At 68.7% G+C, this 41,574-nt stretch carries 36 protein-coding genes, 1 tRNA gene and 1 riboswitch (1 of these 38 only partly in view); of the genes, 16 read left to right on the top strand and 21 right to left on the bottom strand.

Translation table 11 applies throughout. The features are described from left to right. Positions 1-210, top strand: the 3' end of a protein-coding gene (locus tag ACYVLQ_RS06155; RefSeq protein WP_460696385.1) for a polyprenyl synthetase family protein. It extends 825 nt beyond the left edge of the window; the window shows 210 of its 1,035 coding nt (coding positions 826-1,035); its start codon lies off the left edge, out of view; the stop codon is at positions 208-210. Positions 211-985: 775 nt separating this feature from the next. On the opposite strand, the gene ACYVLQ_RS06160 is transcribed toward ACYVLQ_RS06155, so the two are convergent. Further along, positions 986-1,058: transfer RNA gene (locus ACYVLQ_RS06160), tRNA-Asn, on the bottom strand. Between the two features lie 542 nt (positions 1,059-1,600). On the opposite strand from ACYVLQ_RS06160, the gene ACYVLQ_RS06165 reads away from it, so the two are divergent. The 3 genes from ACYVLQ_RS06165 to ACYVLQ_RS06175 all read left to right on the top strand — a co-directional run bounded on the left by ACYVLQ_RS06165 (position 1,601) and on the right by ACYVLQ_RS06175 (position 3,984). Beyond that, a complete protein-coding gene (locus ACYVLQ_RS06165; protein WP_460696386.1) occupies positions 1,601-1,945 on the top strand; it encodes a hypothetical protein in 345 nt (114 codons plus the stop codon). A gap of 168 nt (positions 1,946-2,113) precedes the next feature. Further along, the gene (locus ACYVLQ_RS06170) at positions 2,114-2,770 is read left to right on the top strand and encodes a response regulator transcription factor (RefSeq protein ID WP_460696387.1); all 657 of its coding nucleotides are present in this window, start codon (positions 2,114-2,116) and stop codon (positions 2,768-2,770) included. A gap of 8 nt (positions 2,771-2,778) precedes the next feature. Then, positions 2,779-3,984, top strand: coding sequence for a sensor histidine kinase (locus tag ACYVLQ_RS06175; protein WP_460696388.1), 1,206 nt, complete (start codon positions 2,779-2,781; stop codon positions 3,982-3,984). 76 nt (positions 3,985-4,060) lie between these two features. On the opposite strand, the gene ACYVLQ_RS06180 is transcribed toward ACYVLQ_RS06175, so the two are convergent. Then, positions 4,061-4,453: a hemophore-related protein gene (locus ACYVLQ_RS06180; protein WP_460696389.1), complete on the bottom strand. Its 393-nt coding sequence runs from the start codon at positions 4,451-4,453 to the stop codon at positions 4,061-4,063. Positions 4,454-5,073: 620 nt separating this feature from the next. Between ACYVLQ_RS06180 and ACYVLQ_RS06185 the strand changes: the two genes are divergently transcribed. Together ACYVLQ_RS06185 and ACYVLQ_RS06190 are read left to right on the top strand one after the other, a co-directional pair. Then, positions 5,074-6,732, top strand: a complete 1,659-nt coding sequence (locus ACYVLQ_RS06185) for a cutinase family protein (protein ID WP_460696390.1) — start codon at positions 5,074-5,076, stop codon at positions 6,730-6,732. Positions 6,733-7,097: 365 nt separating this feature from the next. Beyond that, on the top strand, positions 7,098-7,643 hold the full coding sequence (locus ACYVLQ_RS06190) for a hypothetical protein (protein WP_460696391.1): 546 nt from the start codon (positions 7,098-7,100) through the stop codon (positions 7,641-7,643). Between the two features lie 109 nt (positions 7,644-7,752). Here ACYVLQ_RS06190 and ACYVLQ_RS06195 read toward each other — a convergent pair whose 3' ends face one another. Further along, positions 7,753-8,595: an SDR family NAD(P)-dependent oxidoreductase gene (locus tag ACYVLQ_RS06195; RefSeq protein WP_460696392.1), complete on the bottom strand. Its 843-nt coding sequence runs from the start codon at positions 8,593-8,595 to the stop codon at positions 7,753-7,755. 123 nt (positions 8,596-8,718) lie between these two features. On the opposite strand from ACYVLQ_RS06195, the gene ACYVLQ_RS06200 reads away from it, so the two are divergent. Continuing rightward, on the top strand, positions 8,719-9,360 hold the full coding sequence (locus ACYVLQ_RS06200) for a TetR/AcrR family transcriptional regulator (protein WP_460696393.1): 642 nt from the start codon (positions 8,719-8,721) through the stop codon (positions 9,358-9,360). Between the two features lie 523 nt (positions 9,361-9,883). Here ACYVLQ_RS06200 and ACYVLQ_RS06205 read toward each other — a convergent pair. The 3 genes from ACYVLQ_RS06205 to ACYVLQ_RS06215 form a co-directional block, all read right to left on the bottom strand. Continuing rightward, positions 9,884-10,417 (bottom strand): 1-acyl-sn-glycerol-3-phosphate acyltransferase, encoded by a 534-nt coding sequence (locus tag ACYVLQ_RS06205; RefSeq protein ID WP_460696394.1) that lies wholly within the window; start codon positions 10,415-10,417, stop codon positions 9,884-9,886. A gap of 353 nt (positions 10,418-10,770) precedes the next feature. Continuing rightward, on the bottom strand, positions 10,771-11,391 hold the full coding sequence (locus ACYVLQ_RS06210) for an MBL fold metallo-hydrolase (RefSeq protein ID WP_460696395.1): 621 nt from the start codon (positions 11,389-11,391) through the stop codon (positions 10,771-10,773). Beyond that, positions 11,388-12,470, bottom strand: coding sequence for an S-(hydroxymethyl)mycothiol dehydrogenase (locus tag ACYVLQ_RS06215; RefSeq protein ID WP_460696396.1), 1,083 nt, complete (start codon positions 12,468-12,470; stop codon positions 11,388-11,390). The genes ACYVLQ_RS06210 and ACYVLQ_RS06215 overlap by 4 nt, the downstream gene beginning before the upstream one ends. Before the next feature lie 315 nt (positions 12,471-12,785). Between ACYVLQ_RS06215 and car the strand changes: the two genes are divergently transcribed. Continuing rightward, on the top strand, positions 12,786-16,277 hold the full coding sequence (gene car, locus ACYVLQ_RS06220) for a carboxylic acid reductase (RefSeq protein ID WP_460696433.1): 3,492 nt from the start codon (positions 12,786-12,788) through the stop codon (positions 16,275-16,277). Positions 16,278-16,484: 207 nt separating this feature from the next. Continuing rightward, a complete protein-coding gene (locus ACYVLQ_RS06225) occupies positions 16,485-17,270 on the top strand; it encodes an IclR family transcriptional regulator (protein WP_460696397.1) in 786 nt (261 codons plus the stop codon). Between the two features lie 47 nt (positions 17,271-17,317). On the opposite strand, the gene ACYVLQ_RS06230 is transcribed toward ACYVLQ_RS06225, so the two are convergent. From ACYVLQ_RS06230 to lpdA, 9 genes are all read right to left on the bottom strand, one after another. Next, positions 17,318-18,250 carry a hydroxymethylglutaryl-CoA lyase gene (locus ACYVLQ_RS06230; RefSeq protein WP_460696398.1) on the bottom strand — a complete coding sequence of 311 codons (933 nt, stop codon included), beginning with the start codon at positions 18,248-18,250 and terminating at the stop codon, positions 17,318-17,320. Then, positions 18,247-19,488, bottom strand: coding sequence for a CaiB/BaiF CoA transferase family protein (locus tag ACYVLQ_RS06235; RefSeq protein ID WP_460696399.1), 1,242 nt, complete (start codon positions 19,486-19,488; stop codon positions 18,247-18,249). Before ACYVLQ_RS06235 ends, ACYVLQ_RS06230 begins: the two co-directional genes overlap by 4 nt. A gap of 11 nt (positions 19,489-19,499) precedes the next feature. Further along, positions 19,500-20,939, bottom strand: a complete 1,440-nt coding sequence (locus ACYVLQ_RS06240) for a GntP family permease (protein ID WP_460696400.1) — start codon at positions 20,937-20,939, stop codon at positions 19,500-19,502. 107 nt (positions 20,940-21,046) lie between these two features. Continuing rightward, a complete protein-coding gene (gene pnuC / locus ACYVLQ_RS06245; RefSeq protein WP_460696401.1) occupies positions 21,047-21,673 on the bottom strand; it encodes a nicotinamide riboside transporter PnuC in 627 nt (208 codons plus the stop codon). Continuing rightward, positions 21,670-21,834: a hypothetical protein gene (locus ACYVLQ_RS06250; RefSeq protein ID WP_460696402.1), complete on the bottom strand. Its 165-nt coding sequence runs from the start codon at positions 21,832-21,834 to the stop codon at positions 21,670-21,672. The genes pnuC and ACYVLQ_RS06250 overlap by 4 nt, the downstream gene beginning before the upstream one ends. Next, a riboswitch (FMN riboswitch) is annotated at positions 21,819-21,947 on the bottom strand. Its footprint overlaps the gene before it by 16 nt. Positions 21,948-22,194: 247 nt before the next feature. After that, entirely contained in the window at positions 22,195-23,514 is a 1,320-nt protein-coding gene (locus ACYVLQ_RS06255; RefSeq protein ID WP_460696403.1) for a dihydrolipoamide acetyltransferase family protein, read from the bottom strand. After that, the gene (locus ACYVLQ_RS06260) at positions 23,507-24,517 is read right to left on the bottom strand and encodes an alpha-ketoacid dehydrogenase subunit beta (protein WP_460696404.1); all 1,011 of its coding nucleotides are present in this window, start codon (positions 24,515-24,517) and stop codon (positions 23,507-23,509) included. Before ACYVLQ_RS06260 ends, ACYVLQ_RS06255 begins: the two co-directional genes overlap by 8 nt. 23 nt (positions 24,518-24,540) lie before the next feature. After that, positions 24,541-25,644: a pyruvate dehydrogenase (acetyl-transferring) E1 component subunit alpha gene (gene pdhA, locus ACYVLQ_RS06265; protein ID WP_460696405.1), complete on the bottom strand. Its 1,104-nt coding sequence runs from the start codon at positions 25,642-25,644 to the stop codon at positions 24,541-24,543. A gap of 13 nt (positions 25,645-25,657) precedes the next feature. After that, the gene (lpdA, locus tag ACYVLQ_RS06270; RefSeq protein ID WP_460696406.1) at positions 25,658-27,106 is read right to left on the bottom strand and encodes a dihydrolipoyl dehydrogenase; all 1,449 of its coding nucleotides are present in this window, start codon (positions 27,104-27,106) and stop codon (positions 25,658-25,660) included. Positions 27,107-27,367: 261 nt separating this feature from the next. Between lpdA and ACYVLQ_RS06275 the strand changes: the two genes are divergently transcribed. Continuing rightward, entirely contained in the window at positions 27,368-28,255 is an 888-nt protein-coding gene (locus ACYVLQ_RS06275; protein WP_460696434.1) for an alpha/beta hydrolase, read from the top strand. Positions 28,256-28,312: 57 nt separating this feature from the next. On the opposite strand, the gene ACYVLQ_RS06280 is transcribed toward ACYVLQ_RS06275, so the two are convergent. Together ACYVLQ_RS06280 and ACYVLQ_RS06285 are read right to left on the bottom strand one after the other, a co-directional pair. Next, positions 28,313-29,206, bottom strand: coding sequence for an alpha/beta fold hydrolase (locus tag ACYVLQ_RS06280; RefSeq protein WP_460696407.1), 894 nt, complete (start codon positions 29,204-29,206; stop codon positions 28,313-28,315). A gap of 164 nt (positions 29,207-29,370) precedes the next feature. Next, on the bottom strand, positions 29,371-30,555 hold the full coding sequence (locus ACYVLQ_RS06285) for a PucR family transcriptional regulator (protein ID WP_460696408.1): 1,185 nt from the start codon (positions 30,553-30,555) through the stop codon (positions 29,371-29,373). A 478-nt stretch (positions 30,556-31,033) separates the two neighbouring features. On the opposite strand from ACYVLQ_RS06285, the gene ACYVLQ_RS06290 reads away from it, so the two are divergent. Continuing rightward, positions 31,034-31,246, top strand: a complete 213-nt coding sequence (locus ACYVLQ_RS06290; RefSeq protein WP_460696409.1) for a hypothetical protein — start codon at positions 31,034-31,036, stop codon at positions 31,244-31,246. A 13-nt stretch (positions 31,247-31,259) separates the two neighbouring features. On the opposite strand, the gene ACYVLQ_RS06295 is transcribed toward ACYVLQ_RS06290, so the two are convergent. Continuing rightward, positions 31,260-33,740, bottom strand: a complete 2,481-nt coding sequence (locus ACYVLQ_RS06295) for a hypothetical protein (protein WP_460696410.1) — start codon at positions 33,738-33,740, stop codon at positions 31,260-31,262. A gap of 240 nt (positions 33,741-33,980) precedes the next feature. Continuing rightward, positions 33,981-35,480 (bottom strand): PucR family transcriptional regulator, encoded by a 1,500-nt coding sequence (locus ACYVLQ_RS06300; protein WP_460696411.1) that lies wholly within the window; start codon positions 35,478-35,480, stop codon positions 33,981-33,983. Positions 35,481-35,854: 374 nt separating this feature from the next. On the opposite strand from ACYVLQ_RS06300, the gene ACYVLQ_RS06305 reads away from it, so the two are divergent. From ACYVLQ_RS06305 to ACYVLQ_RS06315, 3 genes are all read left to right on the top strand, one after another. Next, the gene (locus ACYVLQ_RS06305; RefSeq protein ID WP_460696412.1) at positions 35,855-37,207 is read left to right on the top strand and encodes an 8-oxoguanine deaminase; all 1,353 of its coding nucleotides are present in this window, start codon (positions 35,855-35,857) and stop codon (positions 37,205-37,207) included. Beyond that, positions 37,201-37,512 carry a hypothetical protein gene (locus tag ACYVLQ_RS06310; protein ID WP_460696413.1) on the top strand — a complete coding sequence of 104 codons (312 nt, stop codon included), beginning with the start codon at positions 37,201-37,203 and terminating at the stop codon, positions 37,510-37,512. The genes ACYVLQ_RS06305 and ACYVLQ_RS06310 overlap by 7 nt, the downstream gene beginning before the upstream one ends. 152 nt (positions 37,513-37,664) lie before the next feature. After that, the gene (locus ACYVLQ_RS06315) at positions 37,665-39,098 is read left to right on the top strand and encodes an NCS2 family permease (RefSeq protein ID WP_460696414.1); all 1,434 of its coding nucleotides are present in this window, start codon (positions 37,665-37,667) and stop codon (positions 39,096-39,098) included. Between the two features lie 5 nt (positions 39,099-39,103). On the opposite strand, the gene ACYVLQ_RS06320 is transcribed toward ACYVLQ_RS06315, so the two are convergent. After that, a complete protein-coding gene (locus ACYVLQ_RS06320; RefSeq protein WP_460696415.1) occupies positions 39,104-39,358 on the bottom strand; it encodes a hypothetical protein in 255 nt (84 codons plus the stop codon). 106 nt (positions 39,359-39,464) lie between these two features. Here ACYVLQ_RS06320 and ACYVLQ_RS06325 point away from each other — a divergent pair, with 106 nt between their 5' ends. Together ACYVLQ_RS06325 and ACYVLQ_RS06330 are read left to right on the top strand one after the other, a co-directional pair. After that, positions 39,465-39,665: a cytochrome P450 gene (locus tag ACYVLQ_RS06325; RefSeq protein ID WP_460696416.1), complete on the top strand. Its 201-nt coding sequence runs from the start codon at positions 39,465-39,467 to the stop codon at positions 39,663-39,665. 139 nt (positions 39,666-39,804) lie between these two features. Further along, entirely contained in the window at positions 39,805-40,584 is a 780-nt protein-coding gene (locus tag ACYVLQ_RS06330) for an enoyl-CoA hydratase-related protein (RefSeq protein ID WP_460696417.1), read from the top strand. Between the two features lie 327 nt (positions 40,585-40,911). On the opposite strand, the gene ACYVLQ_RS06335 is transcribed toward ACYVLQ_RS06330, so the two are convergent. Then, positions 40,912-41,379, bottom strand: coding sequence for a GNAT family N-acetyltransferase (locus ACYVLQ_RS06335; protein WP_460696418.1), 468 nt, complete (start codon positions 41,377-41,379; stop codon positions 40,912-40,914). Between the last annotated feature and the right edge of the window lie 195 nt (positions 41,380-41,574).

Consider the following 41,574-nt stretch of genomic DNA (forward strand, 5'->3'; position numbering starts at 1 on the left):
CAGCCCGCTACCAGCGCCACCACCCTCGCCGAACTCGTGCACATCCGCTCCCTTCTCGAACAGTGCGGAGCCAAGACATGGCTGGAAAACCAGGTCAGAAGGCGGACCGACAGTATGCTGCAATGGATTCCCCGCGCTGCCCCCGACCTCACCAGCGAAGCCGAACTCACCATTGTTCTGTCGGATTTGTGCCGCCTGTCCGAACCTTGATCGGCATCGATAGCGTTGTTCTCGAGGTCCGAAACTGGTCAGTGCCCGGCATGCATGAGCAAGCCGGCGTGTCCTGCGCGACCGCGGTCACCGCCCGGCGGTGCGCGTCGGAAGCGAGGACGCGAGCTGGCCCGCCCCGGCAGGGCTGCGGTACGACTCTGACATTCTTCGCCGAGAGCGACCCGGACAACTCGGCGCAGTAGCTTCGTGCGAGGCAAGTGGGTAGATCTCCGCCAGGGCATCTACTTCGCCGTCCGAGATCACCGTGGATGCGGTCGACCAACGAGAAGCACGAACGGCCTTCTGCGCCAACGCTTCCCACAAGTCTCCGGCCTGTCCGTCCACGATCCCGAGGACTTGCGCAAGGTCGAATATCGAATCAATACCCGTATACGGAGCGCTCTCGAGTGTGAATCACCAATGACAGAGGGTCCGGGAAGCACATGATCTGCCCGATGACATCGTCCCGTATTCGTTCCGCAAGCTGATCGCGCTAACACTGGACGACGCCAAACTATCCGCGCGAGTGACGGCCGACGTGCTCCAGCACGCGGACCCTGCGATGACTCAGCGCAAGTACATGCGGCGTGGCAAGGTGCACCACGAGGCGGCCGCTGTGATGAACAGAGCCGTGGTGGACGGGCTTCGACTCGGTGCCGATCAAGATCAAAGCGGATCGGTACGCCTGGCGACTTTCGGCGATTTATCTACAAGTCTGGTACGACTTCAGCCCCTGTCTAGCGAACCATTTTCGCTGGTCAGGGGCCGATTTATGCTCCCCCAACTGGACTCGAACCAGTAACCTGCCGATTAACAGTCGGCTGCTCTGCCAATTGAGCTATAGGGGACTATCTGGTGGGGTGCCTTCTGGGCGACCGAGGGAAAACTTTAGCGTATCCATGGTCGGGCACCCAAATCGGGGGTCTACCAGCCAATATAGTTCCGGGGTGGGAGGGATGGGGTGTGGGCTTCGGAGGGTTGAGGCGTGCAACATCTTGCCGCCGAATGGTGGCTCATTGCGTGCCGTGACAAGGATTGTCAGTGGGCGGTGGCGGGTGGGTGTTTGTGCTGATGCGCGGGGCGCCCGGTAGTCGGGGCGGCTGTGTCGGCATCTGACGTCGGTTCTGGGCGCGGTCTGTCGAGAGGTGCGGCTCGGCCTCGATACCTAGTGCAGCTCACGGGGATTCGATGGAAAGGGCCTGGCTGGCGCCGTGCTGGCGCGGGCGGATCCGTGGCCGCGTGTCGATGATCACCGCCGTCGGAAACTTACTTCTGGTGGGAATACCGCTACCACACTCTTGTGTGCCACACTGAACGTGCCGTTAAATAACGGTACATAGAACGGGTTGAGTCGCTTCAAGTCCGAGGTGGCGCGAAGAACGGAAGAGCAATGGCCGACAATGCACATTCGAACACCCGCCGGGTCCTTACCGGACTGCTCGCTGCCGGTGCGATCGCGATCGTTCCGCTCGTGGCGACGCCCGGCGTCGCCGAGGCGGGGCCGGGAAACAGTGACAGCCGCGGCGGCAGCCACAACTCGGGAGCCTCGGATCGCGCCGGTGGCAACAGCCGGGGAAACAACACGGGCTACAACCGCGACCGGAACGGCCAGCTCCGTTGGGGTGACGGCCAGCGCAACCGCAGCACGGGCGCGGCCGAGCGCAACGGCCGCACGCACGGCGAGAGTGACTGGTTCGTCTGCCGTGCGCACGCGACGTCCTGCGGTCAGCAGTAAGCGGATTCGACAGCAGGACGAGCGGGTCCGGCGGTCCCGTCGCCGGGCCCTGGCATCTCACGGGTGTGGAACAGGGCCCGGCGGTAGCGCCGGACCGATGCATCTCTCGGAGGAAAGTTCCGCTTTCCTCACAGGGACCTAACAGCCTCGCCGGGCAAGATGGGCGGGGTGCGGGTTCTGGTGGTCGAGGACGAGCGGTTGCTGGCCGATGCGATCGGCGCGGGACTGCGGCGCTACGCGATGGCTGTGGACGTTGTCTACGACGGGGGCGCGGCGCTGGAACGTGTGGGGGTCAACGATTACGACGTGGTGGTCCTGGACCGGGATCTACCGATACGGGGTGGGGACGAGGTGTGCACCGAGGTGGTGCGCACCGGCGGTGAAACGCGAATTCTGATGCTGACCGCGGCGGCTGCGGTACCCGATCGGGTGGCGGGCCTCGGGCTGGGCGCCGACGACTATCTGACCAAGCCGTTCGCTTTCGCCGAACTGGTAGCGCGGGTCCAAGCGCTGGGGCGGCGGGCACGACCGGCGGTGCCGCCGATTCTGGAGCGATCCGGCGTCCGAATGGATCTGCACCGGCGCGCGGTCACCCGCGGGGATGTGCCGGTGATGTTGTCGCGCAAGGAATTCGCCGTTCTGGCAGAGTTGTTGCGGGCGGACGGGGGAGTGGTGTCGGCCGAACAACTGCTGGAGAAGGCATGGGACGAGAACATCGATCCGTTCACCGGGGTGGTCCGGTACACGATCATGATGCTGCGCCGGAAGCTGGGCGATCCGGAGTTGATCGCCACCGAGCCCGGCGTGGGTTATCGCCTGCGCTGAGGCGGCTGTTGCGGCCGACCGTCCGGCTGCGGCTGACCCTGCTGTACGCGGGCGCCTTCTTCCTGGCGGGCGCCGTGCTGATCGGGGTCATGTACTTCTCGCTGGAGCAGTGGCTCGGGCGCCGCCCGGGTGCGCAGTTCATCGTGCGCGAGTATCTCGACGAACCGCAGTTCCGGGTCCGAAAGGCCGCGGCCGATCAGTTGGCCTCCGCGGTCGCCGCCCAGGCCGAGGCCGACCGGCGCGCCACGCTGCACGCCATGCTGGCCTGGTCACTGGGCGCGCTCGCCGCCGTCGGCGTGGCGGCGACCGGATTCGGGTGGCTGCTGGCCGGTCGGGTGCTGGCGCCGCTGCAGCAGATCACCTCGACCGTGCGGCGGGTGGCCGACGACAGCCTGCACGAACGCATCGCGCTCGACGGCCCGCGCGACGAAATCACGGATCTCGCGGATACTTTCGACGCGATGCTGGAGCGCCTGGATCGCGCCTTCGACAGCCAGCGCCGCTTCGTCGCCAACGCCTCGCACGAACTCCGCACCCCCCTGACGATCAACCGGACCCTGCTCGAGGTCGCGCTGGATCGGCCCGACGCGCCGGAATCGATGCGGCAGCTCGGCGCCACGCTGCTGGAGGTGAACGGGCGGCACGAACGCCTCATCGATGGGCTGCTGGTGCTGGCGAGCAGCGAGCAGCGGCTGACCGAGCAGCGGCGCGCCGATCTCGCCGAGATCGTCCGGCACGTCCACGGCGCGTCTCTGCCGGCGGCGGAGGCGGCCGGGGTGGACGTGCGCGCCGACCTGAGACCGGCGGCCGTCGTCGGCGATCCGGTGTTGCTGGAACGGTTGGCGCACAACCTGATCGACAACGCCATCCGCTACAACCACGAGGGCGGCTGGGTCGCCGTCCGCACCGAGGCCGCCGACGGCCGCTGCCGGGTCGTGGTCGAGAACACCGGTCCGGAGGTGCCCGAGTACGACATCGACGGGCTGTTCGAGCCCTTCCGCCGCCTTACGGCCACCACCCGTCGCGCCGATGCCTCGGCGTCACGCGGCGCCGGGCTGGGCTTGTCGATCGTGCGCTCGGTGGCGCACGCCCACGGCGGGGAGGCGACCGCCGAGCCTCGGCCGGGCGGAGGCTTGCGGGCCACCGTGGTATTGCCCACCGCCGCGGCCGAATCCGATGCGCTGGCCACCGGCGTTCTCGCGCAGCAGCGATGAGGTTCGCCGTGGATCGTGCCCGCCGAAGGACGCCACGGCATCCCGGCGGACACGATCCTCACCGGCACCCTGCCGATCAGTAGCCGTGGCACGTATCGGCGACCACGCGCATCTGCCGCGGCATGTCGGCGAATCGCGGATCGTCGCCGCGGAAGATGACCCGGCCCGGGCCGTCCGGCCGTTCCGGTCCGCCCCGACCGCGTTCCCGGATGATGATCTTGCGCTGCTCGGGCGGTATGGAGAGCATGTGCTGGAATCTCGCGCGGTGGTCGGGGTGCTCGTCCAGGTAGCTGGCGAACCCGGGGGCGTGATCGCGCATCGCCGCCTCGACCTGCGCGGCCGAGCAGGTGGAGTCGGCCAGCGGATGCCGCTCGTCCGGCTGCGCCGAAGCGCTCCCCGACGCCACCACCATGCCCGCGAACGCGACCGTCGCCAACACCGATACCCGCGTGAACCTCGTAACCGACATATTGGTCTTTCCTTCCTTCGGCTGCCCGCCACCGCGGTCGGTGGCTCGGAGACCAGTCCACCAGCGCCCTCGTTTGCCGGGCGTTAGGGCGCTGTGCGACAAGGGAATCAACCATCGCACCCTCCGCTACAGGTAGCCCCCGCTGCCGGTCGCCGAGTTCGCGCGGGAGCCGTGCGTCGGCCTCCGCGTGCGACAACCGGCCAGGCAGCGGCCGGGCCGGACCACCGCCGGGTGTGCAGCCGGGACAGGTTCTCGTTGGTGGTGATCGCCACCAGCACGTCGCGCCCCTGCCCGAGCATGCCGTCGGTGGGGTTAAGCAGTCGCGAAAGTCCCTGTCCGGTGACTCTTTCGCCGATCCGCGGATGAGCTCGTCGCAGTCCTCCTCCTCGCGACCGATCAGCCTGAGGCGTTCCTGTGGGTAGCGGTCATTTCGACGATGATCCGGGCAATTCGGATATCGGTTCACCTGTTTTCGATCTTCGCGAAGGTTCGACGTGATCTTCCCCGCGCAATAGACCGGCCAGTAACACTGGACGCCCCGGCGGCGACGTTCCCCGTGACAACATGCCCGTCGGGGGGCTTGTCCGTCCATTTGTCAGAACCGGAATGGGGATCAGGACATGGCTCTTCGCGAGTTCCTTGCGCGCCATCGCATAGCATCCGCCGTCGCCGCACCCGCGGCGCTGGGAGTAGCGGCAATCGTCGCGGCGTCTTTCGCGCTCACGTCGACGCCGCAAACCAGGGATACACAGCTCACATCGTCGGTCACGGAATGCCACGACATGGTGACCATCTCGGTCGCCGGACGCGGCGACACACCCGTCGCGGGGACCACGAAACTGCTGGTGGACGCCAATGGTAACGAGTTGCCCGCCGCGCTGTCGGGAGACCACAGCAGTGAGTGGGTGGACCCGGTCGTGAACGCGCCCGCCGGGGCGGTGGAGCCCGGCTCGTACGCGGCGGTGTACATCGCGTATCCCGCGAATATGGCGACCTACGAAGACGCGGTCACCACGGGTGTCGCGAATACCGAGCGGGTGATGCGGGAGATCACGCAGGCCTGCCCGGATACCAAGTTCTCGATCGTCGGCTACAGCGAGGGCGCGGACGTCGTCCGCCGCGTCGCGATGAATGTCGGCCATCAAGAGGCGGGCGCCGACGGGAAATACGGAATCGTCGATCCGGCCGATGTCGTCGGCGTCGTGATTCTCGCCGATGCCGGGCGCAGCGCGGGCGACGGTCCGTTCCCCGGCGCGAAGGATCCGTTCGCCAATCCCGACGGCTTCGACCAGCGCTATCAGAACGGCGTGAAACCGGTGTCGGGGCAGGGCGCGCTGCCGGGCACCAGCGGCGACTTCGGCGCGCTGAACGGCAAGATCGCGTCGTTCTGCTCTGACGGCGACCTCACCTGCGCCGCGCCGCAGAACATCTCGCTGCTGCAGTTGACGGTCAACGTCGGTCGGCAGCTGAACCTCGACGCCCTCGAACGCGACGGGCTGACTCCGGCGACCGGACAGGACGTCGCCGTCGTGCTCGGCCGGATCGCCTTGGCGGCGTTCGCCGACATTCAGTCGCAGCCCAATTGGATGCAGAGCGACGAGACGTTCCTCGAGGTCCTGCTGCGGGTGTCGGATCCGGCCTACAAGCCGGGACAGTCGCCGAAGCAACCGGCGAAGGCGGATTCGATCGCGGCGGGCGATATGTCGCCGCTGGCCTACCTGCCGCAGAAGGTGTTCAACGAGATCATCGGCCTGATCGTGACGAACCAGAACACCATCCCCGTGATCATGAGCGATCCGTATCAGCTCACCCTCGGCCCGAACCACAGCGGACACCACTTCGACTACTGGAGGGACGCCGATCCCAACGGCGGCAAGCCGCTGACCTCGGCCGAGTACGCGGCGGCCTGGCTCACCCACCTGGCGAAGCAGGCGCAGGCGGGGAAGCCCGTCGACCCCACCGCCAAGCCGGAGGCCGCGGATCTCGCCGCCGCCTACAAGGCCGCGGAGACCTCGACGGCGGCGAAATCCACCGCGACGACGAGTACCTCGGCCAAGCCCACGACCTCGTCGAGTACGAGTGCCTCGCAGACCGGCGGAGTCTCGTCGACCACCCCCGCGCCGACAAGCTCGGCTACGAGTACGACGACCGCGCCGACGGTGACCACCCCGCCGGACCGTACGCCCGGGGCCGCCACGACCGCCCCGGAATCGTCCACCAGGACAACGGAATCCGCGACGGGAACCACCACGGCCCCGAGCACGACGCCGTCGAAGTAGGGCGCCTGCCGGGCGGCTCCGACCAGTCGGACCGCCCGGCATCGGCATGCCGGAAACACTTGGTGGTCATGCGCGGCCTTCACGCCCTCGCCGATCCGGAAGCCGACACCGTCGAGCAACTGCCGCCCGTCGGGGGAGGAAGTAATCCAGATCGGCGATGTCGATATGAGCCACGCGAGGTCGGACAACCCCATCCGCCGGATCCAGCGGGGCGGCCCGGGAACCGGACCAGCAGCTATGCCGATCGATCACAAGTTTCGGAAACCGACCGCTGCCCACGGTTTTTCGCGGGAGAATGGGGGCGGCCGAGATCCGGCCACGAGGGGATTATCGGCCGCGCCCGGCCGATGGAAGTGGGGAAGATCATGAGAGCCAATCGAATCGCCGCCACCGCACTGCTCGCGATCGGAGTCACGGGGGTTACGGCGGGTGCGGTGCAGGCCGCGCCCGCACCGGCGGCCGAAGTGGGCATCAGCGGTGTCGATCACGGCATCGGCTATGTCACCGCGGCGGCCCCGGGCGACAGCGGGGTGACCACCACCGTGGACGCCGGAGGCTTCGCACTCACCCCCGACGGGCAGGCGGTGACCCTCACCGACGCCGTGGGCAATCAGGTCGTGACGCTGCCGCTGACGGTGCAGGCCGCGGGCGGAACCGTCGGTCTCACACCGCGGATCGATGCCGCGGGCCGCACGCTGACGCTGTCGCCGCAGGCTGCCGCACCGCAGGTGGCGCAGCATATCGACGAGGCAGAAACCCTTGCGCGCAAACAGCACAACGCGGTCGTCGGCGCCCTGATCGGGGCGGGCATCGGCGCGGTGATCGGGTTTTTCCTCGGCGGAGTCGGCGCCCTGATCACGGTTCCGGTGGGCGCCGGTATCGGCGCGCTGATCGGTTTCTCCACACCGTGATTCGCTTCCGGCCCGCGCCGTGATGCCGCCCGCCGAGCGGATCCGGTAGCCGAGTGCCTTCGGCGACCGGATCTTTCGGCGGATGCGGCAGCGGCGATCGCGCCGGAAATCAGGCGCTGCGCACCGCATCTCCGCGCAGGAGTTCGGCCGTGATCGACGCCAGCTTGTCCGCGGCGCTCGGATCGAACGGCGCGCCGTGCACGTCGACCGCGTCATCCTGCATGAATGCGGACAGCGGAGCCGCGGGTGGGTGGTCGAGGTGGCGTAACAACCGGGGGAGTGCCGCGTCCATCGGCTGGGCACGTTCCCGCATCCCGGCGACGACTCGCGCGTCGTCGGCGTCGTAGTCACCGGTGAAACCGGATGCCGTCAGTCCCGGATGCAGGAGCACGTAGGCGATCCCGCTGTCCGGATGACGCCTGGTGAACGCGACACCGAGCAGATCGCTCAGCTTCCCGCACTGGTGCATGACATCGTCGGTCCGGTACTCGCGCGCGAATTGCAGGTCGTCCCAGCGGATTCGGGACAGCTCACCGCCGGGACCGGCCAGGTCGAGCAGCACCGGTGCGTCCGCCCGTTCCAGCCGGTCGGCGAGGCCGTGCCCGAGCAGGTATCGGCTCAGATAGAACAGCGCGAAATTGGATTCGAAGCCCTCCGCGGTGACGAATCGGCGGGATCGGTAGTACCGCGCGGCCAGCACCAGAATGTCGACGACCGGGTATGCGGCGAGAATCCGATCGAGCACCCGGCGGTTCTCGGCGACCAGGCTCAGGTCGGCCCGCAGGAATTCGAGGCGGGAGTCGGCCCCGAACTCGTGGGCGGCGTCGACCAGCGCCCGTCCCTTCTCCGGGGTGCTGCCGATAGCGATGACCCGATCCCCGCGCCGCAGGTAGGTCAGCGCCAGAGCCTTCCCCATGCCGTCGGTTCCGCCGGAGATGACGACGGTCTTCATAGGAGTCTCCTCGTTCTCGGCTCGGCAGGAATACCTGCCGGATTAGGAATTTAGACTCATGAGTCTAGTACCGAGAAGGTTGGAAAACCAGACTCATGAGTCCAATTTGCCTATGATGGGCGGATGAGCGCGTCAGCCGGCACCTCCTCGACCCGAGCGGCCCGGGGACGCATCGACAAACAGCAGGCCGTGCTTGCGGCGGCCTTCGTCGTCTTCGCCCGGGCCGGATACGCGCAGGCGCGGGTCGACGAGATCGCGGCCGCGGCCAAGGTCGCCAAGGCCACCGTCTACAACCACTTCGGCGATAAGGACACGCTGTTCCGGGAGGCGGTGCGGGCGCTGTCGGACAACGCGCTGGCCGCGAACCTCGCTGCCGTCGAACGGCTCGAGCAGATCGACGGCGACGTGGCCGCGGCACTGCGCGACGTGGGCGTGCACCTGGCGGCGTGCTACTGCACGGAGGACTCCCGCGCGCTGCGGCGGCTGATCTGTGCCGAGGCCGCGCAATTCCCGGACCTGCTGGAGGTCGTCGACGCCGTCTCGACCCGGGTCGTCCGGGCGCTGGCGGACCGGTTGGCCCGGCTCGCGCTGGCCGGTGCGCTGCGCCTGGACGACCCGGATATGGCGGCCGCCCAGTTCGCCGCGCTGCTCAGCGGCCCCGTGGACGCGCGGTCCCGGTTCGGTACCCGCGCGGTGCCGCAGTCGGAACTGTGGACGATCACCGACGCGGCGGTCACGACATTCCTTGCGGCATACGGCCGTTGAACCGACAGCCGTGAGATCGGGCATGCAGAGATGGGAACCTACTCGGCTGTCGTGTTGCCGGCGCTCGCCTTCTTGCTGACATAATCCTGAGGCGGCGCTGCCGCGGATCAGTGTCCTCCCGCATCGGTGATCCGATTGCGCCACGCGGCAACGAGTTTCGCGCCCTGTTCGGCGGTGATGACACTGCCGGCGATTCCGGCGGCGACGGCAGCCTGAACGCAGGCTTCGGCCAGACCCGGAATGCGGGGCCGAAACCGCCTCCCGCACATCGGGTTCCGGGTCAGGAGACATACCGGCGTAGCCGTACTCGACATGCTGGGGACGAATCCGGATAGTCGTCTCGTCGGCGTGGCCGAGTGGTGCGGTGGCCAGCCGGACCATGAGGTGTTCGGAGTCGAAATCGATCACCGTGCCGTGCGCGCCGTGAACGCAGCGTGGGTTGTCGCAGGGCGCGCGCACGGTGACGGGATCGCCGATCCCGAGATGCCAGCCGTAACGATCCAGCAAGGGATTCTCCCTCCTGTCATGTCTGTCCGTTCCTGTGAACCATGGTGTCAGACCGGAACGAGGTCGGCGAGGCTCGACAGCGGGCTGGGCAGTCCGGCCAGATCCCGAGTTCCAGTGCGAGCCTGACGAATCCCTTGCGTCCGGCGAGGTCGATCTTGGCGCGGTCGGACCACGGGCGGCAGGCCTCCCAGTCGCCGCCCGGGTACACCAGCACCGCGCCGCCGTCCTCGAGCCCTGCGGTCGCCGCCTCCCGGGATGCGGGGAGCACGCCGAAATCACGCAGACTGTCGCCGAGAAATGGTGCGCGCAAAAGGATTTCGTGTGCGACGCCGTAGGTGGGCTCGTCCGGCCTGTGGTCCATCATCGCCATGAAGGTGATCCACACCTCGGGCGCCCAGTAGATCGACGAGTGGTTGCCGATGACCAATGCCGGGCCGGACGTCGGGAGATTCTCGACGCCGGTGACCGTCGGCGTGAAGTAGTTGACGTAGGCCCGCGCCACGGGGAGCAGCGGGTGGTTCGGGTCCGGGATCTGCCGGGGGTTGCTCATGTGCCATCCTGTCTGTCGTGTCGCCGGTGGACGGCGGTATACGACGACCGGCCCGGCACCCGAAATGGCGCCGAGCGGAACCGAATTGCCCCTTTGGTCACATCCCCGTTGATATTCCCTGTTGGCCGCGCGTGCGCGAACCACCGTCCTCCTGCGCCTCCGACGTTATCAAAACAAGCAATTGCTTGGTGATGAATGTGCGGAACCATACATCCCGGCGAAAAGCATGCCGGGATGACGGACGGGACATGCCGGGATGACGGACGGGACATGCCGGGACGACGGATAGGGCATGCTGGGATGACGGATGAGACATGCTGGGACGACGGATGTAGCGGGCAGGTGTGAAACCGTCAGTGCCCGCGCTTGATCCACTCCGTCAGGTGGGGGGCCTCGGCGCCGATGGTGGTGGAGTCGCCGTGGCCGGTGTGCACGATCGTGGCCGCGGGGAGGGTGAGTAGGCGGGTGCGGATGGATTCGATGATGGTGGGGAAGTGCGAGTAGGAGCGCCCGGTGGCGCCCGGCCCGCCGGAGAAAAGGGTGTCGCCGGTGAAGACCACCTCCTCCGCCGCCAGATACAGACAGCAGCAGCCCGGTGCGTGCCCAGGCGTGTGCAGCACCCGAATGTCGGTGTCGCCGACCGGGATTCGCTGACCATGGGCGAGCGGACGGTAGTCGACGGCCGGGTGCACGGCGCGCCAGAGCACGTTGTCCGCGGGGTGCAGCCAGATGGGCGCCCCGACCGCCGCGGCCACCTCGGGTGCGGCGTTGATGTGGTCGTTGTGGGCGTGCGTGCAGACGACCGCGGTGACGGTCCGCCCGGCGACGGCGTCGATTATCGGCGCGGGATCGTGGGCGGCGTCGATGACGACCGCCTCGTCGTCGGTGCCGACCACCCAGACGTTGTTGTCGACATCCCAACTGCCGCCGTCCAATTCGAACTTCCCGGAGGTGACGACGCGCTGGATGTTCACAGCACCACCACCGAGCGCAGCACGTCGCCGTTGTGCATGGTGGTGAAGGACTGCTCCACCCCGTCGAGCGGAATGCGTTCGCTGACAAAGCGTTCCAGCGGCAGGCGGCCCTGGCGGTAGAGATCCAGCAGCATGGGGAAGTCGCGCTCGGGCAGGCAGTCGCCGTACCAGGAGGACTTCAGCGAGCCGCCGCGGGAGAAGAAGTCGATCAGCGGCATCTCGAGGCGCATATCGGGGGTGGGGACCCCGACGAGCACCACGGTGCCCGCCAGGTCGCGGGCGTAGAAGGCCTGTTTCCAGGTCTCGGGCCGGCCGACCGCATCGATCACCACGTCGGCGCCGAAGCCGCCGGTCAGTTCCTGGATGCGCTCGACGATATCGTCACCGGTCGTGAGGGTGTGGGTGGCGCCGAGTTCGGTGGCCCACCGCAGTTTTCGCGGATCCCGGTCGACGGCGATGATCGTGGTCGCCCCGGCCAGCCGCGCCCCGGCGATGGCCGCGTCGCCGACACCGCCGCAGCCGAGCACCGCCACCGAGTCGCCGTAGCGCACCTTCCCGGTGTTGATCGCGGCGCCGAGCCCGGCCATCACGCCGCAGCCGAGCAGCCCGGCGACCGCCGGGTCGGTCTCGGGATCGATGACGGTGCACTGGCCTTCGTGCACGAGCGTCTTGTCGGCGAAGGCGCCGATGCCGAGCGCGGGGGTCAGGACGGTGCCGTCGGCCAGCGTCATCGGGCGGCTGGCGTTGTGGGTGCTGAAGCAGTACCACGGCCTTCCGCGCTTGCACGCCCGGCAGGTGCCGCAGACGGCGCGCCAGTTCAGCAGCACGTGATCGCCGGACTGCACGTGGGTGACCGCGTCGCCGACGGTCTCCACGACGCCCGCGGCCTCGTGGCCGAGCAGGAACGGGAACTCGTCGTTGATGCCGCCCTCGCGATAGGTCAGGTCGGTGTGGCAGACCCCGCACGCCAGCACCCGCACCACCACATCGTGCGGACCCGGGTCGGGAATGACGATGTCGACGATCTCGACCGGCGCACCCTCGCTGCGGGCGACGACCCCGCGGACCTTCTGGGACATGGCAATCTCCTAACGCGCTGACACCCACCACCCGGGATCGTAACCGCGCTCGCCGCCCTCCCGTGCCAGGTTGCGACAACCGCGAGCCGGGCAAATGGCGCAAAAGGCCCAGCGTGACGTACGCCTCAATCGTTTCTAGCTCGATGGATGGCGCAGGGCCGCGTGGCCTGCTTGACACTGTGGCGGGAACGGGACGACCGTAGAGATGCTTAGTGCAAGCAACTATTTCTGAGGACGGGACGCGAAGTCCCGCACGGATCGACTGCCGGGTACCTGTCGGACTTATTCAGAGAGGTCGGGATGGACATCTTGGGGATGGAGGTCGAGGACGCGGATGTGGAACTGGTGCGCCGGGCGACCGACCTGATCGAGCACGACGCGCAGATTCGCGCCGCCCTTCCGAGCGATGCGGTGACCGAGGCCGTGCAGCGGCCGGATATGCCTCTGGCGCAGATGGTGGCGACGATCATGGAGGGCTATGCCGACCGCCCCGCACTGGGGCGGCGCGCGGTCGAGTTCGTCGCCGACGACACCGGTCGCAGGTACGGGCGGTTGCTGCCGCGGTTCGACACAGTCACCTACGGTGAGCTGTGGCAGCGGGTGCGCGCGCTCATCGCCGCGTGGCACCACGATGTCGAACGGCCCACGCGGGCAGGAGATTTCGTCGCCATTCTGGGTTTCACCAGCATCGACTACACGACGGTGGATTTGGCCTGCGTCTGCCTGGGCGCCGTCGCCGTGCCGCTGCAGGCCGGTGCGTCGGTGGCGCAGCTGACGCCGATCGTCGCGGAGACCGAGCCGCGCGTGCTCGCCGCCGATGTCGAACAGCTCGATGCCGCAGTGGATCTGGCGCTCGCCGCCGAGTCGGTGCGCTCGCTGGTGGTATTCGACTACTACGCCGAGGACGACGGTCACCGCGTCGCGTTGGAATCCGCTCGTAACCGGCTGGCGGACAGCGTGGTTCGCGTCGAGACCCTCGACGCGGTACTCGCCGCCGGGCGGGAATTCCCAGCGGCGCCGCTGCACACCGGCGGCGAGGACGACGTGTCACTGCTCATCTACACCTCCGGCAGCACCGGAACGCCCAAGGGCGCCATCTATCCCGAGCGGCTGGTCGCGCGGATGTGGCGCACCGGGCCGATGCCCGCCATCGGCCTCAGTTACATGCCGATGAGCCACATCGCGGGACGGGCGTCGCTGACAACCTGCCTGGCGTCCGGGGGCACCGTGTATTTCGCGGCGCGCAGCGATATGTCGACGCTGTTCGAGGACATCGCGCTGGCGCGGCCGACGTTGCTGTTCTTCGTGCCGCGCGTGTGCGACATGGTGTTCCAGCGCTTCCGCAGCGAGGTGGACCGCACGGTAGCGGCCGGGACCGATCCCGCCGCGGCCGAGCGGGAGGTGAAAGTCGAACTGCGCGAACACTTCCTGGGGGGCCGCTTTCTCATCGCGCTGTGCGGCAGCGCGCCGCTCTCGGGCGAGATGCGCGCCTTCATGGAGTCGGTGCTCGGGCTCACGATATTCGACGGCTACGGCGCGACGGAGACCGGCGGCGGGGTGCTGCTCAACAATCAGCTCCAGCGTCCGCCGGTCCTCGACTACAAGCTGGTGGACGTCCCCGAGCTGGGGTACTTCGGCACCGACAAGCCTTACCCGCGTGGCGAATTGGTGATCAAGGCGGAGACGCTGGTACCCGGCTACTACAAGCGGCCGGAACTGAACGCGGAGATCTTCGACGCCGACGGTTTCTACCGGACCGGCGACGTCATGGCGGAGATCGAGCCGGACCGGCTGATCTACGTCGACCGCCGCAACAATGTGCTCAAGCTGTCGCAGGGCGAATTCGTGGCGGTGTCGAAGCTGGAGGCCGTCTACACCTCGAGCCCGCTGATCCGCCAGATCTACGCCTACGGCTCCAGCGAGCGCGCCTATCTGCTGGCGGTGATCGTGCCGACCCCGGACGCCGTGGCCGCGCATCCGGACCTCGGAGACCTGAAGGCGGCCATCGGGGAGTCGCTGCAGCAGGTCGCACGGGACGCGCAACTGAACTCCTACGAGATCCCGCGCGACTTCCTACTGGAGACCGAACCGTTCAGCATGGACAACGGGCTGCTGTCGGGCATCGGAAAACTGCTGCGGCCCAAGCTGAAAGACCGCTACGGTGCACGGCTCGAGCAGCGCTACGACGAACTCGACCGCGAGCAGCGGGACGAACTGTACGCGTTGCGGGCCGCCGCGGCGGACCTGCCGGTGCTGGAGACGGTGGGCCGGGCGGCGCGGGCCCTGCTCGGCTGCGCGGCGACCGAGCTGCGTCCGGAGGCGCACTTCGCGGACCTGGGCGGTGATTCGCTGTCGGCGCTGTCGCTGTCGACCCTGCTGCGGGAGATTTTCGGCGTCGAGGTGCCGGTGGGGGTCATCCACAGCCCGGCCACCGATCTGCGGCGGCTGGCCGAGTACATCGAGTCCGAGCGGCGGTCCGGGGGGCAGCGGCCGACGGCCGCCGCCGTACACGGCGACAACGGCCGAATCCGCGCCACGGACCTGACATTGGACAAGTTCATCGACGCGGCCACGCTGTCGGCCGCGGCGGACCTGCCCCGGGCCCCGCATCCGCCGCGCACGGTGCTGCTGACCGGCGCCAACGGCTATCTCGGCCGCTTCCTGTGCCTGGAATGGCTGCAGCGCCTGCATGATTCGGGAGGCACGGTGATCTGCGTCGTCCGCGGCAACGATGCGGCCGCGGCGCGCGAACGGCTGGACGAGGTGTTCGACAGCGGCGATCCGGAACTGCTGCGGCGCTACCGGGAACTGGCCGAGGGCACGCTGGAGGTGCTGGCCGGAGATATCGGCGAGCCTAACTTCGGTGTGGGAGAGCGTATTTGGGATCGCTTGACGGACTCTGTCGATCTGATCGTGCATCCGGCCGCGCTGGTGAACCATGTGCTGCCCTATGACCAGCTGTTCGGGCCGAACGTGGTCGGCACCGCCGAGGTGATCCGGCTGGCCCTGACCGCGCGGCTGAAGCCGGTGACCTACCTGTCGACGGTGGGGGTGGCCGATCAGGTGGATCCGGAGGCGTTCACCGAGGACGGGGACATTCGGGAGATCAGCCCCGTGCGTGCGCTGGGCGACGGGTACGCCAATGGGTACGGCAACAGCAAGTGGGCCGGTGAGGTGCTGCTGCGGGAGGCGTACGACTGGTGCGGGCTGCCGGTGGCGGTGTTCCGGTCGGACATGATCCTGGCGCACAGCCGCTACGCGGGGCAGTTCAACCTGCCCGATATGTTCACCAGGCTGCTGCTCAGCGTGCTGTCCACGGGCGTGGCGCCGAAGTCGTTCTACGAGACCGATGCCGAGGGCAATCGGCAACGCTCGCACTACGACGGGCTGCCCGCCGACTTCACCGCCGCGGCCATCACCGCCCTCGGCGCGCAGGCGGGCGCGGGTTACGAGACCTTCGACGTGCTCAATCCGCACGACGACGGCCTGTCGCTCGACGAGTTCGTGGACTGGCTCGTGGCCGCCGGGCATCCCATCGAGCGCATCGACGACTACGCGGAGTGGTTGTCCCGCTTCGAGACCGCGCTGCGCGCCCTGCCCGAGCGGCAGCGGCGACATTCGGTGCTGCCGCTGCTGCACGCCTACGCCCGCCCCGCCGCCCCGATGCGCGGCGCCGCGCTCCCGGCCAAGAAGTTCCAGGCCGCGGTGCAACACGCGAAGGTCGGCGCGGCCGCGGACATTCCACACCTCGGCCCCGAACTGATCGTAAAGTACGCCACAGACCTCCGCCTCAGAAACCTCCTGTAGGCGATCGAACCCGCCCCCGCACAAGGACGTGCGGAGGTAACTGCGGGCAGTGGGCTGCCCACAGTGCGGTCGGCCCGCCCCGGCAACCCCGGGGCGGACCACCGTCCCCGGCAAAAACCGCGCCGGGGAAGCGGTGTGGCCGGGATCTCTTTATGGCGCTGAAACCCATAGCCGCAGTGGTCATCGCCGCGGCGTAGATTCGGCGGTATGTCGAGTGATGACGGCGGTGCGGCCTCGAAGAATCAGCCCTTGCTGGTGCTGGTCAAGATCACCGAGATTCTCGACGCGTTCTCGCTGGCGCGGCCGTCGATGACCCTCGGCGAGATCCAGCAGGCCACCGGGTTCCCGACATCCACGGTGCAGCGGCTGGTCACGAATATGGTCGCGCAGGGTCTGCTGGACCGCGTGGGTGATCAGATCCGGATCGGGTTGCGCATGAGCTACTGGGCGGCGACGGCGGTGAAGGGCCTGGACCTGCTGTCGATCGCCAACCCCGTGCTGCGCGAGATCCGGGACAGGACCGGTGAGACGGCCTGCCTGTTCCGGGCCGAACACGGGTTCCGGGTGTGCGTCGCGATCGCCGAGACCCGGCACGCGCTGCGCCGGGACATGTACGTGGGCAAGATAATTCCGCTGTACGCCGGGTCGGCGGGCCGAATCCTGCTGGCGTGGAACTCGGAGCTCGTCGAGTCGGTGCTGTCGGCGCCGCTGGAGCCGCTCACCGAGGGGACCGTGACCAGCCCGGACGAATTGCGTGCGCTCGTCGCGCAGGCCAAGGCCGACGGATACGCGATCACGACGGGGGAGCGCGAGGATTCGGCGTCCGGGCTGTCCGCCCCGGTCTTCGACGCCTCCGGCGACGTGGTCGCGGCCGTGACGATCAGCGGCCCGACCATCCGCATGCCGCAGGCACAATGCGAGGCCTGGGTCGACCTGCTCGTGGGCTACGCCGAACAGATCACGCGGACCATCGGCGGCCGCCTGCCCGCGTGAGTGATACGTCGGCCAGGTCGCTCGCGGCTGTCGACCGCAGCCGGTGGCTACTCCGAGACCACCCATTCGAAGGCGGCGGCCTTGGAGCGCGCGCCCTGCGCGGCCTTGGATCGGTTGGGTTCGCCCAGCTCGGCGAGCAGCGCGTCGGTGCGGCCGACCAGCTCCGCGAGGGTCGCGGGCCGGAACCAGTCGGGACGCGTAGCGAACAGCAGATCCTCGGTGGCGGTGTTGCCGCTGGCGCCGGGGGCGAAGGGACAGCCGCCGAGGCCGCCCAGCGCGCCGTCCACCATGGTCGCGCCCGCATCGATCGCCGCGAGGGTGTTCGCGACACCGAGACCCCAGGTGTCGTGGCCGTGAAACACGATGCGCCGCTGCGGAGTCCGGGTGCGCACCGCGGTGACCAGCTCGCGCACCTGCACCGGTACCGCTTGGCCGAGCGTATCGGCGAGGACGATATCGTCCGCGCCCTCCGTGCGGGCGTCGTTGGCGATGCCGATCACCCGCTCGGGATCCACCGCGCCCTCGAACGGGCAGGTGAACGACGTGGCGATGCACAGCTGAATCGACCCGCCCGCCTCCTGGGCCAGCCGGACCGCCGCGGGCATGGCGGCGACGCTGTCCTCGGTGCTGCGGCCGATATTGGCCTGGTTGTGCGAATCCGAAGCGGAGAAACAGTATTGGAAGTTGCGCGCACCCGCCGCGGCGGCCTTCTCGACATGGCGCGGCGTCGCCACCCACACCCAGCACCGGGCCAGCTCGTCCGGGGTCAGTTCGGCGATCACCTCGAGCGTATTCGCCAGTGGCGGTACGAGATCCGGGCGCGCCATCGAGCCGATCTCGAGCGCCGGAACACCGAGCCCGAGCAGCGTGCGCGCGGTCTCGACCTTGCGTTCGGTCGGCAGCAGCTTGCCGGTGAGCTGCAGCCCGTCGCGCAGCGTGACGTCGCGCAGTTCGGCCGCGGGCGTGTAGGCGAACGTCATTGGGTGCCTCCTGTGCCGGAAGTGCCTGTGATGGCGTCGATTTCGTCGTCGGTCAGCCGCAGTACCGAGGCGAGCACATCGCGGGTGTGCTCGCCGAGATCCGGTCCGACCGAGCGGATCGGCAGCGAGGCGCCGCCGATGACCGGGACGATACCCGCAAAGCCGACGGTGGCGGGTTCGGCCGCACCGGTATCCACGGCGAACGTCTGAATCATGTTGCGCGCCCGGTACTGCGGGTCGTCGACGATATCGGCGGCGGTGTAGATCGGCCCCGATGGCACACCGGCCGCGTCGAGGATCTTCAGCGCCTCGTCGCGGGTGTGCCGGGCGGTCCACTCGGCGATCGCGGCGTCGAGTTCCTCGCGGCGGCGCCAGCGGGCGGCGTTGTCGGACAGTTCGGGATCGTCGGCCAGGTCCGGCCGCCCGATCACCCGCATGTAGCGCTGGAAGATCGCGTCGCCGTTGCCCGCGATGATGATGCTGGTACCGTCGCCGCACGGATAGGCATTGCTGGGGGCGATGCCCTCCATCCGGCCACCGACCCGTTCGCGCCGGATGCCGTAGGCGAGGTAGTCGGGGACCAGCGACTCCATGACCGACAGGATCGCCTCGTTCAGCGCGACGTCGACGATGCGCTCGCCCAACGGAATCGACGTCTTCGCACCGGCCCGCTGGAACAGCGCCATCACCGTGCCGAACGCGGCGTAGATTCCCGCGATCGAATCGCCGATCGAGACTCCGGTGCGCACGGGCGGGCGGTCTGGATCGCCGACGAGTTCGCGCAGCCCGCCGACGGCCTCGGCCACGGCGGCGAAGCCGGGCCGCTCGGACAGCGGGCCGGTCTGGCCGTACGCGGAGATGCGGGTGATCACCAGGCCCGGCCTGGCCTCGTCCAGCACCTCCGGTCCGAGGCCCCACTTCTCCAGCGTGCCCGGGCGGAAATTCTCCAGCAGGACATCGCATTCGCGGACGAGGTCGAGCACGAGTGCCCGGCCCGACTCGGTCTTCAGGTCCAGCACGATCGACTTCTTGTTGCGGTTGATGGTGCGGTACAGCATCGAGGTATCGCCGCTGTACAGCCGCCAGCGGCGCAGCTCGTCACCGGTGATCGGGCGTTCGACCTTGATCACCTCGGCGCCGAAGTCGGCCAGCATGCGGCCCGCGGTCGGGGCGGCGATGTAGTTGCCCAGCTCGAGCACGCGGACACCGGCCAGCGGGCGAACATCGTTGTCTGGCATAGCTTCTCCGATCACAGCAGCGCGCTCAGCGGCAGGATGAGCAGGATCGCCACCACCGACGCGACCGAGACGCCCACCGAACACGTCTTCAGCGTGCCGCGCGTGGTCTGGCCCAGCAGCGACTGCAGCAGCCAGAAGGTGTTGCTGGTGACGTGCACGGCGAACAGCGATCCGGCGCCCGCGGCCAGCGCGATCAGCACCGGGTCGATGCCGAGCGCGGGCGCGACCGGGCCGAGGATTCCGGCCGCCGTGATCGCCGAGATCGTCACGGAGCCGACGGCGACGTGCAGGATGGCCGCGATCAGCCACACCATCAGCAGCGGCGCGGCCGTGCTCGCGGTGAAGTACTCGCCGAGAATCTTGCCGAGGCCGGTCGCGGCGATGGTGGCCGCCAGCGAACCGCCGACCCCGGTCAGGATCAGGATCTGGCCGCTCTCCTTGAACCCGGTCGCGATCGACCGCTGCATGCGGTCGGCGCCGACTGCGTAGCGGCCGACGAAGCTGGTTCCGACCAGCCCGATCAGCAGCGCGATCACCGGCGAGGACAGGAACTCGACGATCGGGTTGTGTACGTCGGCGACGTCCAGGATGGCGCCGAGGGCGATCAGTATCAGGGCGGTGAGCAGCGGTGCCAGTAGCACCATCAGCGGGGTCTCGGAGCGGGTGGTCGCGGTTGCTCTGGTGCCTAGGGCGCTACCGGATCCGGTCTCGCCGCCGCTCCCGGCCTCGGCAGTGATTCCGGGCCCGGTACCGCTGGAATCCGATGCGGCGAGGCCGTTTTCGCCCGACGGGTCCTCCCCGAGGAACGGCTGTTCGTCACGTTCCTCGTTCCACCAGCCGCGGTCGAACAGGAAGCACATGATCGCGACCGCGATGGCGACCGTGGGGATCACCAGGAGCACGCCGAACAGCAGCATCTTGCCCAGCGGCACGCCGAGCAGACCGGCCAGGGCCAGCGCGCCGACGCCCGGCACGGTGAGCACGATGCCGCATTCGCCGCCGATCGCCAGCGCCGTGGCCATCCTGGCCGTGCCCTTCTTGCCGATCTTGGCGGCGAGATTGCGGGCGAGCGGCGCCGCGATGACCAGCAGTACGTCGAGGAAGATCGACTGCAGCAGCGTGGCGACCGTCAGCGACAGCGCATACGGCATCCGGTTCGGCCCGAATACCTTCAGTAATGCCCCGACCAGGCGCTGGATCGCGCCCGTCTCCTGCAGCATGGCGCCCATCAGTACGCCGAACGCGATCAGCAGCCCGACCTCGGCCATGATGTCGCCGAAACCCGCGGTGATGGTCTCGATGGTCTTCTCGGTACCCAGCCCGGCGGTGAGGCCCAGGTAGGCGGAGCCGATGACCAGCGACACCGCCGGGTTGAACTTGAATCGGACGATCAGCAGCACGACCGCGAGGATCGCGACACCCGTATTGATCATCGTTGCAACGTTTGACATGCGTGAATCCCATCGAGCCGCACTCGGCGAGTGCTTGTTTCCCGCCGTGTGTAGCACGAAGTGTGCCGTGACGCGGGCCACAGTAGGCCCACATTATGAGCAGAGATTCACGATATAAGCAACCTCTTGGCATTCCGGGCTCGATACTCCCGCCGCCACCGGCTGAAGCCCACCAGTACGAGGAGGAAGAAGAGCCCGTAGACAGCCCCGGAGACGTACAGGCCGGACTGGAATGCCAGCGGTACGCCAACGAGGTCGACCAGCATCCAGATGATCCAGAAGTCGACCAGGGCGCGGCTCTGCGCGAACGTGGCGATGGCGCTGCCGACGAAGATGTACGCGTTCGCCCACGGTGACCAGGCGACGTGCAGCCAGGTCAGGTGGATGAACAACTCGGCCACCAGCACCGTGCCCAGGACCAGCACGGCGAGCAGGACGACGCGTTCGCGGGTGGTCGCCGGTCGCACGAGCAGGCCGTGGTCGTCGCGGGTGCCGCGGGCCCAGGACAGCCAGCCGTAAACGGCCAGAGCGCAGAACAGCATCTGCTTGAGCGCGTTACCGGGGACGTGCGCATCGATCGACGCGGCCAGCAGCAGCAATGCCCCGGCCAGCTGAACGGGCCAGGTCCACATGGTCTTGCGCATGGCCAGCCACACCACGGCCAGCGACAGGATGTTGCCGGTCAGATCGGTCCAGAGAATGTGCTCGCCGAAGAGCTGGAATCCCGCGTTCACTCGGCGGCTCCCCCGGGGGTGGGACTGCCGAATTCCTCGGTGTCACCGGTGTGCATCTCCCGAACCTCCTCGATGCCGAAGCTCCGGGGTTCGAGGGCGGCCCGCGAATGCCGGACGGCCGAGAACCGCTCGGGAGAGCGGTCCCGCGCACTGCCTCCCATCCGGACTCTCACCGTCGGTCCCGGATTTGCACCGGATCAACCGGCCGCTGGCTGCGACCCGCTCGCGGACTGTCACCGCCGGTTCGGATTTCCACCGACCCCGGAGCGCGCGTTCACTCCGCCCAACCACGCCCGCGCGGTGCGGTATTCCCGGGCACGGCGCCACCGGGGTGTGACGTGGACCTCGCCGGGAGCCTGCGCGGCAACAAGATCAACCGGCCTGTACGGTCACTTTCGTGCTCGAGAAGGCAGTGGAGGTCGGGGCTCGCGTGCACCTGTGGCGCCCGGCGGGAATCCCGGCTTCTGCCTGAACAAGCACTGGCGCCGGGATGACGGGATGCCGGTGGACTTCGGGGCGAACTACGCGACTATGCGTAGCGGGTGTTCCAGGAGGTCCTTCAGCTGCTGGAGGAACTTGGCGGCCACGGCGCCGTCGATGGCGCGGTGGTCGGCGGACATGGTGATGCGCAGGATCTTTCGTGCGACCACCGCGTCTCCGTCGAGGCGCAGCTCGTCCTGGGCGGCGCCGACGGCGAGGATCGCGGATTCGGGCGGGTTGATGACGGCGGTGAACTGCTCTACGCCGAACATGCCCAGATTCGAGATCGTGAAGGTGCCGCCGGACATCTCCTCGGCGCGCAGCTTGCGATCGCGCGCCCGCCCGGCCAGCTCCCGCGCCTCGGCGCCGATCTCGGAGACGCTCTTGCGATCGGCATCGCGGATCACCGGCACCAGCAGCCCGGCGGGCGTGGCGACGGCGATGCCGAGGTGGATTCCGTTGCGCCGCAACAGCTTGTCCCCGGCGAAGGACACGTTGACCGCCGGGTCCGCGCGCAGCGTCGACGCCACGGCCTTGACCAGCAGATCGTTGACGCTGACCTTGCCCTTCCCGGCCGCCTCCAGCGTCGCGTTGACATCCGCGCGGAAGGCCAGCAGGTCGGTGACGTCGATCGCGCTGGTCAGGTAGATGTGCGGCGCCTGCTGCATGCTCTGGGCGAGCCGAGTCGCCGACACCTGCTGAATCCTGCTCAGCGGCACCTCGTCGTAGTCTCCGGAGGGGAGGGGCGCGGATCCGCCGGTGCCCGCGCCGACCCCGTCATACCCGTCGCCCGAGGTGCCGGGGTCGAGTGCCGCGCCGGATCCGCCCGCCGCGAAACCGCCAGTGCGATGGGCAGATTCGACATCTTGCCGGGTGATCCGCCCGCCGGGCCCGGTGCCGGTGACGGCCGCGAGGTCGACGCCGAGTTCCCTGGCGACCTTGCGGGCCAGCGGCGACGACTTCGGCCGTCCGGCGGCGGCAGTGGCCGCAGCCGGGCTGTCCTGGCCTGTCGTCGAGTTGCCCTCTGCGCCGGAGCTTCCAGAACCCGCCGCGCCGGTGCTGCCGGACGTGGCCGAGCCTGACCCGGGGTTTCCGGCCGGTGCGCTCGTCGCCGACACTGCCCCGCTACCGTCGCCGACGATCGCGATAGGTTCGCCGATCGGCACCCGGGCGCCCGCGTCGGCGAGGATCTGCTCCAGCACCCCGTCGTCGTAGGCCTCCAGTTCCATGAGGGCCTTGTCGGTTTCGATCTCGGCCAGCACCTCGCCGCGGGCGACCGGATCGCCCACCTGCTTGAGCCAGGAGGCGATGACGCCGTCCTCCATGGTGTCGGACAGGCGGGGCATGGTGATTTCAGGCAAGGGAGGCGTCCTTCGCGTTCGACGTCCGGCGGCCCACGGCCGCAAGGGTTTCCACCGCGGCGGTGTACAGCGAATCCGCCGATGGCAGCGCGAGCCGCTCCAGCGGCTTCGCATAGGGCAGCGGCACCTCGGCCATGGCCACGCGCCGCACGGGCGCGTCGAGGTAGTCGAAGGCGCCGTCGGAGATGGACGCGGCCACCTCGGCGCCGATGCCGTAGGTGAGCCAGTCGTCCTCGCCGATCACGGCGCAGCCGGTCTTGCGCACCGACGCGACGAGGGTGTCGCGGTCCAGCGGCCGCAGACTGCGCAGATCTATCACCTCCGCCGAGATCCCTTCCCCGGCAAGCCGTTCGGCGACCTGGGTGGCGACCGTCGCCATGCGCGAGTAGCCGATGATCGTGATGTCGGCGCCCTCCCGCGTCACGGCGGCCTTCCCGATCTGCACGTCGGGAATCTCCTCGGGCACTTCGCCTTTGGTGTTGTAGAGCGACAGGTTCTCGAGGAACAGCACCGGATCGTTGTCCGCGATCGCGGCCCGCAGCAGTGCCCGCGCGTCGGCGGGGGTGCTCGGCGCGACCACCTTCAGCCCGGGCACGAACGCGTAGTAGAGCTCGATGTTCTGCGAATGCGTCGCACCCAGCTGCTGGCCGCCGCCGCCCGGGGTTCGGATGACCATCGGCACACTGGTCTGTCCGCCGAACATGCCGTAGATCTTGGCGGCGTGGTTGACGATCTGGTCGAGCGCCAGCAGCGAGAAGTTGATCGTCATGATCTCCACGACCGGGCGCAACCCGAGCATGGCCGCGCCGATGGCGGCGCCGACGAAACCCTCCTCGGCGATCGGGGTGTCGCGGACCCGCTTCTCCCCGAATTCGGCGAGCAGCCCGGCGGTGATCTTGTAGGAGCCTTCGAAGATGCCGATCTCCTCCCCGATGAGGAGGATGTCGTCGTCGCGCTGCATCTCCCTGCGCAGGGTGTCGCGCAGCGCTTCGCGATAGGTCATGACAGGCACGGTGATGTCCTCTTTCAGGCGTCCGCGGGGAACAGCGGATCGGCGGGCAGGCGGCGGGAGTCACCCGGAACCGGTGTGGCGTAGGTGTAGTCGAACAGGCTCGACGGCTCCGGGTGCGGGCTGGCGTCGGCGAACGCGACCGCCGCCTCGACGCCCTCGCGCACCTCGGCCTCGAAGGCGACCGGATCCTGCTCCGACAGCACCCCGGCCGCGATCAGCTCGGCCTGGAAACTCGCGATCGGATCGTTCTCGCGGGCGGTCGAAACATCCTCGGCGGAACGGTATTTCGCCGGATCGACCACCGAGTGCCCCTTGAGCCGGTAGCTGACCGCCTCCAGCAGCGCCGGTTTGCCCTCGCGCCGTGCGCCTTCCAGCAGTTCGGCCGCGATATCGCGCACGGCCAGCACATCGGTGCCGTCGACGCGTTCGCCGCGCATCCGATAGGACTCGGCGCGCTTGTACAGGTCGGGCTCGGCCGACGACCGCTCGACCGTGGTGCCCATACCGGTCTGGTTGTTGATCACCAGGAAGACGATCGGCAGCCGCCACAGCGCGGCGATGTTCAGCGACTCGTGGAAGGCGCCGATATTCGTGGTGCCGTCGCCCATCTGGCATACCACGACATCGTCGCCGCCGCGGTAGTCGATGGCGAGCGCGGCGCCGACGGCGAGCGGAACCTGGCCGCCCACAATGGCATAGCCGCCCAGCAGCCGGGTCGCGGTGTCGTACATGTGCATCGACCCGCCCCAGCCCTTGGACGTGCCGGTGGAGCGGCCGTACAGCTCGGCCATCACCCGGCCGGGCTCGATGCCCTTGGCGAGGGCGTAGCCATGCTCGCGGTAGTTGGTGAACAGGTAGTCGGTGGGCCGCATGGCGGCGGCCATGCCCACCACCGTGGCCTCCTCGCCGAGATTGAGGTGGCAGTAGCCGCCGATCTTGGCCTGCTGGTAGCTCTGCGCGGTGCGCTCCTCGAAGCGCCGCACGAACAGCATGTCCCGATAGAGGCCGCGCAGGATCTCCGGATTCTCGGCGGCGAAACGGTTGGCGCCCTTCGTGTTCGGCTTGGGTTTGGCGGCCGATTTGCGGGTGGCCTTGCGCGGGGCAGTGGTCGTGGTCACGGGTGGGACCTCCTCAACGCTTGCGCGGCGCGATGTGCACCGGCAGGCCGAGCCCGGTCAGGGCGGCCTCCATGCCGATCTCGCCGAGGGTGGGGTGGGCGTGGATGGTGTCGGCGAGCTCGTCCAGCGTCGCCTCCAGCGAAATCGCCAGGGCGCCTTCGGTGATCAGATCGCTGGCCGAGGGACCGATGATGTGCACGCCGAGCACTTCCTGATGCCGTTGCCCGGCAACGATCTTCATGAAGCCCTCGGTATCGCCGAAGGTCTTGGGCCGCCCGAGCGCGGCGAACGGGAACTTCGCGGAGATCACCTCGTGCCCGGCGGCGCGCGCCTGCTCCTCGGTGAGCCCGACGCTCGCGATCTCCGGGTGGGTGAAGGTGGCGGCGGGGATCACCGTGTAGTCGATGTGGGCCTCGTGCCCGGCGATCACGTCGGCGGCGGTCAGGCCCTGATGGGAGGCGACGTGCGCGAGCAGCGCCCGGCCGGTGACGTCGCCGATGGCGTAGACGTGCTCGACGCCGGTGCGCAGCTGGTCGTCCACCTCGATGAAACCCCGTGCGTCCGTGGTGATCCCGGCGACGTCCAAGCCGAGTTCGGCGGTGTTGGGGCGGCGTCCCACACCGACCAGCACCACGTCGGCGTCGAGTTCGCGCGCCTTCGGGCCGCCGACGGTGACCCGCAGGGCATCCCCCCGCGCGATCGACTCGACCGTCGACCCCGTGAGCACGGAGATGCCGCGCTTGCCGAACGACCGGCCGAGCGCCACGCCGATATCCCCGTCCTCCAGGGGAACCAGGCGATCCTGCAGCTCGACTATCGTCACCTCGCTGCCGAAAGTGGCGAACAGACTGGCCCATTCGGCCCCGACCGCGCTCCCGCCGACGACCACCAGCCGCCGCGGCACCTCGGTCAGCCCGAAGGCGCCGTCGGAGGTGATCGCGCCGGGCAGATCCGCGCCCGGAACCGGCAGCCGCGCCGGCACCGAGCCGGTCGCCACGATCACGTCCCGCGCGTCGATCCGCCGGACCGGGGTGGTAGGCGCGGCGGCATAGCGCGGGCCGCCGGGGAAGATCGGCGAGGCGCCCACCTCGTGCACCTCGACGGTGGTGGGCCCGGTGAAGCGGGCGTGACCCTCGATGACGGTGACCCCGTTCGCCTTCAGCAGGCCCGCGACGCCGTCGGTCAGCTCCTTGACGATGCCGTCCTTGCGCTGCCGCACGGCGGCGAAGTCGAACCGCACGTTGTCGGCCAGGACGCCGAAATCGGCTGCGGCGGAGACGGCCTGGAAGACCTCCGCGGAGCGCAGCATGGCCTTGGTCGGGATGCAGCCCCAGTTCAGGCAGACCCCGCCCGGCCGCTCCTTCTCGACCAGTCCCACAGACAGTCCGCGCTGTGCCGCGCGGATGGCGGCGACGTACCCACCCGGGCCGCCGCCCACGACCAATAGATCGAATTCCGGCACTCGTGGTGCTCCTCGTGTCGACGATTACGACCCCGCCCCGGTTGTGGCGTGAGTCATCCCGCACGAGTCTTGTCGCCACGAAGTGCACAAACAATGATCCGAAAGCCCAGGAATCACGGTCACAAAATGGGCGCTGCGCCCAGAGAGTTTCGCGATTCCCGGCGGGGGAGTGATCTTCGGGCGTACAACGGAACAGTGACGTCTTCACGATGTTCGGCCGCGCTACCGAGTGTTCTGGTGACTGTGGTGGCTGCCGCCGCGATGGTGGTCCTGTCGGTGCGACCCGCCGCGGCGGACCCCGCGCGCGTGGTCGGCGAGGAGTCCCTGGGCAGCTCGGTCTCGCGGGTGGACGTGTATTCGCCCTCGATGAACCGGGTGGTGAGCAACCGGGTGATCCGGGCCGTCGACGGCCCCGCGCCCACCCTCTATCTGCTCACCGGCATCGGCGGCGGACTCGACGGGATCTCCTGGTGGGACGACACCGATGTCCGGGAGTTCTTCGCCGACAAGCACATCAATGTCGTGATGCCGATCGGCGGGGCGTACAGCATGTACACCGACTGGCTGGCCGACGACCCCGTGGTCGGCCGGGGCCGGTGGCAGACCTTCCTCACCCAGGAACTCCCCGCCGTCCTCGACGGGCATCTGGGCACCACCGGGAGCAACGCGATCGCCGGGGTGTCGATGAGCGGTGGGTCCGCGGTCGATCTCGCCATTCAGGCGCCGGGACGGTACCGCGCCGTCGCGTCCTACAGCGGATGTCCCTGGTCGGCCGACCCCGCCGGAATCGGCCTGGTCACCGCGCAATTGGTACGCGGTGGCGCCAATCCCGCCAATATGTGGGGTCTTCCGGGCGCCGGAGCCTGGCAGGCACACGACGCCTTCCGGCACGCGGGCGCGCTCGGCGGTAAGACCGTCTACCTGTCGGCGGCCACCGGCACGCCGGGCGCGATCGACCAGGGCGGCCTTCCGTTCCCGCCGGTCGAGGCGATCGCGAGCACCTGCACCGCGGCCTTCGCGGGCAGGCTCGCCGAAATCGGTGTTCCCGCCATCCATGTGAACCGCCCGGAGGGCTCCCACACCTGGGGCCAGTTCGAGGCCGACCTGCACGACTCCTGGCCGCACCTGGCCGCCGCCCTCGGCGCCTGACCCGCCCTCGTCACCTCACTCGCCCGGGCGGCAGCGTGCCTCGGTGTCGTGAGTGTCTCACCGCCCTGCGACGGCGATATCGGGGTCCTGTGAAATCCCGGCCAGGGTCAGCCGATTGTCGGTGCGACGGAGGAAGTCGAGGAGTATGTCCGCGATCGCGGGCATATCGACGAAGGCCACGTGTGAACCACCCGGTATCTCGGCGAATTCGGCGTCGGGCATCGATGCCGCGGCGGCGCGGAGGTCGGCGGGCGGAAACAGCGAATCCTGCTGGCCCGCAACGACCAATGCCGGTAGGCGGATGCGCTCCAGTTCCGCGGTGTGCGATCGGTGGGCCCAGCTCCGGCACGCGGCCGCGTGTCCGACGCGGCCGTCGTAGGGCCGGGGCCCGCCCATCATCGAATCGGCGATGCTCAGATAGTCGCGCTCGGTAGCCTTCCAGTCCCCGACGGGGCGAACGAGGTCCAGACCGAGCAGCCGCCGCATCGCGGGCGGCACCGGCTCCATCGAGTGCACCTCGAACAGCGTATCCATGAAGGCCTGCCCGAACTGGGACATGTCGCCGATACCGGCGATGAAAGTCGCCGAGAGGAAAGCCTCGGGGCGCGCGAGAACCGCTGTCTGAGCGATCATTCCCCCCATCGAGGTGCCGACGACATGGCACGGTTCCAGCCGCAGCGCGTCGACCACGGCGAACATGTCGTCGGTGAGCTGACCGATGGTGTACGGCGCGTCGGTGACCTCCGACGGCGGCATACCCCGATGGTCGTAGGTCACCACCTGATACCCGGCCTCGACCAGTGCCGGTACGGTCACGGGGTGCCAGGCGGCGGCGCGATTCGATCCCGACACCAGCAGCACCGACGGGCCCTCGCCCGCGATCGTGCACACCAGCTCGGCTCCGTCACCGGCTTCGACCGTGGCATTGCGTTTTCGGAGAATCGAACTCATCGAGATCCTTTCTGTCGCAAACATGGGAATGCAACTACGCGCTCCGAAGTATGCACATATTCGTGCATCCTGACCAAAACGTAAGTCACGCACATTCATTCGTAAGAACACTTGCACGGACACCGCCACCGGTGACCCGCGGCGCCGAGTTCGGAATTCCCCGCTCAGCGGCTCAATTCGAGGGAGGCGAGGGCGAGGGAGAGTTCCACGTAGGAACGCTGGCCCTCCAGGGGGCGGCCGAGGAGGGTGGAAATCCGCTGCAGGCGGTTGATGACGGTATTGCGGTGGCAGTGCAGGAGCGGGGCGGCGTTGGCGGCCGAGCAGTTCTCGGCGAGCCAGGCGGCGAGGGTGCGCAGCAGGATGTCGCGTTCTTTCTCCGGGAGGTCCAGCACCGGGCCGAGGGCGCGGCGCAGCAGCAGGTCGGTGAGATCGGGGGAGCGCGCCAGCAGCGCCTCCGGGTAACGCTCGTCCAGTGACGCCAAACCCGTTGTGCCGGTGGGCAATGTCTCCAGGGCAACGAGGGCCAGTGCGTGGGCCGAATCCACCTGTGCCAGACCGGGTACGGCGGGGGAGGCCCCGGCCCGGCCGCGGACCAGGGGCCGCAGGTGGTGCAGCACCACATCGCTGTCGCGGCGTTCCAGCGAGACCAGGCCGATCGTGGTGTCCACCCGGTCGTGCCAGACCGAGCGAATTCCCAACGCGGACAAGGTTGTTTCGGCCCCGGCCCGTAGCGGCCGGTCGTCCCCGCGCGCCGCCACCACCAGGTACGCGCCCTGCGGCGGAAGCTCGAGCTCGCGTGCGGCCCGCGCGGCGAATCCGGCGTCGTGCGCCCGCCCCGCCAGCAGGTCCTCGATCAGCGCGTGCCGTCTGCGCTCGTCGCGGCGCACCTGCTCGAGTTCGGTGTTGCGATAGGAGGTGACCAGTGCCGAGGACAGTCCGTCGATCACGGCCCACATCGCGGTTCCGGCCTCCCGGATCTCCTGCGGTCCCACATTGTCGGCCCGATCCAGTAGCGCCTCCCACACGATCCCGCCGCCCAGCCGGAAGGTCCGCAGCATCGCCTCCAGCGGAACTCCCTGCTCGGCCCGGTGCTTGCCGATCGACGCCGCCACGTCGTCGCGCTCCGGATCGCTCGCCTCCCCGCCCAGCAACTCCAGGATCCGGGTCAGGTACCGGCGGCAGCCGTCGCGCAGATCGGCCCGGGGCACCGAGGTGTAATCGGTCCATTCGGGGTTGTCGGTGAAAATTGCCGAGATCAACCGCCTGGTCAGCACGGTGATATCGGCCCGGCACGCAGCCGCCAGCGTCCGGATCCCCGGAGTGGAGAGGGGTGGATGCGGCGCTGCCATGACGATCCACGCTACCGCGAATGTGCGCCCGCGCGATCGGCGGGCCGCGGTGCCCGGCGGAACGGTCGGCGGGCGCCGGGCGCATCCGGCGCCAGCGCGCCGCCGGTGATCTCCGGCTCCGGACGGCAATTGCCAAGTATTCTCCACCTGCTCCGGGCACGAAAGTGCTTACATCGCTGGATATTCGGAGTAATTTCCGGCATCGGCGGGTTTAGCCGCCGGGGGAGCGGGATATACCAGGCGAGTATCGAAATGCCGGATTTCGGTTGCTGCCCTGATCAGACGGGCGGTCCGGTGTTTCACGATTATCGCCGACGGACGACCGACCGGCGCTGGCGCCCCCGCGGGTGTGCCGACCTCGGTGAGGAGGTGAGGCGGCATGGGCGAGGACCACGATGTACCACCGCTGGGATGCGTCGGGGGAGTCAGTGAATGCCGTTGCAATACAGCGATTTTCGCCGGTATCGCGGATCAGCTGGTGCGACAGCTCTTCGACGTCGGCCTGCGGCTGGACACCATCGGTGCGATCTTCGACGAGGACGAGACGTCGACAACACAGCTCGACAAGACGCGTTCGGCGCTCACCGACATCCTGGCGGGCCTCGACCACATGATTCGCGACACCGGCCTGGCGATGCTGTCGGTCACCGCCTCGTTGCCGGAGGCCGAACTCCAGCGGCGCCGGCGCTGACCGTCGCATCGGCCTAATTGAGCAGGTGGGTCACACGTTCGCTCATCGCGCCCCGCCATGCCGCCAGCCAATCCATGGTAGGCGGATCGGCGCCCGGTGTCGCCAGCGAATTCCACGGAGTTCGCGAGACGCCGGATGCCCACTGGTCCGTCGTGGCCGCCGCGGCGATCTCCCGGCGGGCGTCCCGCAGCAACTGGTACCGATCGGGATTGGCCAAGAGGTCGTCCACCGAGCCCAGCACCTGGGTGGCGTGGCGGTTTCCGATCGCCTGCAGCATGCGTCCGGCCCCGTCGCGGCCGCCGACATCGGCCAGCATTCCGGTGGCGGCCGCGGTATCTCCGTCGGCCAGCTGCTGCAGCTGTTTGATCTTCGCCGCCGTCGGATCGGCCATGTAGTCGTTGATGAAAGCATGCTGCCGTCCGGTGTACGCGCCGCCGTCGAGTGTCACTCCGCCCGGGTTCGCGCGCTGGAATCGGAACGCGGCGGCCTGCAGCGTCGCCATATCGGCCGCGGCCTCCTCGCCACTGCCCGTGCCGCGGACCAGATTGTTCGCCGATTCCTGCGCGCGCTTGGCGGCCGCGACGACATGGCCCAGATGCTTGTCGGCCAGCGTTTCGTCGTCCGCGTTCGAATTCACGATCTCCCAGGACCGCACCGAATGCTGCATGATGTTCCGGTCGGTGAATCCGATGGAGGAGAGCATCGCCCACGCGTCGTTGGTGCTGCCGCCGAAATCCTCCAGGCTCTGCAGCGCCGCGGCCGCGCCGCGGAAGGTGTTGACGCCGCCGTTCTGCCTCGCCGCCTGGCGGGCGCCGCGCTCGTATTGGTTCCACTTCATATACGACCGGGCGTAGGTGCCGTTCGGGCCGCCGACACCGGGTGCACCCCAGAAGCCCCACTGGCCCCGCTGCGCGTTCCGCTCGCTGCGTGCGTTCGGCCGCAGCGGTGAACGCGTTCCGCCCCACAGCCATTCGGTCACCGGCGAGTTGTTGACGGTGCTGATGGCGGCCAGTGCGGGCAGCAGGCTCGAGTTCATCGAATGGCCGACACCGGCGGTTCCCATGCCGATCGCCGTCCCACCGGTCGAGCCCGAGCCGCGGGCGCCGTTGCCCTGCGCCGCCAGCGCGAATCTATTGGCGATCCACTCGTTGCCGCGGTCCAGACTCGCGCTGAGCCGTCGGAGCTGCAGGATCGCGACGATCTCCACGAGCGCGCCGATCATGAACACCACCATCACCTGGTCGCCCGCGAGTTGGAACAGGTTGCCCAGGATCAGCACGTAGACACCGAGAAAGATGGTGAAGGCCGTCATGCGCGCCGCGGCGACCACACCGTCGACGACATTGCGAATCAGAAAGGTCTGGGTGGGCCCGTAGACGAATCCGCCTGCGGCGAAACCGAAGATGGACATCAGCCCGTGATAGATGGTGTCCAGCGCCGCCCGCATGACCTTGATGGCCAGTACCGCGCCGAAGGCGAGCAGGATCGTCGCGGACACCAGCAGCAACAGCCCCGTTCCGATCTGCTCGAAGTTGGGATTGTTCATCGACTCCTCGGCGACGACGTCGCCGCAGCCGGCGATGCCGCGCTTCACGCGTTGCTCGCTGGCGGCCTCGATCCCCGCCGACCATGCCGCCCGGCAGGCGGGCTGGTTGTCGATCACATGGCCGAAGTTCCACACCTGTAACGGCTTTCGCGCGAAATTGTCGGTCAGCGTGGCCTGCATCGTGGCTACCGTTCCGGCGGGTTCGGAGCTGTCGTTCCCGTTCAGTCCGGCGGCCACCGCAATGCCGAGATCGCGGCCCTTGGCGAGCCAGCCGTGCGGTGACAGCACCTCCGCCAGCGGCTCGGCGAGCATGACCGTACCCAGCACGGCCACGATCAGCATGGTCATCACCTGCGTGGTGGCCTTGCTGTAGAAGCCGCGGGCGACGAACCACGCCACGAAGAACGCGCCGATCGACGCGGCGGTGACCAGCATCAGGGGCGTGGCGATCTGCCCGGTCAGGCTGTGCGCCACACCGAGCAGCGGTTTCGCGACGATGTTCAGCCATTCGAAGCTGAGTGCGTAGCCGATCAGCCAGATCGCGGTGACCACAATGATTTTCCAGCCCGCGAACTCCAGGCCCAGCACCATGGCGATCGCGGTGTCACCCGGCTCGAGCACGCTGCCGTGGTCGGTGGCGAGCAGGTAGCGCGCGGCCTCGATCCCCGACGAGTCGGCGACGTGCGTCCAGCCCAGAGCGCTGCCCACCGAGGAACCCGCTGTGCGAGAACTGGTCTCGGCGCTGGCGGTCTCGGCGGTAGCCGCGGCGCCCAGCAGGCCGGGGCAGAGGAACAGGATGACGAAGCCGACCAGCAGCCCGGCCGCCCACTGCCGTCGCCGGGAGGCGAGCACCCGAGCCCGGAGGTTCCGGCACTGCTCGGGAACCGGCCACGGCGCCGGAGTGCTGATCTTCCAGTTGTACACCGCCACAACCTGATTCGTTTCCATTCCAGCGCACGGACGCGCACGGCTAGGGGATATCGGAGCGGAAAACCTCGGGGCTGCTCGACAGTCCCCGGAAACGCGATGCAAACGTTAACGTCGGGGTGTGAACGAACATCGTCCGCGCAATGAACAGCGGATTGTGAAAAGGCCGGAGCGCGTTGGTAATTCGTCGCCATCGCGACCGTCGGCGTTCACCTGGTGTTCGCTGTGCTCACCGGGTCGGCGACGACGCAGTGAGACCGTTCACCGCAGGGCCAGCGCCAGGAAGAAGTCCACGCGGTCCTCGAGCCGGGAAAGGTCGCGGCCGGTCAGCTCCTCGATGCGAGCGATGCGGTAGCGCAGGGTATTGACGTGCACGTGCAGCATCTCCGCGCTGCGGGCCCACGAGCCCGAGGCCTGCAGGAAGGTCTCCAGCGTATGCACGAGATCGGAGCTGTTGTTCTGGTCGTAGGTGGTCAGCGGGTCCAGCAGGCGGAGCCGGAACATCCGCCGGACCTCGTCGGGCACGCTGGCCAGCAGCATCATATGGGTGGCCAGTTCGTCGTGGCCGACCGCGCACGCGGGGCGATGGCGGTCGGCGGCGACCCGCCGGGCGTGCCGCGCCTCGTCGACCGCGCCGCGCAGGGACTCGCTGTCGACCACGCCGCTGACACCGATCGACAGCCGGACGCCGCCCAGCCCCGGTTCCAGGGTGTCCAGAGCGGCCTGGATGAGGTCGAAGACGGATCGGTCGGTCGGGATCAGCGCGATCGCCTCCCCGTCCGCTACCCCCGCGGCCGGTGTTGTGCCATAGAGGATTTCGCGAAGCAACGCGCGTAATTCCCTGGGCCGCAGCCCATCTTCGGCGGCCGCGGCGACCGCGACATATCCCGCGGCCGAGCCGAGCCCGGTCAGCTCCAGGCGTGAAATGATGTCCGCCGGTTTGGCATCGGAGACGATCAGCTGGATCAGCTCCTCGGCGAGGCGGCCCTCGGCACTCTGCCGATCGTCCTGCCGGGCACGCTCCAGCGAGCAGACGGCGGCCAGCTCGCCGGTCAGGGCGCGGCGCTCCTCGGTCCAGTCGGCGCAGTCGCCGTCGAAGACCAGCAGCCAGTCGGCGGCGCGCGAGGTGCCGAGTTCATCGACGGCGAACAGGGAGTACGGCCGCCCCTCCGAGGCGAACACGCAGGGCAGCCGCCGGGCGCCGAGGAACGCGGTGACGGCCTGCGCGGGCGGTGGCTCGGCGGGCCCGGAGACGACGCGCCCGGTCGACGACATCACCCAGCAGCGCATGCCGAGGTCGCGTTCGATCAGCTCGAGGACCGAGCCGAGCCCGGTCCCCGCCACCAGCTGCCGGTGCCGATCCAGGATCGCCGACAGGTCCGCCGCCCGCCCGGTCGACAGATCGCGCGTGATCCGCTCGGTGACGGTCTCGAACGCCACGTGCTCGAGCACCCGGAACAGCGGGATCCGATGGCGGCGGCAGGCCTCCACGACGTCGGCGGGCGGCTCGCCGAAGCGGGCATCGCCCGTGGCCAGCGCCGCGACCTTGGCCCGGGCCAGCGCCGCGACGAACGTCTCGCTGTCCTCGGGCCGGGTCCGCCACTGCATGCCGGTGAGCACCAGCTCGCCACCGGAGAGGTAGCGGCTGGGATCGAGCAGGTCCTGGGTGACGACCCAGCGCACGAACCGATCGAGCTCCTCTTCCCCGGTGACGAGCTCCAGTCCCAGGTCCGTCATGGTGAGCAGGGCACGAAGACGCATGATGCCCGACGCTAACAGCCCGCGGTCCCGGTCGTGGGCGACTCGAGCCGGGGCCGCGCGGGCAATATCACGGTCATGTGGGCAACTCCGCGGTCACCCGGGGAAACGCCGCCGTCATGCGGTTTGGAGATAAACACAAACTCTGCCGTGTGAACTGGCGCACAGTTCGTCGGTCCGGTCGTGGCCGCGAGGGCCTCCGCGCGGGTGTACTCGTGACACACCGAATCATGCCGACGGAGGTCAGATGGTGCAGCAGGTGCCCGTGTGCACTCCTGCGGGAGGCGGGGCGGAGTGACGATGGAATTCCCGGCAGCGGCCGGACAGGTGCGCGGCCGTCCGGTGCGGACGGCCGCCGATCCGAGGGCGGTGGACCGATGACCAAGCTGGTCATAGACAACGCCTACATCGCGCCGGTCGTCGGCGACGAGATCGCCGGCGGGCACCTCACCGCCGAGGACGGCCGGATCACCGGGGTCGGCGCGGGCCCGGCGCCGGTGGTCGAAGGCGCCGAACGGATCGACGGGACCGGCTGCCTGGTCACGCCGGGACTCGTCAACACCCACCACCACCTCTACCAGTGGGCCACCCAGGGCCTGCATCAGGATTCGACGCTGTTCGAATGGCTGACCGGGCTGTACCGCACCTGGGCGCGGCTCGACGCCCAGGTCACCTACGGTGCGGCCGCCGCGGGCCTGGCCTGGCTGGCGCTGAGCGGCACCACCACCTCCGCCGACCACCACTACATATTCCCGAATGGCCGCGGCGATCTGTTCGAGGCCGAGGTCCGCGCCGCCGCCGAGGTGGGGTTGCGGTTCCATCCGTGCCGCGGATCGATGGACCTCGGGCAGTCCGACGGCGGCCTGCCGCCCGACGCGGTGGTCGAGAAGACCGAAGAAATCCTCACCGGGACAGCCGAGACCATCGATCGATACCACGATCCGTCCTTCGATTCGATGCTGCGCGTGGCCGTGGCGCCGTGCTCACCGTTCTCGGTCAGCGAGACGCTGATGCGCGAATCGGCCGCCCTGGCCCGCGACAAGGGCGTGCGCCTGCACACCCACCTCGCCGAAACCCTGGACGAGGAGGAGTACTGCCGCGAGCAGCTGGGTTGCACCCCGGTCGAATACATGGAGAAGCTGGACTGGCTCGGCGCCGACGTGTGGTTCGCGCACGCGGTGCACCTGCACGACAGCGATATTCGGCGCTTCGCCGAGACCGGCAGCGGCTCGGCGCACTGCCCGAGCTCCAACGCCCGCCTCGGCGCCGGTATCGCGCGGGTTCGCGATCTGGTCGCCGCCGGTGCGCCGGTCGGCCTGGGTGTGGACGGCGCGGCGTCCAGCGAACTGACCTCGATGGCCGGTGAGATGCGCCAGGCCATGCTGTTTCAGCGCGCGAGGTACGGGCCGACGGCGCTCTCCGCCCGCCGGGCCCTCGAGCTCGGCACGCTCGGCGGTGCCCGGAACCTGGGTCGCCACACCGAGATCGGCAGTCTCGAGCCCGGCAAGATCGCGGATATCGCGGTGTGGCGGGTCGACGGCTTCCGCGCCGCCGTCGCCGATCCGGTCTGCGCGCTGGTGTTCGGCCCCCCGCCGCCGCTGGCGCGGCTGCTGGTGGGCGGGCGCACCGTTGTGGAAAACGACGAACTGCGCACGGTGGCACAGGACGCGCTCGCGCGTGCCGGGGCCGAGGCTCGTCAGCGGCTGCTGCAGGGGGAGGGGCAGTGCTGACCTCCATGGCCGGTGAGCTGCTCGCGGGGCACGTCGACGTACTCGATGAGGGGTTCGTCGACCTGACCCGCGAGCGCCCCGAGGTCATGCGGGAATTCAGGTTGTCGACGGAAAGGCACTCGTTCACGGACCATCTCACCGATCCGCGCGCACCATACGGGCCGCGCGGTGCCGGAGAGCCGTCGCCGCTCTCCTCCACCCCAGCCCGCGTCGGCGCGATACGCGACGCCTGCCGGGCCGTCGGCCGTTCCGGAGACACCGCGCGTGTGCCGGTCCGCCCGCCGAACATCATCGAAAGCTGTTGATCAACAGGAGGTTCCGGACCTCCGTTCCAGGCCCCCGGCCATACCGGGGCGGGATGACGGGAAGACCGGACCCCACAACCGCATGACCGAACCCCGGGTCCGCGTGACGGCACGGACCACGGGTCGGCTTTGCCCCGAGGAGGGCACACGCCATGACCCAAGTTGAAACCCGCACGATCCCCGCGGAATCCAGATCCGTCCTCGACCGGCTGTTCCGGATGCGCGAGCGTAAGACCACCGTCTCTCGCGAAATTCGCGGCGGCATCACGACTTTCGTCGCGATGGCCTACGTGATCCTGCTGGTCCCGCTGATTCTGGGCGGCGCCACCGATATCGACGGCACCCATCTGAGCATCGCTCAACTCACCACGGCCACAGCGTTTTCCGCGGGCCTGTCCACGGTGCTGATGGGACTGGTCGGCAACGTGCCGCTAGCGCTGGCCGCCGGGCTGGGCGTGGTGCCCGTGGTGGCGTTCCAGGCCGCGCCGCACATGACCTGGCCGCAGACCATGGGCCTGGTGGTCCTGATGGGCGTGGTCATCGTAATCCTGGCCGCGACCGGCCTGCGGACGATGATCATCAATGCCATCCCGCTGGCGCTGAAGAACGCGATCGGCGTCGGGATCGGCATGTTCATCGCGATGATCGGCCTGGTGTCGTCCGGGGTGGTCGGGCACGGTTCGCCGGACGGGCCGCCGGTGGGGCTCGGCCCCGACGGTCACCTGCAGGGGTGGCCGGTCGCGGTGTTCGGTTTCGGTCTGCTGTTGATGCTGGCGCTGTACATCCGCAAGGTCCCGGGTGCGATCCTGATCAGCATCGCGATCGCCACCGGCCTGGCCATCTTTATCAACGCGGTCGGCGATATCGAGCCGAAGTCGTGGGGCACGGTCGTCCCGGAGATGCCCGACAAGCTGTTCGCCGCACCGGATTTCGGGCTGATGATGCACATCGATCTGTTCGGCGGATTCGCCCGGGCCGGGGCGTTGACCGCGAGCGTGGTCCTGTTCACGCTGGTGCTCACCGGATTCTTCGACGCCATGGGCACGATCTTCGGTGTGTGCGACGAGGCGAAACTGCTGGATGAGAACGGCACCATGCCCGGACTGGGCCGGGTGTTGACCACCGACGGCGTCGCGCAGATCATCGGCGGGGCCTCCGGAGGTGCGGGCAGCACCGTCTACGTCGAGTCGGCGACGGGTGTCGGTGAGGGCGCCCGTACCGGACTGACCAGCGTGGTGACCGGCGGACTGTTCTGTCTCGCAATATTTTTCACCCCGATCGCCGGGGTGGTGCCGATCCAGGCGGCCGCGCCCGCGCTGGTGCTGGTGGGCGCGTTGATGATGACGCAGGCCCGCAAGATCGACTGGGGCGACCTGGAGGTCGCGGTCCCGGCCTTCCTGACCATCGTGGCGATGCCGTTCACCTATTCGATCACCAACGGGGTCGGGGCGGGCCTGATCGCCTACACCGTGGTCAAGGCCGCGCGCGGCAAATTCCGCGAGATCCATTGGCTGGTATGGGTGGTGAGCGTGGTGTTCGCCGGGTACTTCGCCATCTCCGGTATCGAAGTCCTGCTGGGCGGCTGATTCGGCTATTCCTCCAGGATCACCGGCCGGCAGTCCAGTCCGAAGTCGGTGGTCTCGCACTCCCAGACGATGGGACCGTGCACCAGGATCGCGCTCGGTTCCTGTTCCGGCGCACCCTCGGGGAGGTGGGCGAGTACGAACTTGCCCGCCGCCTCGGGATATTTGGCGATCAGGGCGTGGAATTCCGCGATCAGTACGCTGTGCCGTTCGGAGACGGAGGTGGAGTTCTGGGCGGGATGAGCCTGTGTCGGGTTGGGCATGTGCTCGCCTCCTCGGCGTACGGATCCCATGGATGGACCTGGCTCTCCTACTGTGCGGCCGCACGGCGCCGGGTTCGCGAGTAGTCGATTACCCTAATCTCGGGCTGTGACGACCGGTTTCGCGGCCGCGGCGGATCCGCGCCGGGCCCACCACAACGAGCGGGTCTGGGACCGGCCCGGAGAATTCGACCCGACGCGCTATCTCCCCGAGAACCTGCAGCCCGCCCAGAAGCACGCCTCCCTGCCGTTCGGCGCCGGAAAACAGTCCGCCACCTTCCGCGCTCCGCCGACGCCCTGCGCAGGGTAGCGACTCCCGTTCGGCCCCGGCCAGCAGCCGGTTCCGCGTCGAGCCCGGCGACTGGTGAGCGCAGAGGTCGGGTGCCTGTCTCGCCGACTGCCCCCGGATCGGGCGGCCCGGATCGCCGCCCGCAACTACCGTGGACACCATGACCGCTGTCGACTATCGGCACCTGCTCGTCGCGCGGGACGGCGATACCGTCCGCATCACCATGAATCGGCCGGATCGGCGCAACGCGCTGTCGGCCGAGCACCTGGGCGAACTACTGTCCGCGTTCCGAGAGGCCGGGCGCAGCGATGCCACCGGCATCGTGCTGGGCGCCAACGGCCCGGTGTTCTCCGCCGGGCACGATTTCGCCGATGTGTCGGCGCGCTTTCTGCTCGAGGTGCGCGAACTGCTGGCCCTGTGCACCGAACTGATGTCGACCATCGAGGCGGTGCCGCAGGTGGTGGTCGCGCGGGTGCACGGGCTGGCGACGGCCGCCGGGTGCCAGCTGGTGGCGTCCTGCGATCTCGCCGTGGCCGCGGAATCGGCGGAGTTCGCGCTGCCGGGCGGCAAGGGAGGCTGGTTCTGTCACACTCCGGCGGTGCCGGTGGCGCGCGCGATCGGCCGTAAACGGCTGATGGAGCTGGCGCTGACCGGCGACCCGGTCGACGCCCGGACCGCCGAACAGTGGGGCCTGGTCAACCACGCCGTCCCCGACGCGGACCTGGACACCGCGGTCGACGACCTGCTGGCCCGCGCCACCCGCGGGAGCCGCGCGAGCAAGGCCCTCGGCAAACGCACCCTCTACGCCCAGTTGGACCGTCCCGAGGCCGACGCCTACGCCATCGCCGTGGAGGTCATGGCCGCCGCCTCCCAATTGCCCGGCGCCCGCGAGGGAATGGCCGCATTCCTGGAGAAGCGCCCTCCGATCTGGCCGGACTGAGAGGCCGCGCAAGTAGGCCGTATCAGTGTCGGCGAGTTCTGTGCATGAGGAGCTCTACCGGCGTCAACGCCGGCTCGGTGTAGGCGGCGGTGCGCCCGATAATGGTCGCGCAGTGGGCATCTGGGGCGACCACTCACCGCTGGGGCGACCGCCCCGACCACCGCCCCTGAACGCTATCTGTCTGTTCGAAGTCACGCTCGCTCTGTGCCGATGGCCATCGGCCCTCCGGTACTGATGGACGTCGGCTATCGTCTGGCCATCAGAGTTGCTATCCGGCCGAGCGGTGCGTGATATCGCCGCGACCAGGTGGCCGCGTTGCTCGTGGAATCAGCCGAGGAATAGTTTCATTCCCTCATGTGTAGCCTTGAATCCGAGCCGCTCGTAGAAACGATGCGCGTCGGCACGAGCTTTGTTGGTATCGAGCTGAATTCGCGCGCAGCCCCGGGAGCGGGCCTCGTCGATGGCCCAATGCATCATGCGTTCGCCGATACGACGTCCACGCAGATGCGCAGCAACTCGAACGAACTCGATCTGAGCGATCTGCCCACCGCGCCACATCAGGTATGGGATGAACGACATCTGGAAGGTGCCCACGATCTTGTCGCCGAGTTGGGCGACTACCAGCAGCTCGCCCGGATCGGCGTCGATTCGCTCGAACGCCGTCAGATAATACGACGGCAACGGAGGCCCCACGTCGATCGGGATGTCGAGCATCGCGTCCTGTGTCATCAGCTGGAGGACATCGGGCAGGTCGTCGTGGCGAGCAGTTCTCATCAACAGCATGCAGTCGTCCATTTCCGCCAGCCTAGTTGTGTCAACTCCGAACACGCCCGTCCTCGGCTGCGCCGACGTGCTGTCGTGTCACGGCGGCTGTCCTGTGTTTCGGTGTCGTGCGTGGTTCATGCGGCTCGGCATCCGTGCCCGGCTGTCGGCTGCCAGGAGGAAGGGACCACTTCGGAGCCGTTTTTGCCATGAGCATGGGACCACCCC

The organism is Nocardia thraciensis (genome assembly GCF_054782435.1).

What these genes read in the sequence shown, in the direction of transcription:
- car (WP_460696433.1), top strand. Translation starts at nt 12,786, where the DNA reads ATGGAGGTCGAGGACGCGGATGTGGAACTGGTGCGCCGGGCGACCGAC.
- ACYVLQ_RS06240 (WP_460696400.1), bottom strand. Translation starts at nt 20,939, where the DNA reads ATGTCAAACGTTGCAACGATGATCAATACGGGTGTCGCGATCCTCGCG.
- ACYVLQ_RS06225 (WP_460696397.1), top strand. Translation starts at nt 16,485, where the DNA reads ATGTCGAGTGATGACGGCGGTGCGGCCTCGAAGAATCAGCCCTTGCTG.
- ACYVLQ_RS06165 (WP_460696386.1), top strand. Translation starts at nt 1,601, where the DNA reads ATGGCCGACAATGCACATTCGAACACCCGCCGGGTCCTTACCGGACTG.
- ACYVLQ_RS06275 (WP_460696434.1), top strand. Translation starts at nt 27,368, where the DNA reads ATGGTGGTCCTGTCGGTGCGACCCGCCGCGGCGGACCCCGCGCGCGTG.
- ACYVLQ_RS06250 (WP_460696402.1), bottom strand. Translation starts at nt 21,834, where the DNA reads ATGGGAGGCAGTGCGCGGGACCGCTCTCCCGAGCGGTTCTCGGCCGTC.
- ACYVLQ_RS06315 (WP_460696414.1), top strand. Translation starts at nt 37,665, where the DNA reads ATGACCCAAGTTGAAACCCGCACGATCCCCGCGGAATCCAGATCCGTC.
- ACYVLQ_RS06330 (WP_460696417.1), top strand. Translation starts at nt 39,805, where the DNA reads ATGACCGCTGTCGACTATCGGCACCTGCTCGTCGCGCGGGACGGCGAT.
- ACYVLQ_RS06185 (WP_460696390.1), top strand. Translation starts at nt 5,074, where the DNA reads ATGGCTCTTCGCGAGTTCCTTGCGCGCCATCGCATAGCATCCGCCGTC.
- ACYVLQ_RS06260 (WP_460696404.1), bottom strand. Translation starts at nt 24,517, where the DNA reads ATGACCTATCGCGAAGCGCTGCGCGACACCCTGCGCAGGGAGATGCAG.
- ACYVLQ_RS06320 (WP_460696415.1), bottom strand. Translation starts at nt 39,358, where the DNA reads ATGCCCAACCCGACACAGGCTCATCCCGCCCAGAACTCCACCTCCGTC.
- ACYVLQ_RS06215 (WP_460696396.1), bottom strand. Translation starts at nt 12,470, where the DNA reads ATGTCCCAGAAGGTCCGCGGGGTCGTCGCCCGCAGCGAGGGTGCGCCG.
- ACYVLQ_RS06235 (WP_460696399.1), bottom strand. Translation starts at nt 19,488, where the DNA reads ATGCCAGACAACGATGTTCGCCCGCTGGCCGGTGTCCGCGTGCTCGAG.
- ACYVLQ_RS06180 (WP_460696389.1), bottom strand. Translation starts at nt 4,453, where the DNA reads ATGTCGGTTACGAGGTTCACGCGGGTATCGGTGTTGGCGACGGTCGCG.
- ACYVLQ_RS06200 (WP_460696393.1), top strand. Translation starts at nt 8,719, where the DNA reads ATGAGCGCGTCAGCCGGCACCTCCTCGACCCGAGCGGCCCGGGGACGC.
- ACYVLQ_RS06195 (WP_460696392.1), bottom strand. Translation starts at nt 8,595, where the DNA reads ATGAAGACCGTCGTCATCTCCGGCGGAACCGACGGCATGGGGAAGGCT.
- ACYVLQ_RS06230 (WP_460696398.1), bottom strand. Translation starts at nt 18,250, where the DNA reads ATGACGTTCGCCTACACGCCCGCGGCCGAACTGCGCGACGTCACGCTG.
- ACYVLQ_RS06190 (WP_460696391.1), top strand. Translation starts at nt 7,098, where the DNA reads ATGAGAGCCAATCGAATCGCCGCCACCGCACTGCTCGCGATCGGAGTC.
- ACYVLQ_RS06335 (WP_460696418.1), bottom strand. Translation starts at nt 41,379, where the DNA reads ATGGACGACTGCATGCTGTTGATGAGAACTGCTCGCCACGACGACCTG.
- ACYVLQ_RS06305 (WP_460696412.1), top strand. Translation starts at nt 35,855, where the DNA reads ATGACCAAGCTGGTCATAGACAACGCCTACATCGCGCCGGTCGTCGGC.
- ACYVLQ_RS06300 (WP_460696411.1), bottom strand. Translation starts at nt 35,480, where the DNA reads ATGCGTCTTCGTGCCCTGCTCACCATGACGGACCTGGGACTGGAGCTC.
- ACYVLQ_RS06295 (WP_460696410.1), bottom strand. Translation starts at nt 33,740, where the DNA reads ATGGAAACGAATCAGGTTGTGGCGGTGTACAACTGGAAGATCAGCACT.
- ACYVLQ_RS06280 (WP_460696407.1), bottom strand. Translation starts at nt 29,206, where the DNA reads ATGAGTTCGATTCTCCGAAAACGCAATGCCACGGTCGAAGCCGGTGAC.
- ACYVLQ_RS06285 (WP_460696408.1), bottom strand. Translation starts at nt 30,555, where the DNA reads ATGGCAGCGCCGCATCCACCCCTCTCCACTCCGGGGATCCGGACGCTG.
- ACYVLQ_RS06205 (WP_460696394.1), bottom strand. Translation starts at nt 10,417, where the DNA reads ATGAGCAACCCCCGGCAGATCCCGGACCCGAACCACCCGCTGCTCCCC.